The sequence below is a fragment of the Pseudoflavonifractor intestinihominis genome (assembly GCF_040096055.1).
In the GTDB taxonomy this organism is placed as follows: domain Bacteria; phylum Bacillota; class Clostridia; order Oscillospirales; family Oscillospiraceae; genus Pseudoflavonifractor; species Pseudoflavonifractor intestinihominis.
In genome coordinates this window covers 1-55,194 of the sequence record NZ_JBBMFK010000027.1, presented here as the reverse complement: position 1 = coordinate 55,194, position 55,194 = coordinate 1, and the positions used below count along the sequence as shown (strand labels likewise).

The window sequence follows — 55,194 nt, the reverse complement described above, 5'->3', positions numbered from 1 at the left end:
CGCAAATCAATCTCCTGGCTCATCGACCACCAGCACCTTCTCTCCGTCTATCTCCTCGTAGTGCCAGCCGCTCAGGCCCTGGGCAGGCGCCCTGGGGGCCTGTCCCTTCGGCTTGGGGGGCTCGTCCAGCCACCGCTGGTTGCGCAGGTACCGGCAGGCGTAGGGCGCCGGCCAGTCCTCCGCCTTGGTCTGCCAGAGCAGCGCCCTGGCGATGGCGTCAATGAGCTCGTCGTTGGGCCTGAGCCTGTCCCACTCCCGCACAGCGGACACCCGGTCCTCATGGCGGGGATAGTAGGCCCAGAACTTCTCAAACCGTTCCGGCTTCCACTGGGGGACACTCTTGGGTGAGCGTTTCTTTTTTCCGCCCTGTCCCCCTTTGGGGGATATAGGGGGTATATATAACTGGTTAGTAACTGTTTCCTTATTACATTTCCCCGTTTGGTGAAATGGATCACACGGATCGGTGAAATGCATTTCACCGTTTGGTGAAATGGGGTCCGCACTCTCCCCGTAGGCCTCCAGCACGTCGTTGGACAGCGCATACCACAGCGTCCGGTCGGCCTTGTCCTCGGAGAAGTTGCCCACCAGTACAGCCCCCGCGTCCCGCAGGTTGTTGACAATGCGCTCCAGCTGCCGCTGGGTCCAGAACGGGAACAGCTCCGCCAGGGCCTTCCGGGTGTTGTAGGTCCAGTAGCGGCCCTCATGGAAGTGCCGCCCGTTGGCCTTGTTCTTGGCCACCCAGAAGGCCATGGCGTGCAGGAACACAGCCCCATCCACCCCGTACCGCTGCGCCAGGGCCGCATTGAAGTGATATTCCTGCACTCCATCACCCCCTTCTTCCGCTCAAACAGCTCACTGCTCCATCAGGCGCATGGCGGCCTTGAGCTTGTCCATGCGGGCGGCCACCAGCCGGTCCACCGCCTCCTGCATCAGCTGCTCCATCAGGGACAGGTCCACCGTCTTATAGCCCCGGTGCTTGTACTCCACCAGGCCCCCGGGGCTGACGTTGTAGGTGTATGTACCGGTCTCCTCGTTGAGGGCGGCCCAGCCAAAGGGCGTACGGCCCTGCTGGAGGGCCCGCATCATGGTGGGAGAGCTTGTCCCCAGGTAGGACGCCGCCAGATGGATGGGCACGTTGTCGTACTTCATGATCTCCTCGTCCGACGGACGGGGCGCGTTAGATCTTCTCGGCATTGCTGCTTGCCTCCTTCATCGCTTCGTTGTAGGCCTCTATTGCCAACTGCATCCGCCTGATCTTCTGCCCAGCGGTGAGATCCTGAAATCCCATAATAGCCTCCAGGTTGCCCACCAGGGCCCATGGGTTATGTTTCCAGCGTCGGGCCGATGCTGCGTAGTACTCCCTCCAGCGTCGCTCCTCACTCTTGGTCATCTCAGCCCCTCCTCTCCGGCCAGGCCAGGGCCACGGCCAGCCCGGCAGCCAGCGCCGCCAGGATCACGGCCCCGGCCCGGACGCTGACAAATCCGCACTCGATATTGCCCACGGCGCCCAGGGCCATGACAGTCAGCAGGACGCAAAAGGGTGCACGAATCCAGCGGAAATTTCTTGCATTTCCGCCCGTCTTATGGTATATTTTCATTGTGTAAATCTCCTTTTCCGTCCTCAGGTCTCGCACACCTGGGGGCGGATTTTTTCTTCCTTGTTTTGTCGATTATTGCTCTTTATTCTCTATCCATGGTAGAAGGGAGTAAATTTTTATGAATGACAACCACATAAGTCAATACAGGAATTTTACATTTATCCCTCAGCACCGGCTCTATGTTCCTTCTGGCGAGTCTGAGGCATCTATAAACATTTTTTCTTTTGTGTTGGATTGTGTTTCTTTTTCGTTTTCCAAATTTGTCCCGACCATAAAAGAAAAACCACTGACTATTTTTATTCGCCATGGGGAACATGACCCGCAGTGTTTCAGAGAGGGTCACGCAATTTTTCTCAAGTGTCAGACTTCTTCATGGTCCCAAGCCGCATTCCAATTTGCACATGAACTTTGTCACTACTCCATACCGGGCAACGTACCAGAAAATTTACGCTGGCTGGAAGAAAGTATTTGTCATACAGCTTCATCCTTTTTCCTGCACTACTTGACACACCTCTGGATGAAAAATGGCATCCAGTACCGCACAAAAGACGGGCAGCTCTATGCGAACTGTTTTGCCGAGTATGCGGAAAGGGACTTGCAGTCAGCCGAACCGGTTAACCTAAAAGCGCAAGAAACAATTGCAGATCTGGAGCGCAACTGTTACCAGCGCAATAAAAACAGGTATGTCGCAGGTTTGCTTCTCCCAATTTTTATGGGGAATCCGCGACTTTGGGCTTCTGTTCCTGCGCTTTGTGAGATCCATCCGAATCAGTCATTGCAAGCATCTCTAGACGAATGGCTTCAAACAGAACCTCAGGAGATGCGCCCGGGTTTGCTTCAACTGCGCACCTTATTCGTCTAGACACTTCTACGTTGTACAGCCCATCACCTCCTTGCGGCCCATTGGCTTCGGCATCTGCCATTTAAACACCTTCTTTCCTCATCCATCGTACGTGTGTTATCCCTATCACATACTCGACCGGCAATCGGCCTGCTGGGCGCACCGCAGGGCCAGGGCGGCGGCAACAATCTCCTGGAGGTCCTCCATAATGTCGTCAAACTCGGGCCGCTCGTTGCCGTCGATGACGTTGTCCTCGGCGATCCTCATGAGCCGCCGGTCCGCATGGCTGTCAGCAAACTGGTAAATCCGGTTGGTGAGCCGGGCGCTGGCCTCCAGCACCCCCGCCTGGGGCACCTCGGGCACCACACGGCCATACATGGCGTTCTTTTCACGCACATGGCGCACAATCAAGTGCAGGGTGTTGTACAGATCAGACATCGCCTCCACCACTTCGTCAGGCGGCACCCGCTGGCCGGTCTCGTAGGCCCGCAGGCTCTCCACACTGATGCCCAGCCGCTCCGCTGCCGCTTCCTGAGTAAGCCCGGCAGCCTTGCGACAGGTCTTATAAATATTTCGGGTCTCTTCCGGCATGGTAATCACCTCCTTTTCAGACTAAAATACTTGCAGATAGTTCAGCAGGCCTCCGGGACTGGCATCATCTCCACGTCCCCGTCCTGCCGGCAGATAACCAGGGCCGTGTCGCCCCAGCGGTCCGTGATGCGGACGGCGTTCTTGGTGACCCGCTCCACACTCTCCAGCTGGTCTGGCTCGAACTGCCTCTCCAGCCACCGGATGATCCGCCGCAGCTCCGGGGTGTCCCCCTGCATCATGTTCTTCCCCCCTCTCAGCTGGCCGTCTCAGTCGGTTGTGTACTTCCCTTCCCCGCCGTGGTAGAATATGGGCGGTGGAAGGGAGGTGAAAAGAATGACAAAACAAGAGCTCGATGAACGGCTTACCAAGGCGCTTGAATCCTACAAGACGGACACCTTGGCAATGTCTGATCCATACGGGAAACGGCCCGTAACAGACGGTGAACTCTATGAATTTGCGCGGCAGACCTTTTATGCTCTGCATGAGTTTAAAACAGCAATTCTGGAGTATCTCCCCTGATTTTAAGCTGAGGTCGTTATAGCGGCCTCAGCTTTTGCTTTCTTCGGCCTGTCGGAGTTCGAGAATAATCCGGCCCGCTTCTGCGGCCACGTCGCTTGCCTTCTCTTGCAGCTTCAGCAGCCTGGATATCAGTTCATCGTTGTTTACATCAACCTCAAATACGAGTGTGTGCTTTCCAAATCCTGTATTCATTTCTTCACCCCCTCTCAGCTGGCCGCCTCGGGCGGCTGTTGTACTTCCCTTCCCCGCCGTGGTAGAATATGGGCGGTGGAAGGGAGGTGAACTTATGTCCGAGCTAAAACTGTCCAAAGATGCAGACGCTCTCGTCTGCGCATTGTATAAATCCTACTGTGAAAAAAGAAAACTGGGAAAATCGCGAGCAGACGCAAAACATATCGGAAGTGCTGAAGAAATTCGTAACGAGGTTGTTCCGGGGTGGCAATTGCCCGATGTTGAGGATACCTGTTGGGAATTAAAGCGCGCGGGGTTGCTCGCCAGTCTGGATGCAGACAATACCGTATATGATTCCTCCCTGACCGATGAAGCGATCATTTACATGGAAGGCCGATTTAAAAGCGGATTTACGGAATTTCTTGGTTATCTTGAACAGATTAAGTCAATTCTTCTGTGGTAACTTCCCAGTCATCCGCCAACAGGTCCTCTGCCTGCGGATGCCACCGCGGGCAGGGGGCTTTGCCTTTTCCATAGCAAATGCAATCATCCGGGCCATTTGTCGGCTTGATATGTACACGACCTCTCCAGAAAGGCCGGACAATCAGACCGCCGACTTCCAGAGCCTTTTGTGTTGCCTTTTGGATATTCACCCCGCTCACCTCCTCTCAGCTGGCCGCCTCGGGCGGCGTGCGGCCAAAGAGGGCATCAATAGAGCAATTCAAAGCATCCGCAAGCGCGACAATTTTATCTCCCCTGGGATACACGTCTCTGGTCTCCCATTTTGCAACCGTGCTTCGGTCGACTCCAAGCATCTGCGCAAGCCCCTCCTGAGATATCCCGCACGCCTCTCGGAAATCCTTTATTGTCTGCATCTTTTCACCTCCAAAAGCCGCAACGTGAAGTTTCTTCACACCACGCATTATATGTGCATTTTCTTCACTTGTCAATAGCAAATGTGAAATTTCTTCACATTTATTGAAATGTGACTTTTTTTCACATATACTTAATTTGATTCGGGGTGAGCGAAATGCAGCTAAAGCAGTTACGGACATCCCAAAAAATGTTGCAAAAAGATGTTGCAGCATTGCTGGGAATTGATCGGACAACCTATGCAAAATACGAAAGCGGGGCCAGCGAGCCGAACTATGAAACGCTGCTAAAGCTCGCTGAAATCTTTGGTGTATCAACGGACTATATCCTTGGCCGGGATGAAAAAAAGCCCGCTGCCGAGGATGGCAGCGGGCTTGTCGTATATGAAAAGCTGGCGAAGATGCTTCTAGATCAGGGAATCGACGTGGGGACTCTCTCCGATGCCCAGCTCCAACGTCTGGCGAAGATCATCGCGGCGGCTTTGGAGCAATAGCTGAATCTCCGGCAAGTCTTTCTCTGCCAGCCGGCGGCCCAGCGCCGCCTCCATCGCCTGCTCCAGTCTTGCAATTTCCTTTCTTATCGGCATTTCTCCCCCTCCTTGTACTTGACATTGTAGAACGTCCGTTCTACAATGTCAATGCAACTAAGAAAAAAGAGAAAAAATTTTGTGTCCGACTTGGACACCGAAGAGGTGAGCTGTCTGTGATCAAGGAACTCGAAGATTATCGGAGATTCACAGGCCCGGCCGAGCTGCACAAGGCAATCAACACCCTGGTGGGCCTGCTGAACGGGATAGCCATTGACCGCAACATCAACGAAGCTGAGTTTATGGAAGTCCAGAACTGGGTGGATCTTTACAGGCCCATTATGAACCGCCACCCGTTCAGTGAGATCATCCCGGTCATTGATCAGGCTCTATCCGACGGTGTGCTGTCCCGCGATGAAATTGACGACATTCTGTGGCTGTGCCGTAACTTGCTGGAGGACGATTCGTTCTCCTTCTATTACGACGTTGTCACCTCCTCCATCCAACAGCTGGAGGGCATCATCCACGGCCTGGTTGCCGACAATGCCATAACCGACTTTGAGATCCAGCAGCTTCAGGACTGGATGGACGCACACACCTTTCTGGCCGGGACATATCCCTTTGATGAGGTGTACAGCCTGCTCTCGTCTGTGCTTGCAGACCAGGTTGTCACAGAAGATGAACGCAACACCCTCAAATCGTTCTTCTATACATTTATTGACACCAAGGAGTCTTACAACGTCAATGAGCCGGACGTAAAGGCTCTGCAAGAGCAGTATACCATCGGCGGAATCTGTGCGGTCTCCCCCGCCGTTACGATTGCCGGGAAAACCTTCTGCTTTACCGGTACCTCTGCCAGAGCCAAACGGAAGGAAATCGCCGCAATCATTGAAGAGGCCGGAGGGATCTATCAGGATACCATCACCAAGGCCGTTGACTATCTCATTGTCGGGGCAGAGGGGAATCCCTGCTGGGCCTTCTCCTGCTACGGCCGGAAGGTGGAAAAGGCCATCCAGCTGCGCAAGGCTGGTCACCCCATTGTCCTCGTAAACGAGCATGATTTCTGGGCGGCGCTGTCATAACGCCTCCGCCTCTACATATGGGAGTTGATACTGTGTCTGAACAGATTTCATTCTTTGATACCCGTTCTGAGAAGGAAAAGAAAGCGGAAAAGGAGCTGCTTTTCCTCAATCGAATCTTCCCCCAGCTCAAACAGGCAATCAAAGATCATGACGAGAGTGCCGATCTTTTGAGCCTAAATATCACCCAGGGGTACAGCGCCGTTTTCCTCTCGTCCTTTACGCTCTTCCGGCTCCACTTCCGCGGAAAGCAGCACTACATATCCATTCCCATTGTATTCTCTGACCTGATTCCCTCGTCCCTTCCGAAGAAGACCGCCAAGTCTGAGCTGAAGTATGTCCGTATTCCGGTGGATGAAAAGAACCCGCTGGAAGGCGACGAAAGCCTGCTGATTGATATCGCCCGTGAGTGTGTTACCCGCTACCCTAAGGAGTGGGACTGCTGCTCCCGGTACATGGAGTGCAGCGATGCAAAGAAGTGCGTCCACCCGGACAAGGCCTTTGCATTGGGCTGTGGCTACCGTAAGGTACTCCAGTCCGGTCGTATCTTCTACGGCTCAAACCGCAATGTGGACTGACGTGTCCGACCTGGACACATCAATTTGTTGGAGGGAAGAACGATGAAAAACACCACTCGCAGCTTTATCTCCGGAATCCTTGTCACCCTGTCCGTCCTGGGCGTCATCGGCGCGGCCGCTGCCGCGTCCCAGCAGACCGCCACACTGGACTATGCAGACATCAAAATCACGATGGATGGCCAGGTTGTGACCCCCACCGACGCTAACGGCGCCGCCGTAGAGCCCTTCGCCATCAGCGGCACCACCTACCTGCCTGTCCGGGCCGTGGCCAAGGCTCTGGGCTTGGATGTCACCTGGGACAGCGCCACCTCCACTGTGGTCCTCACCACGCCCGAGGCTGAAAAGTCTGTGTACATCACCCGCACCGGGGAAAAATATCACTATGACAGCAATTGCAACGGCGGCACCTACTGGGCCGTCCCCTTTGAGACGGCCACCGGCATGGGCCTGGAGCCTTGCAGCAAGTGTGTCCACTGATGTGTCCGATTTGGACACGCTTCAAATCCGCCAACGTCGGCGGATTTCAATACGAATACAAAAACCGCCCTCAGCCATCCGGCCGGGGGCGGTTGTCAATCCATATCTTCCGGAAGTCTCAGCAGCATCGGAATACAATTTACATTCCATTGTTCTCTGGGGATTTTGCCCTGCTCATCCATGCGTCCAAATTCTGCTTTTTCGTAAAAAGGGACAGCCTGTTTGTCAGCACACAGAATTATATACTCAATTCCAAGAAAAGTTTCTCTCAGGTCGCTGGCAGTCTTCAACGCAAAGTTGACCAAATTTGTACCAATGCCCTGGCGCTCTGCTGTCTTATCAACTGCAAGTTCAAATATCTCAAGAGCTGGGTGCCCATATGTAACACCTTCAGACTCCACGATGTACGATGCTGCGCGCAATGTTATATATCCCAGAATCTTTTCACTGTCATCTGTACTTTGAAGAAATACATATGTAACACCGAGTCCACAGTTTCTGTCACTGATTGCGTTATATCTGATATATTCTTCGTAGTGCTCATGATTCCCACAAGAATTAGGGTTGACCTCAAATTGGAAGGCCAACCCTTTACGCGCCATATCAAGATCATATAGTACGATCTCGCCGTTTTCTATCATTTCTTCTTGGGCAAATACTTGGCGGCATCCTCACATCTGACCTTGAGCTGTGCTAAGCTAATTGTAGGTTCCGGCTTCTTCTTATTCTTGTCAATAATGACTCGGTAACCGTAATTTCTGGCTACTGCCGACATAGTATCATCTCCTTTTATACTGGGTTCTCTGCACAATAAAGTTTCAGAAAACAATACATTTAACCTACGGTTTTATTATACCAGAAGTGGACAAAAAAAATATTCTCATAATTCACAAAATGTCAACTGTAAAACTGTTTAGATTATCTGTGTTCTTTTTATACTATGTGACAAAGGAGAAATGTTGACATGTACACAATCAGAGAAAATACTGGTGTAGTTTGGTCCTGATACCATCATTTCTACTTATTGCGTTCTCTGGGCTTTGGATTATTAAAAAATATTGAGGTGATTTCTTGAAAAGAGCCAACGGAAGCGGCAGTATTGTCAAGCTGTCCGGCCCGCGCCGGCGGCCCTATGCTGTGCGCGTCTCCTACCGGGATAAATACGGGAAAATCAAGCAGGTGGCGCTCAGCTACCACAGCAAAGCCGCAGAGGCCCAGGCCGCCCTGGACGCCTACAACCAGAGCCGCGCCGCAGGGCTGATAGCTGCGCCTGAACAGCTCGCCATGACTGTATCGCAGGTCTATGAGTACTGGTCGGGCAGAGAGTATAAGCGGCTCAATCCTGCATCCGTGACCAGCCATAAAGCTGCGTGGAATAAACGTGTGTCGCGGTTTGCGGGCAAGAAAATGAGGGACATGACACTGGATCAGTGGCAGTCTATACTGGACGAGGATGAGGAGAACGGCCTCTCCCAGTCCCTCATCAATAACGACGCCATGCTCATCAAGGCTCTCTATCGGTACAGCATGGAGCGGGATATCGTAGCCAAGGACTACTCCAAGTATCTCGACATCCCGTCTGTTGACGCCAAGAGAGCGAAAGGCGCATTTTCAGACATGCAGATGGCCAAGCTGGAGCAGTTGGCCCAGGACGGCTTTCCGTGGGCGGATACGGCTCTGATGCTCTGCTATACAGGATTCCGGATCTCTGAGTTTCTGGAGCTGACGGTCTTTTCCTACCATGCTGATGGTGACTATCTCCAGGGCGGGAAAAAGACCAGGGCCGGTAAAGACAGGATTGTCCCGGTACATCCCAAGATTAAGCCTTACCTGTTGTCCTGGATTAAGCGTGGAGGCGACACCATCATATCCGTGGACGGAGCGCCCATGACCGCGCAGCAATACCGCACGGTGGCCTTCCCGGCGATTGCGGAAGCGCTGGGTACACCGGAGGCCACACCCCACTGGTGTCGCCATACCTTTGCCACCCGGCTCCATGCCGCCGGTGTGGATGAACTGACCATAAAGTGGCTCATAGGGCACTCAACGGAGTCAAATATCACCCAGCACTACACCCATGCGACGATTGAACTTCTGCAACGGGCTATGCGGAAATTGGCATAAGCAAAATACACAAAAATAGGATGTTAGAATCCGGTTAATAACAAGCTCATAACAGAAATTCCCGCAACCCATTGCGCCGCAAGGGTTTTCTAAATTCGATAAGTTATAGAATCATTAAGAAAAAGGGAATTTCTCATTTCGAAATTCCAGATTTTATCACATTATAGACAGAACAGCGCGGCTTTTTTCACATTTTGCGAAAAAAGCCGCGCTGTTTTGCCAATCTGATATTTTATGAAGCTCCCGCCAGGTCCCTCCACTGGATCTGATACTCGCCTTCTCCGGCGGCGCACACAGCCGCCCGCCAGCCCTCGCCGGCAAAGTCCTGCAGCAGCAGTCCCTCCGCCCGCTCTCCGGGCAGGGGCGGGCAGATCCTGGCCGGTCCGGCGATGCTGCCGCCCACCCGCTTGACCCAGCTCTCCTTCCGGGTCCACAGCTGGCAGAACTTGTCCCAGCCGCCGCCCTGCTCCAGGAACCACCGGTACTCCCGGATGTCCAGCGAATGGCGGGGCAGGCCGTCCCGGTGGGGCCGCACCCGCTCGATATCCACGCCCACAGGCCGGTCGGAAAACGCGCACAGGGCCAGATTGCCGCTGTGGCTCAGGTTGAAGTGGACGTCCGGCAGGTCGGGGAAATAGGGCTTCCCCATGGGCCCGCGGACCACGGGCGGCATCTCCTCCAGACCCCAGATCTCCCGCAGGCCCAGGGCCAGCAGCCGGCGGGACGCAGCCCGTCCCTCCTGGTCTCTGCTCCCCAATATCAACAGCATCGCCATTTCCCCCTTCCGTCTCAAGTGTTATGTCTATTTTAATCCTTTTTACCTTGTATTTTCAATCCGGTTTTTGTACAATATCTGCAAAATCCCGGGGGCACGCCCCTGCGCACGCTTTTCCCGGGCAATGAGGAGTGACGTTCCATGGAAAAATTGCAGTATATCTGCCCCAAGTGCGGCTGCCGCACCTATGAGCACGACCAGTTCCAGGCTACCGGCGGCAACTTCGCCAAGCTGTTCGACATTCAGAACAAGAAGTTCTACACCATCACCTGCACCCAGTGCGGCTACACCGAGCTCTACAAGGCCCAGACCGACACCGGCTGGGACATCCTGGACTTCCTTATCGGGGGCTGAGGCAAAAAACGGCGGCGGGAGCTGTCCCGCCGCCGTTGGCTTTCTGTATCGGTCTGTACCGGTTCCTCAGTCGTCCAGCACCTGCACGCCGGCGCCCAGCACGCCGCTGCCGATGTAGACACTGAGGGTGGCGTCTATGGCGCCCTCCCAGAAATGTTCGTAGTTGGGGAATTCCTGCTCCATCCTGGCGCGGAGCTGGGCCATCTCCTCCGGCGCGCCGCCGTTGGCCACGCCCAGATTGTACCGCTTGTGGTCCCCCAGCGCCTTGCGCACCAGCTCCAGCAGCTTGTCCTGCACGGCCTTGCGCCCCCGGACCTTGGCCACGCTCTGGAGCTGTCCGTCGGGGGCAAAGGTAATGAGGGGCTTGATGTTGAGCACAGTCCCCGCCATGGCGGTCACCTTGCCGATGCGCCCGCCCTTGGCCAGGTACTCCAGGGTGTCCACCGAGAAGAAGGGGAAGGTGTTGGCGATCAGCTTGGGCACCCGCTCCTTCACCAGCTTCTCCCAGGTCATGCCGCTCTCAATGTCCTCCCAGGCCTGGAGCACGATGATGCCGATGCCCAGCGCGCCGCTGACCGAGTCGAACACCGCCACATCCAGGTCGTGGCGGCTCTCCCCCAGCAGCCGGATCATGTTGTAGGTGCCCGACAGGCCGGAGGACAGGTGGATGGCCAGCACCCGCTCGTAGCCCTCCGCCTTGATGCGGCTGAGGATGCGGTCGGCGGTGAAGAAGTCGGGCAGAGAGGTCTTGGGCAGCTCCCCCGCCGCCAGGCGGCGGTAGATGTCGGGCGCGAAGATGTCCACGCCGTCGGAGTACTCCCCATCCCGGCAGGTGATCTTCAGGGGCACGGTGAAGATGGGCTTTCCCGCCCGCAGCTCCGGCGACAGATCGGAGCAGGAGTCGGTCAGAATGGCGATCTTATAGGGGTTTGACAATTTCATCACCCTACTCTATAATTAGCATGTAGCATAACGATGTTATGTGACTATTATATCCAATTCTTCCACCTCTGTCAAGCGAGAAGGAGGCCCATTATGGACTATCGCGAGCGGCGGAAGGCCCAGGCCAGGCAGACGGAACAGGCCATCCTCCAGGCCGCCATGGAGCTGTCCCACGAGGACAGCTTTGACCGGATCTCCATCCGGGACATCTGCCGCCGGGCCGGCATCACAACCGGTGCGTTTTACCACCACTTCAAGTCAAAGGAAGATATGCTGGTACGGGGCTTTGCCTCTCTGGACGTGTACATGGAGCGGGCCCTGATGGGCCACGAGAAGGACGACCCAGTGGAACGGCTGTGGCTGCTGCTGTCCAGCTACGCCGGTTTTATGGAGGAGGAGGGCCACGAGCTGGTGGCCCGGTACTATGTCCACCGCCTGTCCAACCCCTCCTTTGAGTCCATGGACCCCTCCCGCTTCACCCACCGGGCCATGCTGGAGTGCCTGCGGCAGACCCGGGACCTGGGGCTGCTGATGCCGGGCAAGTCGCCGGAGTGGGTGGCGGACTTCCTGTTCCGCCACTTCCGGGGCGTGGCCATCGACTGGATCCTCCACCAGGGCTCCTACCCATTATTGCCCAAGCTGGAGCAGGACTATCAGTTCTTCGCCCAGATCTTCCAGCGTACAGCCTGATGAGACAGGGGCGCGCCTTACGGCGCGCCCCTGTTGCGCTTTGTCTGACCATCTGCTGTCTTCACCACTTGTTCTCCACCCGCTCGGCAAAGCCCATAAAGTTCCGCAGCTCCACCGCCTTGCCGTCATCCAGCACCGCCCGGCCGGTGAAGCGGCCGAACACCTGGTGCTGGTCGGACTTGATGACCCCCGCGCTGGCACAGGCCGCCCGGTCCAGGACGGGCTGAAAGTCCATCTCAAAGCGGCCGTCGTCGCTGGTGAAGGTCCAATTGGCCATGTAGTCGTACCGGCCGCCCTTTTTCGGGATATGGAAGGCCACCTTGGAGAGCTTGTGGGCCTTCCCGTTGCAGAAGAGCATGTTCTCCGTGGCCGCCGAGGTGTCGCCGAAGCCGTAGCCGATGTTGAACCCGAAGGGCACGCCGTCCGCCAGACCGGAGGCGGAGCCCCAGTACCAGGTGTTGTGGTAGGTCCACACCCCCCGGCCCCAGTCCAGGGTGCCGAAGGAATCCCCCGGGTGGAAGGTGTAGGTCTTCTCCCCCAGGGTGACCGTGCCCGAGGCCCGCATGCAGTTGATCTTCTGGTTGTAGTAGAAGTGCCCCGGCTTGCCGAAGGGGGTGCAGATGACCATGGACTCCTCCGGCTCATCCGTGAGCACCACCCGGGCGTCCAGGGCCTGGCCGTCCCGGAACTTGTCCATGTGGGCCACCAGCAGCCGCTTCTCCCCGCCGGCCCGGAAGAAGAGGCCGTACCCCTTCCCCGACACCGCCGTGTCCCCCCGCTCCGAGGTGGCGGGCAGGCCGGTGCTGCCCATGGGCAGGAGCCGCATGGGGCTCCTGGTCACCTGCCAGCCCTGGTCAAAATCCAGGAGGGAGATGGAGTCCAGGCCCATGTAGGAGTTGTCCGCAATGGTGAGGGCCAGGGCAAAATGGTCGTTCATCACCAGGTAGTAGTCCCACTCCTTCAGCCGGGTGATCCCGCCCCTGACCTTGCTGCGGTCGTACACCGGCAGGAGCCGCTTGGCGTATCCCGCCTCCGTCAGGTTGCCCCTGCCGTCCAGCAGGGGGATGGGCCTTGTGATCTCATGCTGTTCCACGGCGCTCCCTCCTTTTGTCCCACATATCCGGGTTGTCTGTGTCTATTATATCCTACCTGTCTCCCCGGAGCAAGCGGGCATAGGGACAACCAGCGGGCGCATATCCTGTCTGGACGGGAGGTGGGAGCATGATATCCAAACTGCTGGCCAGACAGTGGGTGCGGGACGCCATTCTGGGGCTGGCCCTGCTGTGCGCCACCCTGGGGCTCATGTTCTATCCCCAGGAGGCCATGTCGGCGGCCAGGGACGGGCTGAAGCTGTGCTACAATGTGATCATCCCCTCCCTGTTCCCCTTCTTCGTCCTGTCCTCCCTGGTGGTGGAGCTGGGGCTGGCGGGCTACCTGGGCCGGGCGCTGGAAAAGGTCATGCGCCCCCTGTTCAACGTCAGCGGCGCCTGCGCCTCCGCCTTTGCCCTGGGCTTTATCGGCGGCTACCCCGTGGGCGCCAAGACCGCTATCAGCCTCTATGAAAAGGGCATGTGCACCCGCACCGAGGCGGAGCGGCTGCTCTCCTTCTGCAACAACTCCGGCCCCGCCTTCATCCTGGGCGTGGTGGGGGCGGGGGTGTTCGGCAGCAGCCGGGTGGGCCTGCTGCTCTACCTGGCCCACGCCGCCGCGTCGGTGTGTGTGGGCATCCTCTTCCGCTTCTACAAGGCGGGCGGCGCCAAACGGGACAGCGCGCGCCCTGCGCCCCGGTTCCAGGCCCAGCGCTTTACCGCCGCCTTCACCGGGTCCATCAAGAACTCCTTTCTCTCCACCCTCAACATCTGCGCCTTTGTGGTGTTCTTCACCGTGGTCATCAAGTTGCTCTTTCTGTCCGGGATTCTCTCCGGCCTGGCCTGGGCCCTGGGGACCCTGCTGTCCCCCCTGGGCTTCTCCCAGGAGTGGGCGGAGCGGCTGCTCACCGGCTTTCTGGAGATCTCCTCCGGCGTGTGGACCCTGTCCGGCTCCGGGGCCCTGGCGGGACGGCTGTCCATGGCCGCCTTCATGCTGGGCTGGGCCGGGGTGTCCGTCCACTGCCAGGTGCTGTCCTTTATCGGCGGCAGCGGCCTGAGCGTGCGGACCTATCTGGTGGGAAAACTGCTCCACGGCGGACTGTCCGCCCTGTTTGTGGCGGCGCTGTCCCGCCTCTTCTCCTTCGAGGCCCCCGCCGCCGCATACCTGGCCGACCAGGTGGCCTCCATCGCCGCGCTGGACTTCCGCACCGCGCTGGTCATCTCCACCGTGTCCGCCTGGGTGGTGTGGCTTCTCTTCTTCGCCGCCGCTGCCGCCGCCATCCGCCGCTGCCGTCGGGCCTGAATCCCTCTTTTTTCCCCTTCTTCCCTGTTTTTGTGGAAAATCCCGCCCCGATGCGGTATACTGTTATACAAGAAAAGAATCGCCTTCCGGAGGGAACTGCCATGCTGTTTCAAAAATCCATTGAGCCCCGCTGCGCCTACTGCACCCGCTCCGCGCCGCTGGACGACGATAGCCTGCTGTGCGCCAAAAAAGGGGTGGTGTCCCCCGGGGGCCACTGCCGTGCCTTTCAGTACGACCCCTTCAAGCGGGTGCCGCCCAGACCGGTGGCCCCCGACTTCAGCAAGCTCAAGGACGAGGACTTCACACTGTGATCTTACGGAAAAGGAGGCCGGAGCAGATGCTCCGGCCTCCTTTTTGTCTTTTTATCAGCGCTCCCACTTCTCCACCAGGGCGCGGATCTGATCGGCGAACTTGGCCAGGTCCTTGTTGGTGCCGCCCTTGTTGTGTCGGATGGCCTCCATGAGCTTCTCGCCCGCCTCCTCCAGGCGGCGGTAGGCGGGAGAGCCGGCGTCCTGAGGCGCGGCCTTCCTGGGCTGGGGGATGCCCGCCGCCAGCACCTTGCCGGCGAGCAGGTCGTAGACCTCCTCATACTCGGGGGCGTGGGCGGAGAAGCCCTGCTCCCGCAGGGTGTTGGCGTAGATCTCGGTGACCGCCGCGTCGCCGTGGACCACAAAGACCTCCTTGGGCCTGGGGTTGTAGTAGTTGATCCAGGCCAGCAGGCCGTTGCGGTCGGCGTGGGAGGACAGGCCGTGGCACTGGGTGATATCCGCGTTGACGGCGATGGTCTCGCCGAAGAGCTTGACCTCCTTGACACCCTCCAGCAGGCGGCGGCCCAGGCTGCCCTCGGCCTGGAAGCCCACAAAGACCACCGTGCACTCCCTGCGCCACAGGTTGTGCTTCAGATGGTGGCGGATACGGCCGGCGTCGCACATGCCCGAGGCGGAGATGATGACCTTGGGGGTCTTGTCCGCGTTCAGGGCCTTGGACTCCTCGCTGCTCTCCACCAGGGTCAGGCCGGGGAAGGTAAACAGGGCCTCGCCGTCCCGCACCACCTCCAGGGCCTCCTCGTCCAGATAGCCGTGGAGGTCGCCGGAGAAGATACGGGTGGCCTCACGGGCCAGGGGGGAGTCCACGCAGACCTGGAAGTTGGGGGCGTTGGGGGTCAGGTTCTCCTCCTTGATCTCCCGGATAAAGTAGAGCAGCTCCTGGGTGCGGCCCACCGCAAAGGAGGGGATCACCACGTTGCCGCCCCGGCCCAGGGTGCGGTCGATGATGGCCGCCAGCTCCTCCTTGTACTCCCCCCTGCCCTGGTGGAGCCGGTCGCCGTAGGTGCTCTCGGTGAGGACGTAGTCCGCCTCCTGGATGTACTGGGGGTCCCGGATGATGGGCTGGTCGTGGTTGCCGATGTCGCCGGAGAAGACGATCTTCCGGGTCTGTCCCTCCTCGGTCAGCCAGATCTCCGCGCTGGCCGAGCCCAGCAGGTGCCCGGCGTCGGTGAACCGGAGGCGGGCAATGCCGGGGAGGATCTCCAGCTCCTGGCCGTACTCGCAGGAGACCAGCTGCTTCAACGTCAGCTCCGCGTCTTCCACGGTGTACAGCGGCTCCACCGGCGGCCGGCCGGCGCGCTTGCCCTTCTGGTTCTCCCACTGGGCGTCGCTCTCCTGAATGTGGGCCGAGTCCTGCAGCATGATGGACAGCAGCTGGGCGGTGAGCCGGGTGCAGTAGATGGGGCCGTCAAAGCCCTGCTTTACCAGCAGGGGCAGACGGCCGGAGTGGTCGATGTGGGCGTGGGTCACCACAACGGCGTCGATATACCCGGGCGTAAAGTCCAGCCTGCTGTTGTCCTGCTCATCCCGCCCCTGCTGGAGTCCGCAGTCCACCAGGATCCGCTTCCCGCCGCACTCCACACAGTGACAGCTGCCGGTGACCGCTTTGGCTGCGCCGAAAAAGGTCAGTTTCATACCAGGCACCTCCTTTTTTGCTTCTGAGTTCATTGTACCTTCCCCACTTGGGAAATGCAATCAGGAGGTGATGCTCAGCGTGTAGAATTTCCCCGTTTTCCCCCTCACCGGAGGCTGTCCACCGCCAGGCGCTGGACATAGGCGGAGAGCGTCCGGTAGGACGGGCAGAAAATCCGCCGCCCCGCCGCAAGAGACAGGGCCTCGTTCCAGTCCTCCAGGCTGTAGGTGTCCAGCGGCTGGGCGGTCAGCAGGGTGAGCAGCCACACCGGGTCGGGGCGATCCACGCCCTGCCCCTCCCGGAGACGGCGCAGAATGGGGTTTTCCATGGGTATCCCGCCTTTCTTCTCCCCATTCTATGCGCCTCCGGCCCGGAAGAACCCCTGGAACACGAAAAGAGCGGGGGATCCGCTCCCCCGCTCTTCGGATTGGTGTTCTTTTACACCACCTGAGCCTTGATCAGGTTGGTGGTGCCGCTCTTGTCCCACGGAACCCGTTCCGCGGGAACCCTGTCTTTGATCTGCTGGGGCGGAGTGAATCCGCCCCGCATCAAGGCTTTGCCTCAGGCAAAGCCTTGGAATCGGCAAGAGCGGGGGAAAGTCTCCCCCGCTCTTCGGATTGGTGTTCTTTTACACCACCTGAGCCTTGATCAGGTTGGTGGTGCCGCTCTTGCCGATGGGCACGCCGGCGGTGATGACCACGGTATCGCCGCTCTTCACAGCGCCCTCCTTGCGGGCCACTTCCACGCTCATGGAGAACAGGCGGTCAGTGGAATCCACAAAGCCGGTCAGGTAGGAGTGGACGCCCCAGGAAATGGCCAGCTGGCGGCGGACCTTCTCGCTCTGGCACACAGCCACGATGGGGCAGGCGGGACGGAACCGGGAGATGACCTTGGCGGTGTAGCCGGACTCGGTGGGCGCCAGGATGGCGGCGGCATTCAGGTCCATGGCGGTCATGCAGCAGGTGTGGGTGATGGCGTCGTTGATGGTGGACATGCCGGGCTGGATGCTGTGCTCACGGAAGCGGCCCCAGTAGTTGATGGCGGACTCGGCGGCCTTCACGGTGGACACCATGGCCTCGACGGCCTCGATGGGGTACTTGCCGGAGGCGGTCTCGCCGGAGAGCATCACGCAGGAGGTGCCGTCGAACACGGCGTTGGCCACGTCGGACACCTCGGCACGGGTGGGACGGGGGTTGCGGATCATGGAATCCAGCATCTGGGTGGCGGTGATGACGGGCTTGCCGGCCATGGTGGTGGCCTTGATCATCTTCTTCTGGAGGATGGGCACCTCCTGAGCGGGAATCTCCACGCCCAGGTCGCCGCGGGCAACCATGATGCCGTCGGCGGCGGCGATGATCTCGTCCAGATTGTCCACGCCCTCGCGGTTCTCGATCTTGGCGATGATGCGGATGTTCTTGCCGCCCTCGTGCTTGCACAGCTCGGCGCGGATGTCCTCCACGTCGCTGGCCTTGCGGACGAAGGAGGCGGCGATGAAGTCAAAGTCGTTCTCAGCGGCGAACTTCAGGTCATCCTTGTCCTTCTCGGTGAGGGAGGGCAGCAGGATGTGCACATCGGGGATGTTGATGGACTTATTGTTGGACAGGGGGCCACCGTTCTCCACCACGCAGACGATCTCCTGGCCCTTGATCTCCTGCACCAGCAGGTCGATCAGGCCGTCGTCCACCAGGATGTGGTTGCCGGGGGCGACCTCCTTGTGCAGGTTCGTGTAGGTAACGGACACACGGCTGGCGTCGCCCTCGCACTCGGCGGTGGTCAGGGTGAAGATGTCATCCTTCTTCAGCTCGATGCGGCCGTCCTTGAAGGTCTTGATGCGGATCTCGGGGCCCTTGGTGTCCAGGATGGCGGCCACGGGGATGCCCAGCTCGTCGCGCACCCGCTTGAGCTTGGTCAGCTGAGCCAGGTGGCTCTCGTGAGTGCCGTGGGAGAAGTTGAAGCGAGCGGCGTTCATGCCGGCAAGGATCAGCTTACGGATCATTTCCTCGTTATCCACGGCGGGACCCAGCGTGCAGATAATCTTTGTCTTTCTCATATCGGACATGGCTGACATACCTCCATATCGGTGGTTGTATTTGAGGTTTTAATATCTTTGCGGGATAATCATACTACAAAGGCGCTCATTTGAAAAGGGGTAATCGATACAATCCAAAAAGATTTAACATTTTCCTTAATCGTCATTTTATCCATACTGCTTCCAGCAATTTCCCGTTTACCTGTTTCATATCCCAGGTTAAGCGGTTCCTTATCCCGTTTTCGCTTCGCCTGAATATTGTGTCAATGCTCTGCTGTGCAAAAGAGCGCCATGCACGACCGGCATGGCGCTCTCACTTTTTTATTCTGCCTTCTCCCCGTCCTGCGGGTCGGGCTCCAGCTTGGACACGGTGGCCCACTCCACCCGGCGGTCGGTCAACTCCTCCACCCGGATGTGGAGGCCGCACACGTCCACCTCGGGGTGGCTGCCGTCCTCCGGGATGACCGCCAGCTGGGCGAACACCAGGCCGCCCAGGGTGTCGTACTCCTCGTCCTCGGGCAGTTCCACGTCCAGTGCCTCGGCCACCTCCTCCAGGTCGGCGGAGCCGGCAATACGCCACAGGTTGTCCCCCAGAGGGATGATCTCCTGCTCGTCCTGAGGGTCGAACTCGTCGTAGATATTGCCCACGATCTCCTCCAGCAGGTCCTCCATGGTGATGATGCCGCTGGTGCCGCCGTACTCGTCCACCACAATGGCCATGTGGATCTTCTTGGCCTGCATGTCCCGAAACAGGGCGTCGGTGCGCACCGACTCGGGCACAAAGTAGGCGGGCGTCAGCAGGTCCCGCAGGGACTTGGGCTGGGCCTCACGGGCGTTGAGCAGGTAGGTGCGGGTGTTCAGGATGCCGATCACGTCGTCGGCGTCCTCCTCGTAGACCGGGAACCGGGTCAGACCGGTCTCCCGGATGGTGCGGATGATCTCCTCGTCCGTGTCCTGGGCCCAGAGCATCACCACGTCGGTGCGGTGGATCATGACCTCCTCGGCGGTCATGTTGTTGAACTCGAAGATGTTGTCGATCATCTCCTTCTCGCCCGACTCAATGGCCCCCTTCTCCTCGCCGATGTCCATCATCATGCGGATCTCCTCCTCGGAGACCTGGTCCTTCTCGGCGTTGGGGTCGATATGTAGCAGGCGCAGCACCCCGTTGGTGGACACGGTGAGCAGCCAGATGAGGGGACGCATCACCGCCGACAGGAAGGACACCACGCCGCAGGTGAACCGGGCCACCTCCTCCGTCTTCTGCATGGCCACCCGCTTGGGCACCAGCTCGCCCAGCACCAGGGTGAAGAAGGAGAGGATGATGGTGATCAGGATGACCGCCAGGGTGTTCACGGCCGCCGCCGCCGGGGCGTCCAGCTGCCACTTCAGCACCGCCCAGTCCCGGATGCGGCCGGCGAAGTTGTCCGCCGCGAAGGCCGAGCCCAGGAATCCGGCCAGGGTGATGCCGATCTGGATGGTGGACAGGAAGCGGGTGGGGGCCTCCACGATCTTCAGCAGCTTGGCCGCCTTCTTGTCCCCCTCCTCCGCCTCCCGGCGCAGGACGTTTTCATTGAGTGAAATGACCGCGATCTCTGTGGCGGCAAAATACGCGTTGACCAAAATCAGGATCAGCTGCAGCAGCAATTGGGGCCATATAGGGTCCGATAACACGGAAATTCCTCCTAACAATTTTCAGACAGTTCGACGTCTCCGCCTTTGTCGCAGAATTATATCACAACCGTAGTGGAAATTCACTACTTTTTGCAAAAATCTTACACTTTTAATTTTCTGCACTCTTCTTCGTCAAAATGGGTGCGCATTGGCCTGCCCCATGTTATAATGATGTCTGCTGAATCGGCTGCCGCCCGGCCTGTCCGGAGCGCATCAGCCTCCCGGAGTCATAAATCCCGCCGTTTTGGCCTGTTTTTATGGATTTCGGTCATTTTCTTTTCAAGTGAGGGATGCCCTGTGAGTATGCTCCGGGATCGCCTGCCCAGCTGGGCCAGGCAGCCTGCGATTTTTGTAAAGTGGCTGGTGTTCTCCTGCGTCATCGGCCTGATCTGCGGCGGCGTGGGCACGCTGTTCCACTTCGCCATCGACGCCGCCGCCGAGCTGAGGGGGGAATACCCCTGGATTCTCTGGCTGCTGCCTGCGGGCGGTGCGCTCATCGTCCTGCTCTACCACTGGTGCGGCATGGAGAAGGACCGGGGCACCAACTTCGTGCTGGTGGCCGTGCGGGAAAATGAGCCCCTCCGCCTGCGCACCGCGCCCCTCATCTTCGCCGCCACTGTCATCACCCACCTGGTGGGCGGCTCCTCCGGCCGTGAGGGCGCGGCCCTCCAGCTGGGCGGCTCTATCTCCTCCAAAATCGGCCGGTGGATGGGTCTGGACGACAAGGACAGCCGGGTCATCACCATGTGCGGCATGTCCGCCGCCTTCTCCGCCCTCTTCGGCACCCCCCTGGCCGCCGGTGTGTTCTCCATGGAGGTGGTGAGCGTGGGCGTCATGTACTACGCCGCCATTGTCCCCTGCACCGTCTCCTCCCTGGTGGGCATGGGGGTGGCCTCCTTCTTCGGCGTGCCCCCCACAGTTTACACCCTCACCGGCGTGCCCGCCCTCAACGTGGTCACCGCCCTCCAGTGCGTGGGCATGGGCATCCTCTTCGCCCTGCTGTCCATCCTGTTCTGCCGGGTCATGCACGTGGCCCCCAAGCTGTACAACAAGCTCATCCCCCAGCCCGTTCTCCGGGCGGCGGTGGGCGGCGCCCTGGTCATCGCCCTGACCTACCTGGTGTGGCTGTGGAACCCCGGCACCTACGACTACAACGGCGCCGGCGCCGGGCTCATCGCCCAGGCCATCGGCGGCCAGGCCAGGCCCGAGGCCTTCCTTCTGAAAATTCTGTTCACCGCCGTCACCCTGGGGGCCGGCTTCAAAGGCGGCGAGATCGTGCCCGTGTTCTTCACCGGCGCCACCTTCGGCTGCGTGGCCGCCCCCCTGCTGGGCCTGCCCGCCTCCTTCGGCGCGGCGCTGGGCATGACGGCCGTGTTCTGCGGCGTCACCAACTGCCCCATGACCTCCCTGTTCCTGGCCTATGAGCTCTTCGGCGGCCAGGGCCTGCCCCTCTTCGCCGTGGCCTGCGCCGTATCCTATATGCTCTCCGGCTATTATGGCCTGTATAGCGAACAAAAAATCGTGTATTCTAAGTTCAGACCGGAATTTATTGATAAAAAGGCGGAATGAACCATGGAACAGACCCTCTTTTACAACGGGACCATCCTCACCATGGAGGACGGCCCGGCGCCTCAGGCGGTGCTGACGGGGGGCGGCGTCATCCGGGCCGTGGGGACGCTGGCAGAGCTGGAGGCCCTGGCCTCTGATGCGCGGCGGCGGGACCTGAAAGGCCGCACCCTGATGCCCGCCTTTCTGGACCCCCACAGCCACCTGACCGCTCTGGCCTCCACCCTGGATCTGTGCCCCCTGGGCAGCGCCTCCTCCTTCGGGGACATGGCACGGCTGCTGCTGGCCTTTCAGAAGGAGCGGCACATGGCCCCGGACCAGTGGCTCATCGGCTTCGGGTACGACCACAACGTGCTCTCGGAGCGGGCCCAGCCCGACCGGCACACCCTGGACGACGCCTTCCCTGAGACGCCGGTGCTCGTCTCCAACGCCTCGGGACACATGGGAGCGGTCAACTCCGCCGCCCTGAAGCTGCTGAACATCACCGCCCACACCCCGGACCCGGAGGGTGGAAAGATCGGCCGGGAGGCCGATGGCCGCACCCCCAGCGGCTACCTGGAGGAAAACGCCTTCATCCGCCTGGCCTCCGCCATGCCCGGCCCCTCGCCGGAGCAGGCCGCCCGCAACGTGGAGCGGGCGGAGGAGATCTACCTCTCCCACGGCATCACCCTCATCCAGGACGGCCTCACCGACACCGGCCGGTATACCCTGCTGTCCGCCGCCCATTTAAAGACCGAGGCGGTGGGGTACGCCGACCTGAAAAACACCCCGGAGCTGATTGACCGACCCCACATCGGCGGGTACAAGATCTTTCTGGACGGCTCCCCCCAGGGCAGGACCGCCTGGATGCTGGAGCCTTACGCCTCCAACGGCCCTGACCAGCCCGGCTACTGTGGCTACCCCATCTACACCGACGAGGAGGTCACCGGCTTTGTCCGCACCGCCCTCACTCAGGGCAAGCAGCTGCTGGCCCACTGCAACGGGGACGCGGCGGCGGCGCAGTATATCCGCTGCTGCCGGGCCGCCCAGGAGGAGACCGGCCGCTCTGTGGCGGACATCCGGCCGGTGATGATCCACGCCCAACTGGTCCGCCGGGAGCAGCTGGCGGAGATGAAGGAGTTGGGCATCATCCCCTCCTTCTTCGCCGCCCACCTGTGGTACTGGGGGGACGTCCACGCCGAGAACTTCGGTCCCGACCGGGCCGCCTCCATCAGCCCCCTGGGCTGGGCGGAGGAGTTGGGCATCCCCTTCACCCTCCACCAGGATACGCCGGTCATCCAGCCCGACATGCTGGAGACGGTATGGTGCGCTGTCAACCGCCTGACCCGGGAGGGAAAAACGCTGGGTCCGGCTCTGAAGGTCTCCCCCATGGCCGCTCTCCGGGCGGTCACCATCCACGCCGCTTACCAGTATTTCCGCGAGGACTCCCTGGGCTCCATCACGCCCGGCAAGCAGGCCGACCTCATCGTTCTCTCCGCCGCCCCCACTGCGGTGGACCCCATGGACATCCGGTCCATCCGGGTGCTGGAGACCATCCACGGGGGCAAAACGGTCTGGCAGGCGTGACGCCGCCCCCACAAAATCTCCGACTCACAAAATCCCCCGGATTTCTTACTGATATTGAAAGAAATCCGGGGGATTTTCCCATTTTATGTGTTTTTCAGCTATCCATCACCGGATAAGGCAGCTCCGGATGTCGTCCAGCAAATCCACGATTGCGGTGCGGTTGATGGAGAAATAGACCCGGTTGTTGTCCTTTTTCTCCGCGTTGATGAGGCCGTAGCTGCGCAGGGCGCTCATGTGCTTGGAGATGGTGGCTGTGGTCAGGCCCAGCTCGTTGGCCAGCTCAATACCGTACGCCTTTTTGTCCGCGATATACTGCAAGATCTCAAATTTGCTCTCGTCCCCCAGGGCCCGCAGCTTGGGACAGATCTGATCCAAACTGGCGGGTGCCCTAGCAGCCCGGAAAAAAGGCTGGATCAGAATCCCCACATGGGCATAGACATGGCCTTCGTCATCCGTGTCGATGCCCACGATATTTCCGCCGAAGATCCAGGGGATCACATAGGCGGTGTCCGCCTGACCATAGGACTGGTCCACGTTCAGGAACTGCCCGGCAAATTCCTCTGTGGTGTGGCTGGCGAAATAGCCGTTCCAACGGGCCTCAAACTGTGCCAGCGCCGGCTCAAACAGCCGCAGTTCCCGCTCCAACGCAGCTGCAAAGGGCCGAAGAAGCTCTTCCAGCTGCCCCAGGTACCGATCAAAGTCCAGCAGCACCAGGTTCAGGTTCCACTTGAATTCCGGCGGATATGGCAGCTCCTGGAGCTGCTGCACCAGAGGCTTGCTCAGGTAGCTCTCCAGGTCCTCGATCCCCATGCCGCCGCTGCACAGCTCCTGGGGGATGTAGGACTGGCCCCGCTGCCGGAACGCCTTTGCGACGTACCGGAACTGAGCGTCAAAATCATGGATGCCGATATTCAGAAACGTCAGCACCATGCTCTGGGCCAGATTGATGGATTCCCCCGCCGGCTCAGAGGCGTAGGAGCGAAAATAGAACTGCAGCAGCGCCTGATCCGGCGCCGTCTCGGCCATCTGCTGGTCCACACAGCGCTCCACCACCTCACGGAAGACGGCCAGCTGGCGGCGGAAGGCGTCTCCCTCCGACTCGGAAAACTCGGCGCCGTATTTCTCCCATATCTTTCCCGCCATCGTCTCCATGGAGACGCCGCCCACATACTGGGTCAGCATCTGGATGACCTCGCCCGTGATATTCGGCGTACGCTGAATCACAACATTCATAGTATTCATTCCCCACTAAATCTGGTGGTTTTGATACAATTATACTTCTTCTCTTCAAAAAATCAACCGATAAAAGCATCCCTGCAGAGCGGAGCCGGGATAATCGAACCGCTTCCGCTCTACAGGGATGTGCAGGTCAGTCAGCCATGGCGCGGTACAGGAAGGTCACCGTTTGAGCTCTGGTACACAGCAGCTCAGGGCTGAAGGTGGTAGCGCTGCTGCCCTTGGTGATCTGGTTTTCCACGGCCCACGCAACGGGAAGGGCGTAGTAGGCACCGGCGCTGACATCCTGGAACGGATTCTCCGCGCCGGAAACGCCGGAACCCATCGCACGATACAGGAACGTGACGAATTCGCCCCGGGTCACAGGGTTGTCCGGGCTGAAGGTGGTGGCCGTGGTGCCGGTAGTGATCCCATTCTCCACTGCCCAGAGGAGTGCGGTGTAATAATACTGGCCGGCTTCCACGTCCTGGAAAGGATTGACCTGAGAGGTGGGTTCCGGGCTGCCCATGGCGCGCCACAGAAGGGTCACCGTCTCAGCTCTGGTGCAGTTGGCGTCGGGGCTGAAGGTGGTGGCAGAGGTGCCCTGGGTCACGTCGTGCTCCACCGCCCACTTCACCGCGTCGGCATAGTAGGCGCCGGAATCCACATCCGCGAAATTCGTCTCCTCCTGCTCCGGCCGGCTGCCCGTACCCGTGGGCACGGAGATCACCATCTCCGGCACGTCTGTGACGCACACGTTGCTGGCGTTGCCGGCCCAGTCCACCACGCGCACATAGATGGTCTTGCCCGGCCACAGGTACGCACCGTCCGTATAGGGCTGGAAGTTCTCCCCGTCATAGCTGTACTCCATGTGGTCCACATCCGTGGCGTCCGTAGCGGCGCTGATGCTGTAGGGCGTGCAGAAGAGGTCTGTCAGGACCGGCGCCTCCTTATCGCAGACAACATGGAGGTACAGCTCCGTGCAGATGTTCTGCACGTTATAGACCTCCACCCAGATGATGTTCTCGCCCTCCTGGAGCGTCACGGTGTGGTCAAAGGTGCGCTCCGCCTGGCTGCCCTCTACCGGGGTCTGGACATTGTCCGAGGCGAAGATGATCTGGTCGTTGACGTATACGGTAAAGCTGTCCGTCACATCGCTGAAAATGCCGTGAATGGGGAATTCCGTCTCATTGGTATAGATCTTCCCGTCCGCCTGACTGGGCTTTACCTCCAGGGTCAGGTTGGGCGCGTTGTACTGGTACTGGAATTTGACGTAGCTGTCGTACACGACCACCCCGTTGTCCACTGCGTAGAGGTGGAAGGTGTTGAGTCCCTCTTTCAGAACCACCGGGATCTGGAATTTTCCGGTGCCCGGCTCCAGCTCCACCTTCGTCTCGCCCCACATAAGGTCCACCGGGTGGCTGGCATAGCCGGTCAGAACAATGGTGTCGTCCTCCAGCTCCCGGTTGACAATGTTATAGGCGCCGAAGTTGGTCTCCTTAAGGCTGAAGTTCAGGTGGGCGTTCTCCTGATAGTCCTGGGTGTAGAGGGACACGCTCACCATGGTCAGGTTGCCCGACTTGTCGTAGATGGAGAAGGTGATGCTCAGCCCCATCGCGTTGAGCAGGGGGAATTCGATAGTGGCCTCCTGGTTCTCGTCCACGTCAAACATGTCGCTCTGGGTGATGGTGGTCGACTCATCCACGTTGTACTGATAGCTCCACTGGCAGCGGCCGGCAGAGGTATCCAGGACCTTTACCGTCAGGGGGATGACCGCGTTCTGGTCCTGATTGGTCACAAAGCGGTAGGGGTTGACCTGTTCCAGGAGCAGGTCCTCCGGGATGGAGAATTCCACTGCGGGCAGCACAGTGTCCAGGAACAGGTTCGTCTCCCGGCGGAGCACTTCCTCCCCCTCCGGGTTGCGCACCACGATGGTGACCATGTTGTCGCCCTCGGTCAGGGGGACGTATACGGTGAAGTTGTTGCCCAGGATCTCCGCCTTGCGGCCGCCACTTCGACCTCATAGCCGTCTTCGGCAGTGCCGTAGATCTCGAAGAGGCCGCTCTGGACCGCAGAGGACTGGGGATAGTTGACGGGCGCGTCGATGTCCAGATTGGTGAAAGTGACCCCGCTGGGCTCCTGTACCTCGCCCACGGCAAAGACAAAGTCCTCCATGGCGGCGTTGCCCGCAGTGTCCGTGACCATGATATAGCACTGGTTCAGGGCGTTCTGCTGGATGCCGGTCAGCTTGACGGTAAAGGAACCGTCGCTCTCGTCATAGTCAAAGCTCGCGTCGGTCCAGGCGCCGGCAGAGCCATTGACGCCGTAGGCCACCAGATGGTGGATGCCGTTCTCATCGCTGGCCTTGTAGTGGAGGTAGTAGGCGCCGTCCTTTTCCTCCACCTCACAGAAATCAAATGTGGGGCTGGTCAGGTCCACCTCCACCGGCAGCTCCACGGTCTGCACCTCGTCGCCCACGCCGGTGGTCGTCGTAATCCGGACCGTGTACTGGCCGGCCTCCACAGGCTCCAGCTCGCCGGTGGCCATATTGTACACTGTGCCGTCCCAGACCAGCAGGGAGTTGGAGGCGGACACAAACTGGGCCATATTGGCGTCGCTCATGTCCTTGTAGGCCAGCCGCCGGATCTCGTTCATGGTGCCGGCATTGCGGATCACATTGCCGTCCGCGTCCAGGATCTCCATGGTCACAGTGGCCGCGTTCCGCAGGAAGGTCAGATACGGCGCGATGGAGTCCCGCAGTCCGTCCCCGTTGGGGGAGAAGGAGACGTACTCCGGCTCAATGTACCGTACCGCGCTGCTGGCCCCCATGGAGCGGGTGGCGGGGTCGATCTGCTCGCCCAGAGCGTAGTCCGGGGTTCCGCCGCTCAAACCCACCAGGCAGGTGGAATAGCCGGCATAGCCCCGGTAATAGTAGGAGCCGCCGTAGTACTGCTGCCGGTACTCGGGCAGGAAGGTGGTACGCATGAAGCTGTCCTCGCTGTAGTAGGGGGCGTCAACGATGGGCTCCTTGTTCCAGTCCCCGTAGAAGCCCAGGACAGGCATGCCCAGGTCAGCCTTGCCGTCCTGGCTGGTGAACTTCAGGTAGCCCTCTGCAAAATGCTCTGTCTCCGCAGACTCCGGGATCGTCAGCGTGACCCGGACCGTGGCCGTGCCGCCGGCGGGGACAGTGACGGTATCCTGATCAAAGCTGAAGGCAGCCCCGTCCATGGTCTGCACATAGTAGAGGTTGGTCTCAGGCTCTGTGTAGTCCTGATAGACCTGCGTGGCGTCCAGGGTATAGCTGGCCGCCTCCTGGCCGTAGTTGGTGAAGGTGAGGTCGAAGCTGGTCTGGCCGCCCACCTGGCCCAGCGCGGCCTTGGCCTCTCCGTCACAGGTGACAGTGACCAGATTGCCGACGGCGGCCTCGATGTTGAGCAGGCCGGCGCCCTGCTGCCGCACAGAATAGGGCACATTGTGGGCCACATCCCACACCGGCTCCGCGGTGTTCATCATGTTCTGCTTCAAAAAGTCCGTCAGTTCCTGACCGGACAGCTCCATGCCCCGCGCCCGGATGGCCTGCACCAGAAGGGCCTCCGCGCCGCTGGCATAGGGAGCGGCCATGGACGTACCGCTCATGGTCTGATATCCGTCCACTCCGCCCGCCAGGGAATAGATATTGCCGCCGGGCGCCGCGATCTCCGGCTTCAGGTCCAGGCTCCCGGTGGGGCCCCAGGAGGAGAAGGGAGAGGTCTCCACATCCTCGGTGACGATGGCAGGAATGTTCTCCTCCATGCCGGTGAACCGGACGGTCTGTCCGCTCTCCGCCAGGGTCTTCAGATAGGCGCCGTCCGCGCCACTGACAATGATGGCGGGGATCTGGCTGTAGTCCTGGGCGCCCACGCCGTAGGGGGCCACGTCGGAATCGCTGTTGTCGTAGATGATAACGCCGCCAAAGCCGGCGTACAGGGCCGCGTAGTATATTTTCCAGGTGAACTCAATATCACCCCGCTGGACCAGGGCGATCTGCCCCTTCATCTCAGCCAGCTCCTCGTCGGTGAACTTATTCACCCACTCCCAGTTGTCGTCATAGGAGCCGTATTCGGTGTAATCACCCGTGCCCATGTCGTAGAGGCGCACCTCTCCCAGGCTGCTCAGGTCATACGCAGGGAAAAAGTCGGTGCACAGCATATCTCTGCTCTCGCCCTCCGTCTCCATGGTGGCCTGAGAGAGCAGGGTACCCACGTTCTGGACCGACGCCACCGACAGGGCGCTCTCCGCCGAAGAGGGGGAGGCGATGATCGCCGTGTCCACGAGACCCAGGTCGTTGACCGGGCCGTTGGGCACGCCGTTGTCGTAGGTCTCCGGCGAGATGGTGGCCATGGTGGAGTTGCCCGCGGACACGCAGCACACCACGCCCTGGGCCGAAGCCCGCCGGATGGCGCTGTTGATGAAGTTCCAGTCGCTGGAGGAGCCGCCGTCGCTGCCCAGGCTCAAGTTCACAATGTCCGCGCCCAGCTTGACCGCGTCCTCAATGGCCCGGACAATGTCGTCGGTATAGCCGCCGTCCACCTTGTCGAAGACCTGCATGCTGAGAATCTGCGCGTTGGGCGCCACGCCGTTGATACCGCTGTCCGAGGCGTTGGCCGCCGCGATGCCCGCCACGTGGTAGCCGTGGGTGTTCACATCGTTCAGGATCGTATTGTCGCCATAGACATAGCTGTAGGCAAAGGGGATCTTGTCATTGACATAAGTACCATAGCCCAGAAGGTCGATCTTCTCCTCCATCTCCTCCCGGGTGTACTTCCCGCAGCCGGGGTCGATGGTCATGTCCTGGTGCTCATAGTTGACGCCCGAGTCAATGATGGCGATGAGGGTGCCGCTGCCGTCGTACCCATAGTCCTCCCAGACCTTTGTCGCGCCCGCCATATCAATGGCGGTATACATCTCCGGCTCCAGCTTGGAGATCTCGTAGGCATCGGCCACGCCCTTCAGGGTGCGGATGTCTTCTATGGCCTTGCGGGCGATCTCCACGGTGATCGAGTTGGAGAGATAGGCCGTCTGCTGAACCACAGTCACCGGGTACAGTGCGCGGATCTGGGCAATGACAGCGCTCTGAGCCGCCAGCAGCTGGGTCTCCCGGCTCTTCACGGCCTCGTCATAGTCGCCCTCCGTCCCTTCTGCCGCAGGAGCCTCCTCCAGCTCCACAACCACCCGGACAATCTCGTCGGGGGAGAGCTGTTCCTCCGGCTGGACGTCGCCGTCCTCCTTATAGGAGGTCAGCGCCCCCCGCAGGAGGGTATCCATCTCGCTCTCCGAGAGCTGACCGCCCGTCTTCTGCTCCCGGGGCCCTGCGGCCTGCGCCAGCGGCGCGCCCAGCATGAAAACGGCCAGCAGCAGGGCAACCCATTTTTGCACAAGGTCATGCCATGTTCTTCTCACGTTCATTCTCCTCTAAAATTAGTTATTTGGCTAATATATATTTCTTTAAACGGAAATATATCACACCTTGAAAGAAAATGCAAGTATTCTCAAAAAATTAAGAAAAAAAGTCGTAATTTCCCAGATATTTCAATTCTATTCAATATTTATACAGCGCAGATGCGGGGCCGCCAGGCTGCTTGCTATGTCCGCAGTCAGTCCCGTTCTATGCCCCGCAACCCGTTCATTTGGAAAAAGGCGGCCGTGTTGCCGCCCTTCCTTGACACAATTTTTCCGAAATGTTATCATGACGGAGGCGGGACCGCCGTTATACCGGCCGTCCGCCTCTTTCCTTCTCAGGACGCAAATGATTGCAGGGGCCCTGATTCTTTCTGTCCTTCAACATCGAAAATAAAGCAAACCGGGCGTACCTTCCGGAGAAGGAAGGTGCGCCCGATGGTTATAATGACTGTTGGAAAACCTTGCCCATGTTTCCTCCCGGTGCAAGTCGGCCTTCCCCTGAACATTTTCGGCATCATGAGCCCCCGTTTTTTCATCTACACGGGCGGAGTGAATCCGCCCGGCATCAGGGTTTTCCCTTCCGGGAAAACGCCTGGACGCCGCACAGCGGCGGCTCGCTCCCGCTCGCGCTGGACGGCCCCATCGGTCCGCGCATCTCTGAAAGGTGGTTTTCCCTTGAACATTTTCGATATCATGGGCCCTGTCATGGTGGGGCCCAGCCCCATAGTCCGCTGACGCGGCCTCCGGGGACCCCGTTTTTTCATCTGCACGGGCGGAGTGAATCCGCCCGGCATCAGGGTTTTCCCTTCCGGGAAAACGCCTGGGCGCCGCATAGCGGCGGCTCGCTCCCGCTCGCGCTGGACGGCTCCATCGGTCCGCGCATCTCTGAAAGGTGGTTTTCCCTTGAACATTTTCGATATCATGGGCCCCGTCATGGTGGGGCCCAGCCCCATAGTCCGCTGACGCGGCCTCCGGGGACCCCGTTTTTTCATCTACACGGGCGGAGTGAATCCGCCCGGCATCAGGGTTTTCCCTTCCGGGAAAACGCCTGGACGCCGCACAGCGGCGGCTCGCTCCCGCTCGCGCTGGACGGCCCCATTGGTCCGCGCATCTCTGAAAGGTGGTTTTCCCTTGAACATTTTTGATATCATGGGCCCCGTCATGGTGGGGCCGTCCAGCTCCCACACGGCGGGTGCGGTGCGCATCGGCCTCATCACCCGCAAACTGCTGGGCCGTCCCCCGGTCCGGGCCGAGCTGCTGCTCCACGGCTCCTTTGCCGCCACCGGCAAGGGCCACGGCACCGACAAGGCCCTGGTGGCCGGCCTGCTGGGCATGGCCCCCGACGACCCGGACATCCCCCGTGCCTTCCCCCTTGCGGAGCGGGCCGGCATGCTGGTACGCATTGGAAGCATCGTCCTCCGGGGCGCCCACCCCAACTCGGTGCTGCTGCGGGTGGAGGATGAGCGGGGCAACACCCTGGAGGTCAACGCCTCCTCTCTGGGCGGCGGCCGGGTGCGGGTCAACGCCATTGACGGGCTGGACGCCTCCTTTACCGGCGAGTACCCCACCCTCATCATCCGCAACGAGGACCGGCCCGGCGCGGTGGCCGAGGTGTCCGCCATCCTCTCTCAGCGGCAGGTCAACATCGCCACCATGCAGCTCTACCGCAACATGCGGGGCGGCCTGGCGGTGATGGTGCTGGAGAGCGACCAGGCCATCTGGCAGGAGGCCATCGAGGAGCTGCGGGCCTGCCCGGGCATTGTGCGGGTGACCTATCTCAACATGGAGGAGGACAACTGACATGGCGTTTACATCTGTGGAGGGCCTTCTGCGGGCGGCGGAGAACCTACCGCTGTGGCAGGCGGTCCGGGACGACGACATCCGGGACCGGGGCGCTGACGCCGCCGAATCCTGGAGCCAGATGGCCCACCTCTGGGCGGCCATGACCGAGAGCGTGGCGCAGTACAGCCCCCGGCTCCGCTCATCCAGCGATCTGGTGGGCGGCGAGGGCGGCCTGGTGGCGGAGCAGGGCGGCAGGCTGTGCGGCCCCTTTTTCTCCGCCGTCATCGCCACCGCCCTGAAGACCGGCGAGTGCAACGCCTGCATGCGGCGCATCGTGGCCGCCCCCACGGCGGGGGCCAGCGGCGTGCTGCCCGCCGTACTTCTCCCCCTCCAGCAGCGGGACGGCCTCTCCGACGAGGTCATGACCCAGGCCCTCTATGTGGCCGCCGGTTTCGGCCAGGTCATCGCCTCCCGGGCCTCCATCGCCGGGGCGGAGGGAGGCTGTCAGGCCGAGGTGGGCTCCGCCTCCGGCATGGCCGCCGCCGCCCTGGTCCACCTGATGGGGGGCACGCCGGAGCAGATGGCCCACGCCTGCGCCATGGCGTTGAGCAACATCCTGGGCCTGGTGTGCGACCCGGTGGCCGGGCTGGTGGAGGTGCCCTGCGTCAAGCGCAACGTGATGGGGGCCATGAACGCCCTGTCCTGCGCCGAGATGGCCCTGTGCGGCGTGAAAAACGCCATTCCCTGCGACGAGGTCATCGACGCCATGCGGTCCGTGGGCGACGCCATGCCCGCCGCTCTCCGGGAGACCGGCATGGGCGGCCTGGCCGCCACCCCCACCGGGCGGCGCATTGCGGAGCAGATTTTGGGCAAATAACAGCACGACAAAAGCCCCTGCGCTGTGCGCAGGGGCTCTCAACAACTTCTGACATAGACAAGGAAATGGGGAACGCTTATGTACTACCACGCTTCACCGGTACGGGGCATCAAAGTTCTGGAGCCCCGAATTTCCAACCACGGCGTACCGCTGATCTATTTCTCAAAAAAGCGGGAAAATGTGCTGGTATACCTGAGCAACGCGGTTGAAAAGTACTGTAAAGAGACGGGATTTGCCTACCGCGGGCCCTGGAAGAAGTGGGGGCCCTACGGCTTCAACCCGGACGGCACACAGCGCATCGAGGAGTACTACCCCAATGCGCTGGCAGACACCTACCGGGGTGTCTCCGGGTACATCTACTCTGCGGAAACCATCACAGACTCCGGCTTTTCCCTCTAGATTCCGGATGCCGCCGCCTCCAGCCAGCCGGTAACTGTGACCCGCTGCGAATTCATCCCCGACGCCTACGAGGCCATTCTGGCGGCGGAGCGGGAGGGACTCATCACCATCCTCCGCTATGAGGACAGCTCACCGGCTCAGCTGGATTGGAATGCCAGAACCATAAGATCGGAATATGAGGCCGCCGCAGACCACCCGGACTACCGCCATTTTATAGAGGGCAAGTTCCATATTTACGGGTAAAGTCTTGGAAATTCACCCTTCATACCGGATATAGAACGCATAATAGGCCGTGCCGCCGTATCCGCTGACCGTGTCCCAACGGGCGCCCACCTCGTAGACATATCCCCCCGGCTTCAGGGTGATTTTCCCATCTTCCACCGTCACCGGTTCGCCTGCTGTTGTGGGCTCTCCCCAGTATTCGTCGCTCCAGCAGCGGGCGCTGAAAATCTCGTCGGGCATCTGGGCAAACTCCAGCTCCGCCGTGCCCTCCGAAGTCTCCAGAAGAGTGAGCAACTCCCGGCAGTCCAGCGGATGGGCGCTGTCGGCAAGGGCGTGCTCCACTGTCCCGTCGGCCAGCGTTTTTTCCCACTGGTAGCTCCCCAACAGCGCCTCCATGGCGGTATTGTCGCTCACCACCGTCAGGGCAGGCGGTTTTTCCAGCACCACAACGGCCTCCCCGCTGCCCAGCAGCTGGTTTGCGTAGCGGTTGAGCGCCTCACAGGGCTCGTACTTGGTCCGGTAGCCTACCCCGTCTATCACCAGAAATGGGTTGTATGCCATGATATCGGTGGTGCTGCCGTCGGCCAGATGGAGGGTAAAGATGACGCCCTGACCGGCGTACTCCGTGTAGGAGTCATCCCGGCCGTAGATGACCACCTGGTTGAGATAGGACACCAGTTTCTCCAGGTCTGGAATCTCAAGTTCCGTATCCGGCGGGGTGAGCCGCACCGACGCGGACACAACGTCCGCTACCTCCAGGTCCCTGTAGGGCCGCCGCCCGGCCATGACAGAGGCGGCAAAAACGCCGCATCCCACCGCCGCCAGACAGAGCAGGGCAATCAGCCAGCGTCCCCATTTTTTCATGTGGGCTCCCCCCTTTTATTCTTCTGTCTATATAGACGAAAAGCGGGCCGAAATGTTTCAAGGGTTCAGCATCCTCCGGATGCTGAACCCTTGTTTTTGTCTCTGCTTTTATTGTTATGCCCGGCTGTCCGGCAGGCTGGCGGCGGCGGCGCTCTGGCCGATCTGCCGCACCCGCTCGTCGGGCGCCTGGACGGAGAAGGTGCAGTCGGGGTACTCGTCGGCCAGGACCTGGCGGGCGGTGGACAGGATGATGTCCCCGCCGGCGCCGCCGGCCACGCCGCCCATCACCAGGGCGCAGTTCATGTCGTAGAACCGGGTGTACAGGGCCAGAGCGTGGCCCAGGTAGACGCCCAGGTCCCGGTAGACCACCTCCACCGACTTATCGCCCCCGTCCATCCGGCGGCGGAGGGAGGAGAACTTGTCGGCGGCGCCGCCCTCGGGCATCTCCAGCCCGGCCAGGGCGGCCAGCTTCACCGCGCCCTCCTGGCTCAGGTACTTGACGCCGCAGCCCACGTCGCCGCTCCAGTCGTCCCGGGCGGCGTCGGGCTGCACGTCGATGGGGGTGAAGGCCAGCTCGTTGAACCAGCCGGTCACGTTGCCCGCCTTGTCCACGTAGCCGCCCGCCTCGCTGCTGCCCATGGAGATGCCCAGAATGCCGTTCTCGTTCAGGCCCATGGCCCCGGCCAGGGCGGTCACGTCGCCGTCGTTGGCCACGGCAAAGGGGATGTTCTCCCCCAGGCTGGCGGCGGTACGGGGGTAGATGTCCTTGATGGACTTGTCGAAGTCCTCCTTGCTCACGGAGAGGAACAGGCTGGCCACCATGCACCGCTCCCCCACCAGCACGCCGGCGGTGGACACGCCCACGCCGTCCACCCGGGGCAGGTGCCCGGCCGCGGCGCGGAGGGCGGCGGTGATGTGGTCATAGTGGTACTGGGGGGCGCTCTGCTCGCTGGGCCGCCAGGGCATGGTCTCGGAGAACACGCTCTTACCGTCCACCAGGGCGCTCACCTTCAGGTTGCTGGCCCCCGCGTCCAGGCCGATCCGGCAGCCCTCCAGGTGCCGCCCCACCGGGCGGGAGGAGCCCTTCTCCGCCGGGCGGTCGGCGTAACTGCGGCTCTCCACGGTGAAGGGCCGCTCGTAGACCCCCTCCATGAAGTCCCGGTCAAAGTCCCGGCTGCCGCCGTGGGCATAGGCGTCCCTCAGGTACTCCGCCGCCGCCGCGCTGCCGCAGGCGATCAGCTTCCAGCCGCCCCGGGACCAGAGGAGGAATTTGGCCAGCCGGTCCACGTACAGCCGGTCCGCCTGGTCCAGCGCCCCCTCGGTGCGCAGGGCGGTGTTGTACACCGACACCAGGCCGTTCTCCCGCTCCACCGCCAGGGCAAAGGGGTGGGTGGCTCCGCTCTCATAGACCCGGAAGAACCGGGCCAGGGGCACAAAGGTCTTGTCCAGCTCCGGCAGGTGGGTCACCGGCAGTTCCAGTCCTAAAAATTCCATGGAAGCATCCTCCTCTTGTTTGTTGCCTCCAGTTTATCACACCAAACTCCCCGGCGCATTATCCAAACCTGCTCACTTTTTGCACAAAAAGACCGGAGCCTGTGCAAAGCCAGGCTCCGGTCCTTTTCCGCTGCATTTCCGTCACATGTGGGGCAGCACCCGGACGGTGTACGCCTCCTTGGGCAGCACCTGACCGATGATGGCGCCGGGGATGCCCCGGTCCTTCAGCCGCCGGGCCAGCTCCGCGCCCCGCTCCTCCGGGATGGAGATGAGCAGGCCGCCTGCGGTCTGGGGGTCAAAGAGCAGGTCGGACACCTCCAGCGCCACGGCCTCCTCCACCTTCACCTTGCCCTCCAGATAGCTGCGGTTGCGGTAGGCGCCGCCGGGGATGATGCCCTCCCGGGCCAGCTCCAGCGCGCCGGAGGCCAGGGGGACCTGGTCGGCCCACAGCCGCACCGTCACGCCGCTGCCCTCCGCCAGCTCGTTGACATGGCCCAGCAGGCCGAAGCCTGTGATGTCCGTGCAGGCGCTGGGCTTCAGGGGCAGCATGACCTCCTGGGCCCCCTTGTTCAGGGTGCTCATCAGGTCGATCATCTCCCTGAGCTGCCCGTCGGTCAGCAGCTCCGCCTTGGCGGCGGTGGAGAGCACGCCGGTCCCCACGGGCTTGGTCAGCACCAGCAGGTCCCCGGGCTTTGCGCTGCTGTTGGTCAGAATCTCCTCCGGCCGGGCAAAGCCGGTGACGCACAGGCCGTACTTGGGCTCTGTGTCCTCAATGCTGTGCCCTCCGGCGATGACCGCCCCGGCCTCCACCACCTTGTCGGCGCCGCCGGCCAGAATCTCCCGGACGATCTCCAGGTTCAGGCAGGTGGGGAAGCAGAGCAGATTGATGGCCAGGCGGGGCGTGCCCCCCATGGCGTACACGTCGGAAAGGGCGTTGGCCGCCGCGATGCGGCCAAAGCTGCGTGGATCGTCCACTACGGGCGGGAAAAAGTCCGCCGTCTGGATCATGGCGGTATCGTCGTTGATCCGGTAGACGGCAGCGTCGTCGCTGGCGTCAAAACCCACCATCAGCCGCTCATCCGAGCCCTTCGGCAGGTCCGCCAGCAGTTGGCCAAGGACACCCGGTCCTATCTTGGCCCCTCAGCCGCCCGCGGCTGTCATCTTGGTCAGTCTGACCGGTTCTTCGCTCATACCGCGCCTCCTCTCCCCTGTTCCCGGGCCGTCCCGGGAGATATCCCGTTTATTATATCACATCTCACGCCGGGGATAAACTGCAATTTTTCCGTCTCCCTCACCCGCCGCGCCGGTACGGCATAGGCTGGAACTGAGAAGAAATCATCGTTCTTTTCCTATTTTGAATACTGGAGGGTTATCCATATGGCTGCGGAACCGCGTGTACAGTTTTACCTGGGGGCAAACGCCCCCTCCGGCTTCTACTCTCTCTACGACCAGCTCATCGACCCCGACCAGGCCCAGGACGTGATGATCCTCAAGGGCGGCCCGGGCTGCGGCAAGTCCTCCCTCATGCGGAAAGTGGGGGCCGCCATGGAGGAGCAGGGCCTGGCGGTGGAGTACATCCAGTGCTCCGGCGACCCGGACTCCCTGGACGCCGTCATCATCCCCAGCCTGGCCACCGCCATTGTGGATGGTACCGCGCCCCACGGCTGAGCAACGGGAGGACACACAGCGCAGCGGGAGCGCCCGCATGGGCGCTCCCGCTGGGGAAGTCCTCAGTCGGAAGGAATCTTCTCCCCCGCCTTGAAGTTGTAGATGGGACGGATGACGGCCTGAATCTCCGCCGTGGGGCCGATGTTGTCCACAATGGAAGACATATCCTTGTAGGCCATCGGGCACTCGTCCAGGGTATCCGGCCCAACCGAGGTGGTGTAAATTCCCTCCATGGCCCGGCGGAACTCCTCCACCGTAAAGGCCTGCCCGGCAGCCCGGCGGCTCATCAGGCGGCCCGCGCCATGGGGCGCGGAGTCGTTCCAGTCCTCGTTCCCCCTGCCCACGCAGAGCAGGCTGCCGTCCCGCATGTTGATGGGGATGAGCAGGCGCTCCCCCTTCTTGGCCGATACCGCCCCCTTGCGGAGGATCATGGCGTCGGTGTCAATGTAGTTGTGGATGGTGCTGAAGGAGTCGGCCACCGTCAGGCCCAGGCCCCGGACAATCTCGTCCAGGATGGTCCGGCGGTTGAGGAGGGCAAAGCGCTGGGTCAGCTCCATGTCGTGGATGTAGTCGCCAAAGAGGTCCCCCTCCACGTAGGCCATGTCGGGAGAGATGCTCCCGCGGGCGTCCTTCTTGGCCTCCGCCAGGGCGGCCTGGATCTCCCGGAAGCGCCCCTGGGCCTTTAACCCCTCCACCAGCGCCTGGAGCTGCGCCCTGCTGTTGCCGCACAGGACGCGGTAGCCCTCCTCCTGATACCAGCCGGCCACCTGGGTCCCCAGGTGGCGGCTGCCCGAGTGGACCACCAGATAGAGCCTGCCGCTGTCATCCCGCTCCACCTCGATGAAGTGGTTGCCGCCCCCCAGGGTGCCGATGGAGCGGCTGGCCCGGGCGGTGCTGATATGGTCAAAGCAGCGCAGCTCCTCCAGCCCGATGCGGCTCTGGTTGGGATGGGCCGTCTCCCGGATGTCCATGCCGGAAGGGATGTTGGTCCGGATGAACCGGTCCAGGGCGTCCAGATCCAGGCTGGATTCCTCCAGAATCACCGTCTCCATGCCGCAGCCGATGTCAACGCCCACCATGTTGGGTACCACCTTCCCGTGGAGGGTCATGGTGGTGCCGATGGTGCAGCCCTTGCCCGCGTGGGTGTCCGGCATTATCCGGATGCGGCTGTCCGCCAGGAAGGGCTGGCTGCACATGGCCGTGATCTGCTCCCGGGCCAGGTCGTCCACAGTATCGATAAACACCTTGGCGGTGTTATAGGTTCCTGTAATTTCAATCATGTCTGTATCCTTTCTGTGAAAACGGGGCGGCAGATCCCAGCCGGGATGCGCCGCCCCGCGGTACGCTCTTATGCCGTCAGCTCCCGGTAGCGGGGCGCGCTGAGGGTCTCCCACATGTATGCGTAGGGGGAGAGCTCTCCGCTGGTCACCATCTGGAAGAGCCTGGGCGTGCAGCCCGAGACCAGCGCCGCCCCCTGCTCGTTCACGGTGACGGGCTGGTGGAGGTTGCGGCTGGCCACGTTCCAGAACACCACCTGGGGCAAGGCGTAGCCCTTGGCGGCAAAGGACCTGCGGGCCCGCTCAAAGACGGTGACGTCCGCGTTCTCGGTTCCCTGGTCGAACTCCATGTCGGAGATGATATACAGGGTGTCGGGCATATCCGCCTGGTTCATGTGGTACTCCACGGCGGTATGCAGGAGCAGGTCGAAGACCGCCTGGAGATTGGTGTTGGCACACTCGCTGAAGCTCTCGCAGTACTTCACCTGCTCATAGAGGTCCTTGCCCTTGATCTCCACCAGCCTGGGGCTGCGGGAGAAGGTGATGAAGTGGTTGCGGAAGGCCCCGGTGTTCCGCTGGGCGAAGTAGATGGCCAGGGACAGGGCCACAGCGGCAGGGACAGGATTGGCAAGGTCCCAGTACATGGAGCCCGAGCCGTCGGCCACCACAAGGGCGTTGCCACCGCCGGTGTAGTCGGCCAGGGCGTTCCAGGTGGTGTCCAGGGCGCGGCGCTCCTCTGCGGACATGCCGCTCCCCAGGCTGTCCTCCAGAATGGGCGCAATCACATCGTAGGGGTAGAGGACGCCCGTGTGCAGGGTCTCTTTCCCCTCCCGGACCTGCTCCAGGAAGGCCAGGTAGCGCTCCCTGTCGTTGCGGAGAAAGGCTCGGCGGTACTTGAGCATGGCTCTGGAGGGCTGCTTGGCATAGTCAAAGGTGTAGTCCCGCTCCCGCAGGTTGTTCTCCAGAATGGCGATTCTGGCGCGCAGGGCGGAGAGTGTCTTGCGGTAGGCCGCCTCGGTCATGCCCAGGCCTTTCACCAGGATTTTGGCGGAGACCAGGGTGTCGGGGCTGCTGGCGTTCACCGAGGGGAGCCACTTGGCCATGAGAGAGACATTCCCCTCTCCGGACTCCAGGGCCGCCGTGTCCCGGGCCAGCTGGGCTTTGATGTACGCGATGGCCGCGTCCCTGCAGGGTGTGTCGAACAGGGAGAGCAGGTCGTCCCAGCGGCCGTACTCGGGGATGTTCTCCAGGTTCCTGACCACCGTCTCGGGGCACAGGCCGGCCAGGGCCTTCAGGATGATGCGGAACACATACCGCTCTCCAAGGCCGCCCCGGACGTCCCGGGCAAAGAAGGCGATCTTCACCGCCGTGTCCCGATCCTCCACCCAGGCCCGGAGAAAGCGGTCCTGAATCTCTTCCCAGGACGCCCCGCGCAGGGCGCCCACGGTGGAAAACAGGTCCAGGCAGTGGCTCATGGTGGTGGAGTAGGCGGCCCCGCCATTTTCCGTGCGGGTGCGGATGGCTTCTCTTTTCAATGCCTCGAGCATGGCGGTACCTCCTAGCGGTTGGGATGGATTACAAGGCACGTCGTGGAGTTGAACCACATAGACCAGTTGGATTGCTGTCTGTGCCTTTTTGCTTACAAGGCGCTATTTGTTCCGGCAGATGTCCAATCGTCGTCAATGGGTTGCTGTCAGCGCCTTTCATGTGCATATCATAATCCGCCGCACCTGTTTTTTCCTCTCAAAAAAGTTGCGAGCTCGCCCTTTTTGTCGTACACTGTCAAAAAGAGGAGGCGGCGGTATGGCCTATCGTGAGCTGGTAAAGCGGTTTGAATCGGTGCGGGAGTACATGCGGGACTTTCTGGTCTTCGGCTACAGGACCCGGCGGGAGTTTGACGGCAAGAGCGCCCGCACCTACGACAACGAGCGCCGCCGCATCGAGAGCTGGCTGGGGGACGACCTGCGCTGGGAGTACGGCGCCAGGGGCAAGGCGGTGTTCCTGTCCATGGACGCGGCGGAGCTGGTGCGCAACCCGCTGTACCGGGCCTGGCAGTCCAGGAGCTTTACCGACAACGACATCACCCTCCACTTCTGCCTGCTGGACCTGCTCGCCGACGGCGTCCCCCGCCACGCCGAGGAGATCACCGACGCCCTGGCGGCGCGGTACGGCGTCCTCTTCGAGCTGCCCACGGTCCGGCGCAAGCTGAAGGAGTATGGGGAGCTGGGCATCCTGGACCGGCGGAGGCAGGGCCGCGCCCTGTGCTACACCCTCTCCCCCTGTACCCTGGACGCCCTCTTTCCCGACCAGGCCCGGCTGCCCGAGCTGCTGTGCTTTTTCGGGGAGGCCGCGCCCCTCTCGGTGATCGGCAGTTTTCTCTCCAGCCGCCGGGGGGAGGAGGACCGGGGCCTGCGGTTCAAGCACCACTTTATCGTCCACACCCTGGAGGACCAGATGCTGCTCACCGCCCTGGAGGCCATCCGCACCCGGGCCCGGCTGGAGGTGACCAACGTCAGCGGCCGCAGCGGCGTGGAACGGGTGCTCACGGTGGTGCCGGTCAAGATCATGGTCAGCGTCCAGACTGGCCGGCGCTATCTGGCGGCCTGGCTGCCTGAGCGGCGGCGCTTCACCTCCCTGCGGCTGGACTACATCAAGGCTCTCTCCCTCCGCCCCGGGCTGGAGGAGGACGAGGCATGCCGCGCCCTGGCGGAGGAGCGGCTGGCCCACAGCTGGGGCTCGGCCCTCCACAGCAGCGCCCGGCTGGAGCGGTTCTCCATGACCGTGGCCGCCGACGAGGCCAGGGAACCCTACATCATCCAGCGCCTGCGCCGGGAGAGCCGGGGCGGCACGGTGGAGCAGGTGGAGCCCGGCCTGTGGCGCTGCACCCGGTACGTATACGATACCAGCGAGCTGATGAACTGGGTCAAGACCTTCATCGGGCGCATTGTCTCCCTGGAGGGGGACAACCAGAGGGTCATCGACCGGTTTTATGATGATATCCGCCGCATGGCGGAGATGTACGGAGGTGAGGGCTGATGGAGCTGTTTTCCGAGGTCTACGGCTGCTACTATGCGGTGGTGGCGGAGATCCTCCGCAGCGCCCCCGTGACCCGGGCCCAGGCGGAGGCCCTGGCAGCGGGCCGGGGCTACGGCGAGAGCGTCCTCCAGCTCATCCCCAAGCTGCTGGACAGCCGCGACTGGCCCCTGCTGGAGGAGCGGGACGGCCTGTTCCACAGCCGTCTGGACCGGCTCCCCGACCTGCCGGTGACCCATCTGGAGCGCTCCTGGCTGAAGGCCCTGCTGGCCGACCCCCGGCTCCGGCTGTTCCTCTCCGACGGGCAGCTCGCCCACCTGGAGGAGGCCCTGTCCGGCGTGGAGCCCCTGTACCGGCAGGAGGATATCGTATACTTTGACCGCTTTCTGGACGGGGACGACTACGCCGACCCGGGCTACCGGCAGCGGTTCCAGGCCATTCTGTCCGCCCTGGAGCGTGAAGCCGTGCTCCACCTCACCTATCAGGCCCCCAAAACCGGCCTCCACACAGGCGACCACCGGCCCCTGCGGCTGGAGTACTCCCCCCGGGACGACAAGTTCCGGGTCTACACGGTCAAGGTGCAGGACAGCGCCTTTCCGTGCTGCTACATCCTCAATCTGGGCCGGATCGTGGATATCTCCCCCTCCGATGCACAGTACAGCGGCGCCTTTGACGTGTCGGAGTGGCGGCGCCGCCACCGCTGCGCCCAGCCCCTGCTCCTGCGGGTCTCCGGCGAGCGCAACGGCGTGGAGCGGTTCATGCTGGAGTTCTCCTCCTACGAAAAACAGAGCGAGTACGACGGAGAGACCGGCGTCTGTACGGTCCGTCTGTGGTACCAGCGGGAGGATGAGACCGAGGTGCTCATCCGGCTGCTGGGCTTCGGCCCGGTGGTGCAGGTGCTGGGCCCGGAGTCCTTCGTGGCTCTGATGCGGGAGCGGGTGGCCAGGCAGGCCGCCCTGCTGCAGCGCGGCAAAAACTGAATCTTTCTCCTGTCGGGAGCCCCGGGCGCACACAGCGCCCGGGGCTCCCGCTCATACTCCCCGCGCGCTGCTCATAGAGTCTTATGGAATCTATGCGCGGGAGGTATGGCAATGCGAAAGACCGTGCTGATACTCACGGAGAAATTTCAGTCCAAAACACCGCCAGACAAGGAGGCTGTCCGGCGGGCGGTGGCCGCCTGGCTGGCCGGAGCCGGGAAGGCATGAGCGGGGCGGTGCGCTGCGCCATCTACACCCGGCTGAGCAAGGAGGACGAGGACCGGCAGGGGGATGTCTCGGAGAGCATCCGCAACCAGGAGGCCCTGCTCACCGCCTACGCCGCCGACCGGGGCTGGGAGATCTTCCGGGTCTACCGGGACGAGGACTACTCGGGGGCCGACCGGCTGCGGCCCGACTTCAACCGGATGCTCCGGGACGCCGAGGCCCGCCGGTTCCAGGTCCTGCTGTGCAAGAGCCAGTCCCGGTTCACCCGGGACATGGAACTGGTGGAGAAGTACATCCACGGCCTGTTTCCCCTCTGGGGCATCCGGTTCGTGGCGGTGGCCGACAACGCCGACACCCAGGTGCGGGGCAACAAGAAGGCCAGGCAGATCAACGGCCTGGTGAACGAGTGGTATCTGGAGGACCTGTCGGAGAACATCCGCACGGTCTTTGACATGAAGCGGCGGCAGGGGCAGTACATCGGCGGCGCGCCCATCTACGGCTACCGGAAGGACCCGGCCGACCGGCACCGTCTCATGGTGGACCCCGAGGCCGCCGGGGTGGTGCGGCAGATCTTCCGCTGGTCCCTGGAGGGAAAGGGCAAACAGGAGATCGCCCGGCTGCTCAACGCCAGGGGCATCCCCAACCCCAACCGGTACAAGCTGGAGCGGGGCTGGCCCGGCGTCCCGCCGGGCGCCGATGGCCAGGGACTGTGGAACAAGACCACGGTGTGGCGCATCCTCCGCAACGAGATGTACACCGGCGTCATGGTCCAGGGCAGGCGGAAAAAGGTGAGCTACAAGTCCAAGGCCCTCATCGACCTGCCCCGGGCCCAGTGGTTCCGGGTGGAAAATACCCACGAGGCCATTGTGGACCGTTCCCTCTTCCAGGCCGTCCAGCAGGGGCTGTCCCTCCGGGCCAGGGGCGGCGGCAGCGGCACCCCCCACCCTCTGGCCGGGCTGGTGAAGTGCATGGACTGCGGCGCCGTCATGAGCCGGACCACCAACGTGCGGCAGGGCAAGGCGGGGCCGTCCTACCTCCGGTGCGGGCGGTACGCCGACAGCGGCGGCTGCACCCGCCACGCCGTCCGCCTGGACCGCCTGGTGGAGCTGGTGGCGGAGCAGGTCCGCCGGTATGTGGACCTCTGCTGTCCGCCGGAGGCCCTGCCCCTCCTCCCGGCGGCCCCGCCGGAGACAGAGGCGCTGGAGCGGGAACGGCACGTCCTGTCCGCCAGGCTGGCCAAGACCAGTCAGGCCCTGAAGGCCCTCTACCTGGACAGGGTGGAGGGCCTTGTGGGACCGGAGCAATTTTGGGCGCTGAACCAGTCCTTTCTGGACGAGCAGGCCGGGCTGGAGGAACGGCTGGCCCGGCTGGAGGCTCCGCCCTGTCCCGAAAGCAGGGCGGATGCCTCAGACCGGGCCGGAGAACTGCTGAAGCTGGAGCCGCTGCCCCGGGGACTGGCGGCGCTGCTGATCGAGAAGGTGGAGGTGGGAGAGCGGAACCGGGAGACCGGCGAGCAGCAGGTCCGGATCACCTGGAAGTTCTGACGGAATCGTCGGGTTGTTGCCCGCGCCCATGTGGTGGAACCAAAGCTGCCCGGTGCGGTGGAGCGCTACGTCAATCTGGGGGCCTGCTACGACCGGGCAGGGCTCCAGGCGGTGCGGGCCGAGCTGACGACCTGCATGAAGGGCTACAAGGGCTGCTACCAGCGGGCCTACCGGTGCCTGACGGCGGCGGCCCAGATCGGCGAGGACATGCGGGCGGCCCTCATCACCCCCGCTGTAGAGGCCAGACTGGCCAAGAGGACCCGCGGCATCCTGGCCCGTGAGGTGAAGAAGAGCGGAAAGGAGCCGGGGAAAGCGGTGCAGCGGTTCCTGGGGGCCATCACCTGGAAGGGGCCGCTGTGCAACTTTGAAACGGTAGACGCCCTGTGCCGCCGGGTCTATGAGCTCTCCGACAGCTATGGCCTGGCCCACATCATGCTCACCCATCTGGCCGCCGGGGCCATGGCGGCGGGGTACGACGTGATCCTCTGCCCCTCCCCCATGTGGCCCGACCGGATCGAGCACCTGCTCATTCCCTCCCTGTCCCTGGCCTTTGTCACCAGCACCCCCGCCCTGCCCTACGGCAAGCGGCCCTACCGCCGCCTGCGGCTGGATGCCATGGCGGATCAGGAGGTCATGCGGCACCTGCGGGCCAGACTGCGGTTCTCCCGAAAGGTCTCGGCCGCCCTGGTGGAGGAGGCGGTGGACTCCCTGGCCCAGGCCAAGGCCATGCACGACGAGCTGGAGTCCCTCTACAACCCCAATGTGGACTTCGACCAGGTCTACCGCACCGCCGGGGAGATCATCGACCAGCTGAAGGCCCGGCTGCCCGTCACCTGACAAAGCGGGTCCGGACGCGCCTGATGACGCGTTCGGACCCGCTTCTCTCTTTTTACTCCTTGCCGGCCAGCTCCTCCGCCAGGTGCAGGTAGTATTCCGCCCGGTACGCTGCGTGATCCCGGGCGTCCCGCTCCAGGTCCTGATTGTAGTAGTCCATGCCCTCGGTCTGGTAGTGCTCCGTCTCCTCGATGTACTCCGGTACCTGCCGGAAGGCCAGCAGGCCGCGGTACTCCGTCTCCAGGGCCGTGTAGCACTCCACCAGGCACTGCTGGTAGTGGTGGTATACCTCGTGGAGCACCGCGTCCACGCACTCCGCCGCCGACGCCTGGTTCAGCAGCTGGAGATCCATCGTGATGGTGCCCTTCTCCCAGTCGTACTGTCCCACCGTATAGCCCCCCAGGTAGGCGCCGTGAAGAGGCGGCACGTCCGGCGTGCCCAGATTGGCGCTCTCCGCCTGCACCACCACCCCCAGCACATCCAGCCGCTCCTGCTCGTCCAGCTCTGCCCAGAGCTCCTCGTTGAGGCAGACCAGCCTGTTCTCGTCCACCTCCACGCCGGTTTCGGTCCTCTCCACGCTGTCCGCCGTCAGGACCGGGATGCCGAACAGGCCGTTGCTCACCACGGTGACCAGCGCCCCGAAGCAGCACACCAGCGCTGCCAGACGTCCACGGGAGACGAAAAACCGGAGCCGACTGCGGACAAGCTCCCACCAGGACCAGTGCCGCGGCGCCGGGGTCAGGATGCTGGACAGGGCCAGCCCCGCCAGAAGGAGGCACAGCACAATCAGTACCGCCAGCCACTTCCAGCCCCAGTAGGGCCGCACGCAGCAGAAGGAGTAGATGGCAAAGGGCAGGGCGGCGTTGGCCAGGGCGGTGGAGTAGCGGCGCTGCCGGGCGGAGGTGGCCAGATAGCACACCACCTCCGCCGCGGCCACCAGGATCACCAGCAGCCGGACGGACGCGCCCAGCTCCAGCTGCTCCCCGGTAATGGGGCTGACGAACCGGCAGGGGCCCATCCGCCAGAAGGCGAAGAGAAAGACGCCGCTCATGAGCGCCGTGTCCCACAGGAAGGCCAGGTAGCCCTCCTCGTTCCGGTCCCGCATGGTCACTCCTCCTTTTCCCTGTTTTTCAGCGCGGCGGGCAGGCTGGACGCCGCCGCCTCCAGCAGCATGGACAGGTTGGCCGCCTCCACCACCCGGATGTCCCGGCCGCTCCTGTACTGGTACAGCTTGGCGCCCGTCCCCGCGGCGGCGTACACCGTGGTGACGCCGCTGGCCTCCAGGGCGTCCAGGTAGGCGTCGGCGCTGATGTCGTCAAAGTAGGTATTGCCGTACAGATCGCAGCTGCCCAGAAAGGCGCAGTCCGGCCCGAAGTCCCGCCCTGTCAGGGCGGAGAGAATGGCCGCCGCCGCGGCCACGCCCAGGGAATTGCCGCAGGCGTCGTCCACGTTCTGGGACACAAAGAGCACCACGTCCATCACCCTGGACCGCACATCCCGCTGCAGCACCCGGCGCACAAACTCATAGGCCACCTGGCAGCTCTCCTTCAGCTCCTCTCTGTGGACGCCGATGAGCCTCAGGCTGCCGCTGCCCGGTCGGACAGCGGCCTGGATGGGAAAGCACTTCACGCCGTGCTCCCCGCGAAAGACCGCGTTCACCATGCCGGGGTAGAACACCAGGGTCCGCTCCACGCACCGCTCCGGGCCCAGGACGCTGCGGAGCATGGCCAGGTCGCAGCAGATGTCCTCCTCCCCCGACTCCCGCCGGTAGAGATACCGGGAGAGCAGCTTTTCGGCGTACTGCTCCAGGTCGCGGGCACCCGGCTCGGTGGCGTAGCGGGTACACAGGGCCTCCAGGGCCTGGGGCGTCATGGTGAACTCCCCCTGCGCTATCCCCATCCGCCCGGTCAGCTTGGGCAGGGTGTAGCGGGAGAAGATCTCCTTCTTCTCCGCGCCGCTGTACCCGGGGATGGAAATTCGGAGGAACCGGTCCCGGATGGGGCGGCTGATGTCGCCCAGCTCATTGCAGGTGCCCACAAAGAAGATGCCCCGGGTGGGGATGGCCACGTCCATGAAGGTGTCGGTGAAGCCGGTGCCGTCCAGCAGGGTGAGCAGGGCGTCGGCCGGGTTACCCTTGCCGTTGCCGCCGCCCGCCTTGTCCAGCTCGTTGATGACCATGATCACGTTGGCGCTCCTGGCCGCGTAGAGCTGCTGCATGATCCGGCCGGGGCGGCCGTTGCTGTAGATACGGGAGGAGCCGGTCAGGTCCTCGACGTCCCGGATGGTGGACATGTCCAGCACCACCATGGGCAGGCGGAAGATGCGGGCCCACGCCTTGGCGATGGAGGTCTTGCCCACGCCGGCGGGGCCGTCCAGCAGCAGGCCCCAGGAGGGCATGGTGCCCGTCCGCTTCATCTGGGCCAGCACCTCCAGCATGCGCTGCTTCACCGGCTCCAGGCCGTAGAAGGTGCTGTCCATGATCTGCCGGGCCTCCTCCAGGCTGGGCAGGTCCAGGGTGCGGACGTTCCAGTTGATGTTCAGGGCGTAGGTCAGGGCGCGAACGGCGTGCTGCCGCTCCCGCTCGGTCCCGCTCCAGACCTTCTCGCACTGGTCCAGGGTCCGCTCCGCCCAGGTGCGGATCTCCGGCGGGTAGCCCTCGCCGCACACCCGCAGCAGCAGCTTCAGCTCCTCTTCCGTCTGGAACTCCTCCTGGCCGTCCTGTACGGTCAGATCCTGCTCCGCCGTCTCAATGCCCAGATGCCGGAGCATGGCGTTCAGCCTGGCCAGGCTCAGGTTGGTCTTCTTCTCGCCGATGAAGAGGGTCGGCATGGAGCTGCCCGGGCCTCCAGGGTCCAGGCCCCAGACCTGGAACATGTCGGGGTCCATCCTGTCACGCCTTCCGGTGAGCAGCATGGTCTCCTTCTTCTCCGCCAGCCAGAGCAGCAGGGCCCGCAGCCGGGGCTCCTTCAGCTCCACATGCATGGCCTCCCCGCCATACCGGTTGCTGTGGAATACAAAGCCCAGCTCCCCGTCCTCCTCCACAAATCTCCCCACCAGATTCTGGATGCGCCTGTTTACCAGAGCCTCGGGCAGGCACACGGCGATCAGACTGCGCTTTTCTCCCTTGTCTGTCTTTTTCACGGTAGTTCCTCCTCCCGTCCGTCTGTTCCGTTCAAGGGGAAAAACGCTGCAAAAAGCCGATTATCACGGCAGAAAAAAGTTTTTTTCTGGGGCCCGACGCCTTGCCCTCTGTATTCCTCTTCTGTATAATATAGGATATTCCCTCTCCTGTCCAACGGTAGAACGGGATCCATCTGGCAAAAAAGGAGTGATGACGGATGGAATTTGGATCTCAGAACTTTTTCAACCGGCTCAAGGCCGGCGTGACTGCCGGCGACCCGGACGTCTATGTGGACCTGAACGACATGGTGGACCGCTCTGTCAGATACCTGGTCAGCGCTCAGGTGAACGCCTCCGATGTGGAAGACGTGCTCCAGGAGATCAAAATCACAGTCTGGCGGCAGATGAGCTTTTTTCTCCAGTCCTCGGCCGACAACACCCCCTCCCAGCGGAACGCCTGGCTGATCAAGGTGACCAAGAGCCGGATCAACGACTTCCGCCGCAAGAATTACGTGAACCGCCCCCAGCAGCTTGAGGACGGCGACACCTCCGGCGGCGGCACGCCCCCCGAGCCCCACCCCGACCTGTCCTCCCTCTTGACCGCGGAGCAGCAGATCAACTACGAGCGCTGCTGCCGGGCCATCTCCCACATCTGCAATCTGGACATGGCCCCCGACCGGCTGCTGGCCTGCCTCTACAACGGCGTTCTCATCCCCGCCGCCTCCACCGGCGGCGCCCGGAAAAAAGGGGACCCGTCGGCCATCCTCCGCCGCTTCTCCGGCCAGCCTCTGTCCGCGCTCCGGGCCGCTCTGTGGCGCGAGCTGCGCCAGCTGCTCATCCTTCCGCCGCCGGAAGGCCTCCTGGCACCCCTGGACCGGAAGCTGGCAGGCGGCGCGGCGGACACGCCTTTCCAGCTGACCGCAAGGGAGATCACCCTTGTCACCAGCAGGAGCAGGACCTCGGTCAAAAAGAGCCGCAACGAAATTCTGGGAGGTACCCTCGATGAGTGAACATATCACACTGGAAGAGCTCTTCGCCTTTGTCTACGACGACAGCATGGGCCCCGAGGCCATGGCCCGGGCCGCCCGGGTCAACGCCCATCTGATGGCCTGTCCCGCCTGCCAGGACGCCTGCCGGGCCCTGATGGACCTGCGGGAATCGGCGGACGGGCTGGCCTTCCGCGGCGCCGCCACGGACCGGCCCGGCGTGGCGGACCGCCTGCTGGAGGGCGCCGCCTGGTTCCGCCTGCGGGTCCAGGACGCGGCCCGGAAGCTGCTGCTGGACGCCGCCCGGTTCGGCGAGTGCGACTTCGGCCACCCCATCCCCGTGGGGGCCCGCTCGGCGGGAGGCGGCTGCGCCGCCATGGACCGGCTGGTGGACAATGAGAACAGCTGCAACCAGTTTGCCGTACGGGACGGCGCACTCACCGTCCGGCTGGACGCGGAGGAGGTGTCCTCCCTCCGTCCCACGGCGGTGCTCCTGCGGGAGGACGGCTCCCCCGCCGCCATCCGGGAGATGGTCCTGGACGGCCAGGCGTGGACCGCGGAATTCCACGGCGTGGAGGACGGCTCCTATGAACTTGCCGTCCTCTGACCCCCTCTCCCCCGACCGCCTGGCCGCCCTGCGGGATGACGCGCTGGCCCGGGGCCAGGACCATGCCGCCCTTCTGTTCCAGCTCCACCTGCTGGCGCTGGAGCCCGCGCCGGAGGAGCGGGACCGCCTGCTCTTCCTGCTTCCGGAGCCCCTCCGGCAGCTGGCGGAAGCCCCCGCCTGCGCCGGCATGCTGCTGCGCCTCTTCTCCGGCAGCCCGGAACCCTGGGACCCGTCCTCCTTCTCCTTCGGCACCGCCGCCCTGATGGAGACCGCCCTCCTCCTGCGGGAGGAGGCGGAGCACTTCTCCCCCCAGGCGGCCGAGGCCTTGGCACACCGCATCAATCAGACCATCTGGGACCTCTACAGCGAGAACTCCTATGTGTACGAGATGCTCCTGCTCTACGAGATCGTCTACTACTACCAGGGCCAGCCGGGAGCGCCGGTCATCCCGCTCTACCGGGACGCCCTGGAGCCCTGTCTTGACACGCTGGCTCAGATCGACGGAGCCAGCGTGTCTGATCTTCTGCTCATCGTGGCCGCCCTCCTCCGGGAGGACAAGGCCCGGCTGCCCGAGGCGCAGACCCTGCTGGAGCGGTGCGTTGTCCTCCGGCAGGCCTGTTTTGAGGAGCGCAGCCCCTTTCTGATGGCGGCCCGCGGGAGTCTGATGGACCTGTGCTACGCCATGGGGGACGCCGACGGCGCCCTGGAGGAGAGCCGCATCCTGCTGCGCCAGCCGGAGAACGACCTCACCCGGCCTATCCTCTGCCACGCCCGCCTTCTGGCTGCCGATATCCTGCTGGACCGGCTGGATACCGCCGGTGTGGCGGACCATCTGCGCCGGACCGGGGCACTGCTGCGGCAGCTGCCCGCGGAGGCGGACCCGGACCGGCGTCTGCGCTTCCGGCTGCACACCGCCTGGGCCCGCTACTATTTTTCCAGCGCGGAGGAGCCCTCCGGCCTGAGCCGGATGGAGCTCCACGCCAAGCAGGCCTATCTGCTGGCCCGGCAGGAGAAATACGGCGGCGAGGACGTCCTGGTGGCCATCAACAACCTGCTCTACCCTCTGGCCTACTCCTCCCAGGACAGGGAGGCCGTCCGGTTGGTCCGTGAGGCGGCCGGGCTGATAGACGCGGAGGGGCTGCACCATACCCGGGCAGCCGCCATCGTGGGCGTCACCGCCCGCCTGTTCGGCCTGGAGTCCCTGCTCCCCCGGGAGATGGCCCGCTCCCTCAGCAGCTTCTCCCTCTCGGAGAACGACACCGTGCTCCGCTTCTGGTCCCTCTTTGACGGGGCCTATTCCCAGCTTCAGGACGCCCAGCCCTCCGGGGCCCGGCTGGACCAGCTCGCCGCCGCGCTGGACCGCTGTCAGGCGCTGCTCAACCGGCTCCGCCCCGGCGTGACCTCCGCCTCCATCGCCCTCAAGCGGGCCAGGGCCCTCCTCTCCCTCCGCCAGGGGAGGGGCGACGCCGCCCGGCAGTGGACCCTCTCCGCCCTGGAGGACGCCCGGAACCACCCGGGGCTCCACCCCCAGGGCATGCTCTTCGGCACCGCCCTGCCCCTGCTGCCCTTTCTGCCCGACCTGCTGGACAGTGCCTCTCTCCAGGCCCTGCTGGACGAGCTGGCTGGCGGCATGGCCGACCGAATCCGCCGCATCCTGGACTGCCGGGATGAGGAGTATATCCTCAACTCCCTGTGGTCCAACACGGTAATTGTCAACTTCACCCTGGCCCTGGCCGATCAAGGTGTCATCGCCTGGGGCGCGGACCGGCTCTACGAGCTCATCATCAACGGGAAGTCCATCTACTCCCGGTTGCTGCGCATCAGCCGCAGGCGGCGGGAGTCCCACCCGGAGGACGCCCCCATCTACCGCAGGATCGACAGCCTCCGCTCGGACATTATGGACGGAAAAGTGGAAAAACTGCTCCGGGGCGTCTCCCGGGACCTGTCCGGCCCGGAGGAGGAAAAACGGCTGCTGGAGCTCTCCCTGAAGGGGGACCTGCCCGGGGCCTTCCAGTGGATCACCTGCGGGGAGATCGGCCACCGCCTGCCGCCCGGCGCCGTGCTGCTGGACTACTACGCCTACCCGGCCAACCGCTCCGGCCAGCTCCTGCCGGAGGATATGCGGTACGCGGTCTTTGTGCTCTTCCGCCGGGAGGATGGGACCCTCCGCCTGCGCCGCCTGCCCTCCGTGGATTTTCTCCAGGTGCGGCGCAGCCTCCTGTCCCTGACCGGCGGCCCGTCCGCTGAGCGTGAGGGCTGCTGCCGGGCCCTGTACCGGCTGCTGTTTCAGCCGGCGGAGCCCTTTATCGGCCCGGAGGTCCGCACCCTCTTCCTCTCCCCGGACGGAGATCTGCCCAAGCTGCCCTTCGGCCTTCTACAGCCGGAGCGGGATACCTTTCTCTGCGACTGGTACAGCCTGATCTACCTGGAGAGCGCCCGGGACCTGAAGGCGGATCAGGCCATCGACCCGGTGGGACGGGAGGCCCTGGTGATGGGCAACCCGGACTTCTCCCTCACCCCGGTGGACCCGGCCCAGGTCCCGCCCGGTCTGGCGGGCAATCTGGTGGACAAGGTGCCCTTCACCAAACTGGAGGCCCAGATGGTGGCGGAGAAGACCGGCACTGTCCCGCTGATGCGGCGAAAGGCGGACAAGCACGCCCTCCAGGACTGCCGGGCCTCCATCATCCATATCGCCACCCACGGGGCCTTTTTCAGCGGCGGTGAGGACGGCAGCGGGGCGTATGAATACGCCCCCAATCCCATGGGCCGGGCCTGCCTGTACTTTGCCGGCGCCAACGACTGGCTCCTGACCGGCCGGCAGGACCCGGTGCTGGGCAACGGCGTGCTCACCGCCGAGGAGCTGTGCCACTGCCGGATGTCCCCGCCCGATCTGGTGGTCCTGTCCGCCTGCTTCAGCGGCATGGGGGACATGCGCCAGGGCAACGGCATCGTGGGGCTCCAGACCGCCTTCAAGGTCCAGGGCGCCAGGGCCATGCTCCTGTCCATCTGGGAGGCCGACGACTTCGCCTCTCTGGTGCTGATGGACCGGTTTTATGACAATCTTGTCTCCATGCCCGCCGGCCAGGCCCTCCGGAACGCCCAGCGCTACCTGCGCACGGTCACCATCGGTGCGCTGGACGAAGCCGGATGGTTCGACCCCCGCCGTCTCCGCCGCATCGGCCTGGTGGCGGAGGACATGCGCAGAATGTCCCGGCTCAGCCCCGCGCACCGGCCCTTTGCCTCTCTCCGCTGCTGGGGCGGCTACATCCTCTACGAATAATGTTTTTTCCGGCCCTGCCGTGACAATCTCCTCCCTGCTCCGTTTTATTGGGTGTATGAGCCCAATACAGAGCAGGGAGGATTTTTTATGGAACACATTTCTTTTTTCTCCTCAGACGGACAGCCCCAATCCCCCGAGAGGCCCGGCGCTGTGGGGCTGGACGCCGGGGAGGTTTTCCCCGTCCACTCCGCCACGAAGGAGGACGAGGATATTGACGAGGATATTATGGACTGGCTGCTGGATGGAGCATACAGCTCCGATGAGGAGGCCGATGTGGATGCAGAGGATGACGAGGAGGAAGAGGACGACCTCAGCTGGAGAGACAACATTGACGCGGCCATTGATGCGTCGATAGAGGACAGGGAGGCCGCCATCCACTGGAAGAACAAGGTCAACGATGCCCTGGATGAGTGGGAGGTGGACGGGGAGGACAACATTGACGACATGGATCTCGAGGCGCTTCTCGAGATGCTGTCCCGCCATGAGGACCAGCGCAAGGCCCTTCTCCGGCGGGTGCAGTCCGAGCTCCGGGAGGAGCTCAACCGCCGCGGATACCGCTATATCGAGGGGGAGATGACCCATTACAGCGAGGGACACAGGAAAAGCGAGCCGGCCTTTTTCGTCCTATCCACCCACTTTGACCTGTCCATCACGCTGGAAGACCGGCCTCACTGCTGTGTGCGGTTCAAGGTGACGTTTCCCATTCTCTGCGGGCCGGAGATGGCGCCGGCCCTGTTGATGCGCCTCGCCGAGTTCAACAAGGCCATGCGCTACTTCAGCTGGAACTATGACTCCAGCGACCATGCCATCACCCTGCGGGAGACCATCCCCTTCTGGGATGAGGAGCTGTCCCGCAAGGTGCTGAGCACACTGATGGGCTGTGTGCTCTACCTGCCCCTGATGGCCTTTCCCGAGTTGGAGTGGCTGTCCACCGGTATCATCACCACTAAGGTAGACGCCCAGCAGCTGGAAAAGATGCGGGAATTTCTCCAGCGGCTGGAGAGCGGCGGCCCCTGCCTGTCCCCCCGCGCACTCCAGCGCCTGCGGGACGGGCTGGCGTCCACCAAGCCTTATGAAGGAAAAATCTGATTTTTGGTGCAAAAAGGCCGGACAGCTGTGCTGTCCGGCCCTTTTATGGGTTCTGGGAAAAATCAGGCCTTTCTGCCCACGTAGACCAGCTGAGTGCAGCGCTGGATGCCGGTGCGCTCATACCGCTCCTGGATGCTCTTGGCCTCGGCCAGCAGCTGCTCGTACTCCGGCTTGCCCGCGGCCTTCTTCTCCACGGCGGAGGCCAGCTTGGCGGTCTTGCCCGCCAGCTTCTTGTCCATCTCGGGCTCCTCCAGCAGGTCCACCGTCTTCACGTCGGTGAGCGGCAGAGAGCTGAGGATATCGACGATCTCCTGCCGGTTCCAGGTGGGACGCTGGAAGCCGCCGGAGAGCATGTCCAGCTTGGCCTCCAGGCTGTGCTGGAGGAAGTGGGTCTGCTGGGCCTCGTTCTGGTTGTCCGAGTACATCTCGTTGACCAGGAACCAGCCGCCGGGCTTGAGCACCCGCAGCATCTCCTGCAGCACCGCGTTGTAATCCTCAATGTGGTGCAGGGTGTTGGAGATGGCCACCAGCTCAAAGGTGTCGTCGGGGAAATCCATGTGGGCGCCGTCGCCCTGGACAAAGGTGATCCCCTTGCCGCCGTTCTTCTCCTTGGCCTCCTCCACAGTCTTGGGGTCGCACTCCAGGCCGATGACCTCGGAGCCCTCCGGCATGGCCTCCACCAGGGTAAAGGCAAACTCACCGAACCGGGTGCCCACATCCAGGGCCTTGCCCGGCTTCAGGCCGGGCAGATATTCTTTCAGATGCAGCATGACTGCGATATCCTTCTTTCTGGCTGTTCTTCATTCTCCGGGCGGCAGGCGGCGTGGAGAGAGCACGCCGCCTGCCCGCCGTTGTATTCTGTCTTACTTGGACAGGTAGGCGTTGATCTGCTCGGCGCCCTTCTTGCCCGCGCCCATGGCCAGGATGACCGTGGCCGCGCCG

Annotated in this window: 55 protein-coding genes and 1 pseudogene; 27 read left to right on the top strand and 29 right to left on the bottom strand. The window is 62.5% G+C overall.

The features are described 5' to 3' along the window. Positions 1 to 6: 6 nt before the first annotated feature. From WMO64_RS14055 to WMO64_RS14040, 4 genes are read right to left on the bottom strand one after another with little or no spacing between them, the layout of a single operon-like run. Positions 7 to 822: an LvrA C-terminal domain-related protein gene (locus tag WMO64_RS14055; protein ID WP_349232373.1), complete on the bottom strand. Its 816-nt coding sequence runs from the start codon at positions 820 to 822 to the stop codon at positions 7 to 9. 30 nt (positions 823 to 852) lie between these two features. Then, complete coding sequence (locus WMO64_RS14050; RefSeq protein ID WP_349232372.1) at positions 853 to 1,194, bottom strand: hypothetical protein; 342 nt, start codon at positions 1,192 to 1,194, stop codon at positions 853 to 855. Then, positions 1,178 to 1,390, bottom strand: coding sequence for a hypothetical protein (locus tag WMO64_RS14045; RefSeq protein ID WP_349232371.1), 213 nt, complete (start codon positions 1,388 to 1,390; stop codon positions 1,178 to 1,180). Before WMO64_RS14045 ends, WMO64_RS14050 begins: the two co-directional genes overlap by 17 nt. A 1-nt stretch (position 1,391) precedes the next feature. Beyond that, entirely contained in the window at positions 1,392 to 1,598 is a 207-nt protein-coding gene (locus WMO64_RS14040) for a hypothetical protein (protein WP_349232370.1), read from the bottom strand. A 118-nt stretch (positions 1,599 to 1,716) separates the two neighbouring features. Between WMO64_RS14040 and WMO64_RS14035 the strand changes: the two genes are divergently transcribed. Beyond that, positions 1,717 to 2,460, top strand: a complete 744-nt coding sequence (locus WMO64_RS14035; RefSeq protein WP_349232369.1) for a hypothetical protein — start codon at positions 1,717 to 1,719, stop codon at positions 2,458 to 2,460. A gap of 105 nt (positions 2,461 to 2,565) precedes the next feature. Here WMO64_RS14035 and WMO64_RS14030 read toward each other — a convergent pair whose 3' ends face one another. Together WMO64_RS14030 and WMO64_RS14025 are read right to left on the bottom strand one after the other, a co-directional pair. After that, positions 2,566 to 3,030, bottom strand: coding sequence for a helix-turn-helix domain-containing protein (locus WMO64_RS14030; protein WP_349232368.1), 465 nt, complete (start codon positions 3,028 to 3,030; stop codon positions 2,566 to 2,568). A gap of 41 nt (positions 3,031 to 3,071) precedes the next feature. Continuing rightward, complete coding sequence (locus WMO64_RS14025) at positions 3,072 to 3,269, bottom strand: hypothetical protein (RefSeq protein WP_349232367.1); 198 nt, start codon at positions 3,267 to 3,269, stop codon at positions 3,072 to 3,074. 94 nt (positions 3,270 to 3,363) lie between these two features. Between WMO64_RS14025 and WMO64_RS14020 the strand changes: the two genes are divergently transcribed. Then, on the top strand, positions 3,364 to 3,549 hold the full coding sequence (locus tag WMO64_RS14020) for a hypothetical protein (RefSeq protein WP_349232366.1): 186 nt from the start codon (positions 3,364 to 3,366) through the stop codon (positions 3,547 to 3,549). A 27-nt stretch (positions 3,550 to 3,576) separates the two neighbouring features. Here the strand turns inward: WMO64_RS14020 and WMO64_RS14015 are convergent, their stop codons facing one another. Continuing rightward, positions 3,577 to 3,741: a hypothetical protein gene (locus tag WMO64_RS14015; protein ID WP_349232365.1), complete on the bottom strand. Its 165-nt coding sequence runs from the start codon at positions 3,739 to 3,741 to the stop codon at positions 3,577 to 3,579. 94 nt (positions 3,742 to 3,835) lie between these two features. On the opposite strand from WMO64_RS14015, the gene WMO64_RS14010 reads away from it, so the two are divergent. Then, positions 3,836 to 4,183 (top strand): hypothetical protein, encoded by a 348-nt coding sequence (locus WMO64_RS14010; RefSeq protein WP_349232364.1) that lies wholly within the window; start codon positions 3,836 to 3,838, stop codon positions 4,181 to 4,183. Here WMO64_RS14010 and WMO64_RS17160 read toward each other — a convergent pair. Both WMO64_RS17160 and WMO64_RS14005 read right to left on the bottom strand, forming a co-directional pair. Further along, entirely contained in the window at positions 4,161 to 4,373 is a 213-nt protein-coding gene (locus WMO64_RS17160) for a Thoeris anti-defense Tad2 family protein (RefSeq protein WP_435412075.1), read from the bottom strand. The two genes, WMO64_RS14010 and WMO64_RS17160, sit on opposite strands and share 23 nt — an antisense overlap. Positions 4,374 to 4,388: 15 nt before the next feature. Further along, positions 4,389 to 4,595 (bottom strand): helix-turn-helix domain-containing protein, encoded by a 207-nt coding sequence (locus WMO64_RS14005; protein ID WP_349232363.1) that lies wholly within the window; start codon positions 4,593 to 4,595, stop codon positions 4,389 to 4,391. 155 nt (positions 4,596 to 4,750) lie between these two features. Here WMO64_RS14005 and WMO64_RS14000 point away from each other — a divergent pair, with 155 nt between their 5' ends. From WMO64_RS14000 to WMO64_RS13985, 4 genes are all read left to right on the top strand, one after another. Then, a complete protein-coding gene (locus WMO64_RS14000) occupies positions 4,751 to 5,086 on the top strand; it encodes a helix-turn-helix domain-containing protein (protein WP_349232362.1) in 336 nt (111 codons plus the stop codon). 209 nt (positions 5,087 to 5,295) lie between these two features. Beyond that, positions 5,296 to 6,201 carry a BRCT domain-containing protein gene (locus WMO64_RS13995; RefSeq protein ID WP_349232361.1) on the top strand — a complete coding sequence of 302 codons (906 nt, stop codon included), beginning with the start codon at positions 5,296 to 5,298 and terminating at the stop codon, positions 6,199 to 6,201. A gap of 32 nt (positions 6,202 to 6,233) precedes the next feature. Then, positions 6,234 to 6,776 carry a hypothetical protein gene (locus WMO64_RS13990; protein WP_349232360.1) on the top strand — a complete coding sequence of 181 codons (543 nt, stop codon included), beginning with the start codon at positions 6,234 to 6,236 and terminating at the stop codon, positions 6,774 to 6,776. Between the two features lie 42 nt (positions 6,777 to 6,818). Then, complete coding sequence (locus WMO64_RS13985) at positions 6,819 to 7,253, top strand: stalk domain-containing protein (RefSeq protein WP_349232359.1); 435 nt, start codon at positions 6,819 to 6,821, stop codon at positions 7,251 to 7,253. A gap of 95 nt (positions 7,254 to 7,348) precedes the next feature. Here the strand turns inward: WMO64_RS13985 and WMO64_RS13980 are convergent, their stop codons facing one another. Beyond that, a complete protein-coding gene (locus WMO64_RS13980; protein WP_349232358.1) occupies positions 7,349 to 7,894 on the bottom strand; it encodes a GNAT family N-acetyltransferase in 546 nt (181 codons plus the stop codon). A 430-nt stretch (positions 7,895 to 8,324) separates the two neighbouring features. Here WMO64_RS13980 and WMO64_RS13975 point away from each other — a divergent pair, with 430 nt between their 5' ends. After that, positions 8,325 to 9,377: a tyrosine-type recombinase/integrase gene (locus WMO64_RS13975; RefSeq protein ID WP_349232357.1), complete on the top strand. Its 1,053-nt coding sequence runs from the start codon at positions 8,325 to 8,327 to the stop codon at positions 9,375 to 9,377. Positions 9,378 to 9,609: 232 nt separating this feature from the next. Here WMO64_RS13975 and WMO64_RS13970 read toward each other — a convergent pair whose 3' ends face one another. Next, entirely contained in the window at positions 9,610 to 10,146 is a 537-nt protein-coding gene (locus WMO64_RS13970; protein WP_294522451.1) for a 4'-phosphopantetheinyl transferase family protein, read from the bottom strand. 147 nt (positions 10,147 to 10,293) lie between these two features. On the opposite strand from WMO64_RS13970, the gene WMO64_RS13965 reads away from it, so the two are divergent. Further along, the gene (locus WMO64_RS13965; protein ID WP_349232356.1) at positions 10,294 to 10,506 is read left to right on the top strand and encodes a zinc ribbon domain-containing protein; all 213 of its coding nucleotides are present in this window, start codon (positions 10,294 to 10,296) and stop codon (positions 10,504 to 10,506) included. Positions 10,507 to 10,572: 66 nt separating this feature from the next. Here WMO64_RS13965 and WMO64_RS13960 read toward each other — a convergent pair whose 3' ends face one another. Continuing rightward, positions 10,573 to 11,448: a DegV family protein gene (locus WMO64_RS13960; protein WP_294522457.1), complete on the bottom strand. Its 876-nt coding sequence runs from the start codon at positions 11,446 to 11,448 to the stop codon at positions 10,573 to 10,575. 93 nt (positions 11,449 to 11,541) lie between these two features. Between WMO64_RS13960 and WMO64_RS13955 the strand changes: the two genes are divergently transcribed. Next, the gene (locus tag WMO64_RS13955) at positions 11,542 to 12,138 is read left to right on the top strand and encodes a TetR/AcrR family transcriptional regulator (RefSeq protein WP_349232355.1); all 597 of its coding nucleotides are present in this window, start codon (positions 11,542 to 11,544) and stop codon (positions 12,136 to 12,138) included. Positions 12,139 to 12,199: 61 nt separating this feature from the next. Here WMO64_RS13955 and WMO64_RS13950 read toward each other — a convergent pair whose 3' ends face one another. Beyond that, entirely contained in the window at positions 12,200 to 13,231 is a 1,032-nt protein-coding gene (locus tag WMO64_RS13950) for a DUF2804 domain-containing protein (RefSeq protein ID WP_349232354.1), read from the bottom strand. 128 nt (positions 13,232 to 13,359) lie between these two features. Here WMO64_RS13950 and WMO64_RS13945 point away from each other — a divergent pair, with 128 nt between their 5' ends. Both WMO64_RS13945 and WMO64_RS13940 read left to right on the top strand, forming a co-directional pair. Beyond that, positions 13,360 to 14,529, top strand: a complete 1,170-nt coding sequence (locus tag WMO64_RS13945; protein ID WP_294522465.1) for a nucleoside recognition domain-containing protein — start codon at positions 13,360 to 13,362, stop codon at positions 14,527 to 14,529. Positions 14,530 to 14,630: 101 nt separating this feature from the next. Next, the gene (locus tag WMO64_RS13940) at positions 14,631 to 14,840 is read left to right on the top strand and encodes a hypothetical protein (protein WP_294522468.1); all 210 of its coding nucleotides are present in this window, start codon (positions 14,631 to 14,633) and stop codon (positions 14,838 to 14,840) included. A gap of 54 nt (positions 14,841 to 14,894) precedes the next feature. On the opposite strand, the gene WMO64_RS13935 is transcribed toward WMO64_RS13940, so the two are convergent. The 4 genes from WMO64_RS13935 to WMO64_RS13920 form a co-directional block, all read right to left on the bottom strand. Continuing rightward, positions 14,895 to 16,490, bottom strand: coding sequence for an MBL fold metallo-hydrolase RNA specificity domain-containing protein (locus WMO64_RS13935; protein ID WP_294522470.1), 1,596 nt, complete (start codon positions 16,488 to 16,490; stop codon positions 14,895 to 14,897). Between the two features lie 104 nt (positions 16,491 to 16,594). After that, positions 16,595 to 16,816, bottom strand: coding sequence for a hypothetical protein (locus WMO64_RS13930; protein ID WP_349232353.1), 222 nt, complete (start codon positions 16,814 to 16,816; stop codon positions 16,595 to 16,597). 300 nt (positions 16,817 to 17,116) lie between these two features. Continuing rightward, positions 17,117 to 18,547, bottom strand: a complete 1,431-nt coding sequence (gene pyk, locus WMO64_RS13925; protein ID WP_294520979.1) for a pyruvate kinase — start codon at positions 18,545 to 18,547, stop codon at positions 17,117 to 17,119. Positions 18,548 to 18,838: 291 nt separating this feature from the next. Beyond that, positions 18,839 to 20,188: a hemolysin family protein gene (locus tag WMO64_RS13920; protein WP_349232352.1), complete on the bottom strand. Its 1,350-nt coding sequence runs from the start codon at positions 20,186 to 20,188 to the stop codon at positions 18,839 to 18,841. Positions 20,189 to 20,485: 297 nt separating this feature from the next. Between WMO64_RS13920 and WMO64_RS13915 the strand changes: the two genes are divergently transcribed. Next, a complete protein-coding gene (locus tag WMO64_RS13915) occupies positions 20,486 to 21,757 on the top strand; it encodes a chloride channel protein (RefSeq protein WP_435412074.1) in 1,272 nt (423 codons plus the stop codon). 3 nt (positions 21,758 to 21,760) lie between these two features. Further along, a complete protein-coding gene (locus WMO64_RS13910; RefSeq protein ID WP_349232350.1) occupies positions 21,761 to 23,320 on the top strand; it encodes an amidohydrolase in 1,560 nt (519 codons plus the stop codon). A 105-nt stretch (positions 23,321 to 23,425) separates the two neighbouring features. On the opposite strand, the gene WMO64_RS13905 is transcribed toward WMO64_RS13910, so the two are convergent. From WMO64_RS13905 to WMO64_RS13895, 3 genes are all read right to left on the bottom strand, one after another. Next, positions 23,426 to 24,553: an ArsR/SmtB family transcription factor gene (locus WMO64_RS13905; protein ID WP_349232349.1), complete on the bottom strand. Its 1,128-nt coding sequence runs from the start codon at positions 24,551 to 24,553 to the stop codon at positions 23,426 to 23,428. A gap of 136 nt (positions 24,554 to 24,689) precedes the next feature. Next, positions 24,690 to 26,477 carry an S-layer homology domain-containing protein gene (locus tag WMO64_RS13900; RefSeq protein WP_349232348.1) on the bottom strand — a complete coding sequence of 596 codons (1,788 nt, stop codon included), beginning with the start codon at positions 26,475 to 26,477 and terminating at the stop codon, positions 24,690 to 24,692. A gap of 14 nt (positions 26,478 to 26,491) precedes the next feature. Further along, positions 26,492 to 29,974 (bottom strand): S8 family serine peptidase, encoded by a 3,483-nt coding sequence (locus tag WMO64_RS13895; protein WP_349232347.1) that lies wholly within the window; start codon positions 29,972 to 29,974, stop codon positions 26,492 to 26,494. Positions 29,975 to 31,105: 1,131 nt separating this feature from the next. Between WMO64_RS13895 and sdaAB the strand changes: the two genes are divergently transcribed. From sdaAB to WMO64_RS13875, 4 genes are all read left to right on the top strand, one after another. After that, positions 31,106 to 31,774 (top strand): L-serine ammonia-lyase, iron-sulfur-dependent subunit beta, encoded by a 669-nt coding sequence (gene sdaAB / locus WMO64_RS13890; protein ID WP_349232346.1) that lies wholly within the window; start codon positions 31,106 to 31,108, stop codon positions 31,772 to 31,774. Between the two features lies 1 nt (position 31,775). Beyond that, positions 31,776 to 32,633, top strand: a complete 858-nt coding sequence (gene sdaAA, locus WMO64_RS13885) for an L-serine ammonia-lyase, iron-sulfur-dependent, subunit alpha (protein ID WP_294520999.1) — start codon at positions 31,776 to 31,778, stop codon at positions 32,631 to 32,633. A gap of 78 nt (positions 32,634 to 32,711) precedes the next feature. Beyond that, positions 32,712 to 33,032: a hypothetical protein gene (locus WMO64_RS13880; RefSeq protein WP_349232345.1), complete on the top strand. Its 321-nt coding sequence runs from the start codon at positions 32,712 to 32,714 to the stop codon at positions 33,030 to 33,032. Between the two features lie 36 nt (positions 33,033 to 33,068). Continuing rightward, complete coding sequence (locus tag WMO64_RS13875) at positions 33,069 to 33,275, top strand: hypothetical protein (RefSeq protein ID WP_349232344.1); 207 nt, start codon at positions 33,069 to 33,071, stop codon at positions 33,273 to 33,275. A gap of 12 nt (positions 33,276 to 33,287) precedes the next feature. Here WMO64_RS13875 and WMO64_RS13870 read toward each other — a convergent pair whose 3' ends face one another. From WMO64_RS13870 to selD, 3 genes are all read right to left on the bottom strand, one after another. After that, positions 33,288 to 34,118: a hypothetical protein gene (locus tag WMO64_RS13870; protein ID WP_349232343.1), complete on the bottom strand. Its 831-nt coding sequence runs from the start codon at positions 34,116 to 34,118 to the stop codon at positions 33,288 to 33,290. A 114-nt stretch (positions 34,119 to 34,232) separates the two neighbouring features. Next, positions 34,233 to 35,612, bottom strand: a complete 1,380-nt coding sequence (locus WMO64_RS13865) for an ROK family protein (protein ID WP_349232342.1) — start codon at positions 35,610 to 35,612, stop codon at positions 34,233 to 34,235. A 141-nt stretch (positions 35,613 to 35,753) separates the two neighbouring features. Then, complete coding sequence (gene selD, locus WMO64_RS13860) at positions 35,754 to 36,803, bottom strand: selenide, water dikinase SelD (RefSeq protein WP_294521012.1); 1,050 nt, start codon at positions 36,801 to 36,803, stop codon at positions 35,754 to 35,756. A gap of 186 nt (positions 36,804 to 36,989) precedes the next feature. Between selD and WMO64_RS13855 the strand changes: the two genes are divergently transcribed. Continuing rightward, positions 36,990 to 37,280, top strand: coding sequence for a hypothetical protein (locus WMO64_RS13855; protein ID WP_294521015.1), 291 nt, complete (start codon positions 36,990 to 36,992; stop codon positions 37,278 to 37,280). A gap of 62 nt (positions 37,281 to 37,342) precedes the next feature. Here WMO64_RS13855 and WMO64_RS13850 read toward each other — a convergent pair whose 3' ends face one another. Both WMO64_RS13850 and WMO64_RS13845 read right to left on the bottom strand, forming a co-directional pair. Further along, positions 37,343 to 38,560 carry an RtcB family protein gene (locus tag WMO64_RS13850; RefSeq protein ID WP_349232341.1) on the bottom strand — a complete coding sequence of 406 codons (1,218 nt, stop codon included), beginning with the start codon at positions 38,558 to 38,560 and terminating at the stop codon, positions 37,343 to 37,345. 68 nt (positions 38,561 to 38,628) lie between these two features. After that, complete coding sequence (locus WMO64_RS13845) at positions 38,629 to 40,104, bottom strand: DUF2828 family protein (RefSeq protein WP_349232340.1); 1,476 nt, start codon at positions 40,102 to 40,104, stop codon at positions 38,629 to 38,631. Positions 40,105 to 40,360: 256 nt separating this feature from the next. Here WMO64_RS13845 and WMO64_RS13840 point away from each other — a divergent pair, with 256 nt between their 5' ends. The 4 genes from WMO64_RS13840 (at position 40,361) to WMO64_RS13825 (ending at position 45,173) form a co-directional block, all read left to right on the top strand. Then, on the top strand, positions 40,361 to 41,593 hold the full coding sequence (locus tag WMO64_RS13840; protein WP_349232339.1) for a WYL domain-containing protein: 1,233 nt from the start codon (positions 40,361 to 40,363) through the stop codon (positions 41,591 to 41,593). Next, complete coding sequence (locus WMO64_RS13835) at positions 41,593 to 42,570, top strand: WYL domain-containing protein (RefSeq protein WP_349232338.1); 978 nt, start codon at positions 41,593 to 41,595, stop codon at positions 42,568 to 42,570. The genes WMO64_RS13840 and WMO64_RS13835 overlap by 1 nt, the downstream gene beginning before the upstream one ends. A 221-nt stretch (positions 42,571 to 42,791) precedes the next feature. After that, a complete protein-coding gene (locus tag WMO64_RS13830) occupies positions 42,792 to 44,336 on the top strand; it encodes a recombinase family protein (protein ID WP_349232337.1) in 1,545 nt (514 codons plus the stop codon). 30 nt (positions 44,337 to 44,366) lie between these two features. Next, positions 44,367 to 45,173, top strand: a complete 807-nt coding sequence (locus WMO64_RS13825) for a hypothetical protein (protein ID WP_349232336.1) — start codon at positions 44,367 to 44,369, stop codon at positions 45,171 to 45,173. Between the two features lie 52 nt (positions 45,174 to 45,225). On the opposite strand, the gene WMO64_RS13820 is transcribed toward WMO64_RS13825, so the two are convergent. After that, positions 45,226 to 46,275: a hypothetical protein gene (locus WMO64_RS13820; protein ID WP_349232335.1), complete on the bottom strand. Its 1,050-nt coding sequence runs from the start codon at positions 46,273 to 46,275 to the stop codon at positions 45,226 to 45,228. Between the two features lie 2 nt (positions 46,276 to 46,277). Next, positions 46,278 to 48,311: an AAA family ATPase gene (locus WMO64_RS13815; RefSeq protein WP_349232334.1), complete on the bottom strand. Its 2,034-nt coding sequence runs from the start codon at positions 48,309 to 48,311 to the stop codon at positions 46,278 to 46,280. 197 nt (positions 48,312 to 48,508) lie between these two features. Here WMO64_RS13815 and WMO64_RS13810 point away from each other — a divergent pair, with 197 nt between their 5' ends. The 4 genes from WMO64_RS13810 (at position 48,509) to WMO64_RS13795 (ending at position 54,252) form a co-directional block, all read left to right on the top strand. Then, on the top strand, positions 48,509 to 49,300 hold the full coding sequence (locus WMO64_RS13810; RefSeq protein ID WP_294521039.1) for an RNA polymerase sigma factor: 792 nt from the start codon (positions 48,509 to 48,511) through the stop codon (positions 49,298 to 49,300). After that, the gene (locus WMO64_RS13805) at positions 49,293 to 49,883 is read left to right on the top strand and encodes an anti-sigma factor (RefSeq protein WP_349232333.1); all 591 of its coding nucleotides are present in this window, start codon (positions 49,293 to 49,295) and stop codon (positions 49,881 to 49,883) included. The genes WMO64_RS13810 and WMO64_RS13805 overlap by 8 nt, the downstream gene beginning before the upstream one ends. Then, the gene (locus WMO64_RS13800; RefSeq protein ID WP_349232332.1) at positions 49,864 to 53,163 is read left to right on the top strand and encodes a CHAT domain-containing tetratricopeptide repeat protein; all 3,300 of its coding nucleotides are present in this window, start codon (positions 49,864 to 49,866) and stop codon (positions 53,161 to 53,163) included. The genes WMO64_RS13805 and WMO64_RS13800 overlap by 20 nt, the downstream gene beginning before the upstream one ends. A gap of 87 nt (positions 53,164 to 53,250) precedes the next feature. Continuing rightward, complete coding sequence (locus tag WMO64_RS13795) at positions 53,251 to 54,252, top strand: hypothetical protein (protein WP_294521046.1); 1,002 nt, start codon at positions 53,251 to 53,253, stop codon at positions 54,250 to 54,252. A gap of 62 nt (positions 54,253 to 54,314) precedes the next feature. Here WMO64_RS13795 and WMO64_RS13790 read toward each other — a convergent pair whose 3' ends face one another. After that, positions 54,315 to 55,022 carry a class I SAM-dependent methyltransferase gene (locus tag WMO64_RS13790; protein WP_294521048.1) on the bottom strand — a complete coding sequence of 236 codons (708 nt, stop codon included), beginning with the start codon at positions 55,020 to 55,022 and terminating at the stop codon, positions 54,315 to 54,317. Between the two features lie 93 nt (positions 55,023 to 55,115). Next, positions 55,116 to 55,194 (bottom strand): annotated as a pseudogene (locus WMO64_RS13785) (FAD-dependent oxidoreductase); the annotation flags it as partial.

Excerpts from the sequence above, each read along its gene's own strand:
- WMO64_RS14025 (WP_349232367.1), bottom strand. The coding sequence starts at position 3,269 with ATGATGCAGGGGGACACCCCGGAGCTGCGGCGGATCATCCGGTGGCTG.
- WMO64_RS13870 (WP_349232343.1), bottom strand. The coding sequence starts at position 34,118 with ATGAAAAAATGGGGACGCTGGCTGATTGCCCTGCTCTGTCTGGCGGCG.
- WMO64_RS13945 (WP_294522465.1), top strand. The coding sequence starts at position 13,360 with ATGATATCCAAACTGCTGGCCAGACAGTGGGTGCGGGACGCCATTCTG.
- WMO64_RS13970 (WP_294522451.1), bottom strand. The coding sequence starts at position 10,146 with ATGCTGTTGATATTGGGGAGCAGAGACCAGGAGGGACGGGCTGCGTCC.
- WMO64_RS14030 (WP_349232368.1), bottom strand. The coding sequence starts at position 3,030 with ATGCCGGAAGAGACCCGAAATATTTATAAGACCTGTCGCAAGGCTGCC.
- WMO64_RS14050 (WP_349232372.1), bottom strand. The coding sequence starts at position 1,194 with ATGCCGAGAAGATCTAACGCGCCCCGTCCGTCGGACGAGGAGATCATG.
- WMO64_RS13940 (WP_294522468.1), top strand. The coding sequence starts at position 14,631 with ATGCTGTTTCAAAAATCCATTGAGCCCCGCTGCGCCTACTGCACCCGC.
- WMO64_RS13905 (WP_349232349.1), bottom strand. The coding sequence starts at position 24,553 with ATGAATGTTGTGATTCAGCGTACGCCGAATATCACGGGCGAGGTCATC.
- WMO64_RS13960 (WP_294522457.1), bottom strand. The coding sequence starts at position 11,448 with ATGAAATTGTCAAACCCCTATAAGATCGCCATTCTGACCGACTCCTGC.
- WMO64_RS14035 (WP_349232369.1), top strand. The coding sequence starts at position 1,717 with ATGAATGACAACCACATAAGTCAATACAGGAATTTTACATTTATCCCT.
- WMO64_RS13935 (WP_294522470.1), bottom strand. The coding sequence starts at position 16,490 with ATGAAACTGACCTTTTTCGGCGCAGCCAAAGCGGTCACCGGCAGCTGT.
- WMO64_RS14040 (WP_349232370.1), bottom strand. The coding sequence starts at position 1,598 with ATGAAAATATACCATAAGACGGGCGGAAATGCAAGAAATTTCCGCTGG.
- WMO64_RS13985 (WP_349232359.1), top strand. The coding sequence starts at position 6,819 with ATGAAAAACACCACTCGCAGCTTTATCTCCGGAATCCTTGTCACCCTG.
- WMO64_RS13790 (WP_294521048.1), bottom strand. The coding sequence starts at position 55,022 with ATGCTGCATCTGAAAGAATATCTGCCCGGCCTGAAGCCGGGCAAGGCC.
- WMO64_RS13955 (WP_349232355.1), top strand. The coding sequence starts at position 11,542 with ATGGACTATCGCGAGCGGCGGAAGGCCCAGGCCAGGCAGACGGAACAG.
- WMO64_RS13965 (WP_349232356.1), top strand. The coding sequence starts at position 10,294 with ATGGAAAAATTGCAGTATATCTGCCCCAAGTGCGGCTGCCGCACCTAT.
- WMO64_RS13850 (WP_349232341.1), bottom strand. The coding sequence starts at position 38,560 with ATGATTGAAATTACAGGAACCTATAACACCGCCAAGGTGTTTATCGAT.
- WMO64_RS13855 (WP_294521015.1), top strand. The coding sequence starts at position 36,990 with ATGGCTGCGGAACCGCGTGTACAGTTTTACCTGGGGGCAAACGCCCCC.
- WMO64_RS14015 (WP_349232365.1), bottom strand. The coding sequence starts at position 3,741 with ATGAATACAGGATTTGGAAAGCACACACTCGTATTTGAGGTTGATGTA.
- WMO64_RS13930 (WP_349232353.1), bottom strand. The coding sequence starts at position 16,816 with ATGGAAAACCCCATTCTGCGCCGTCTCCGGGAGGGGCAGGGCGTGGAT.
- WMO64_RS13820 (WP_349232335.1), bottom strand. The coding sequence starts at position 46,275 with ATGCGGGACCGGAACGAGGAGGGCTACCTGGCCTTCCTGTGGGACACG.
- WMO64_RS13900 (WP_349232348.1), bottom strand. The coding sequence starts at position 26,477 with ATGGTCACCATCGTGGTGCGCAACCCGGAGGGGGAGGAAGTGCTCCGC.
- WMO64_RS13805 (WP_349232333.1), top strand. The coding sequence starts at position 49,293 with ATGAGTGAACATATCACACTGGAAGAGCTCTTCGCCTTTGTCTACGAC.
- WMO64_RS13980 (WP_349232358.1), bottom strand. The coding sequence starts at position 7,894 with ATGATAGAAAACGGCGAGATCGTACTATATGATCTTGATATGGCGCGT.
- WMO64_RS14020 (WP_349232366.1), top strand. The coding sequence starts at position 3,364 with ATGACAAAACAAGAGCTCGATGAACGGCTTACCAAGGCGCTTGAATCC.
- WMO64_RS14045 (WP_349232371.1), bottom strand. The coding sequence starts at position 1,390 with ATGACCAAGAGTGAGGAGCGACGCTGGAGGGAGTACTACGCAGCATCG.
- WMO64_RS13835 (WP_349232338.1), top strand. The coding sequence starts at position 41,593 with ATGGAGCTGTTTTCCGAGGTCTACGGCTGCTACTATGCGGTGGTGGCG.
- WMO64_RS14010 (WP_349232364.1), top strand. The coding sequence starts at position 3,836 with ATGTCCGAGCTAAAACTGTCCAAAGATGCAGACGCTCTCGTCTGCGCA.
- WMO64_RS13810 (WP_294521039.1), top strand. The coding sequence starts at position 48,509 with ATGGAATTTGGATCTCAGAACTTTTTCAACCGGCTCAAGGCCGGCGTG.
- WMO64_RS13910 (WP_349232350.1), top strand. The coding sequence starts at position 21,761 with ATGGAACAGACCCTCTTTTACAACGGGACCATCCTCACCATGGAGGAC.
- WMO64_RS13880 (WP_349232345.1), top strand. The coding sequence starts at position 32,712 with ATGTACTACCACGCTTCACCGGTACGGGGCATCAAAGTTCTGGAGCCC.
- WMO64_RS13865 (WP_349232342.1), bottom strand. The coding sequence starts at position 35,612 with ATGGAATTTTTAGGACTGGAACTGCCGGTGACCCACCTGCCGGAGCTG.
- WMO64_RS14005 (WP_349232363.1), bottom strand. The coding sequence starts at position 4,595 with ATGCAGACAATAAAGGATTTCCGAGAGGCGTGCGGGATATCTCAGGAG.
- sdaAA (WP_294520999.1), top strand. The coding sequence starts at position 31,776 with ATGGCGTTTACATCTGTGGAGGGCCTTCTGCGGGCGGCGGAGAACCTA.
- WMO64_RS13830 (WP_349232337.1), top strand. The coding sequence starts at position 42,792 with ATGAGCGGGGCGGTGCGCTGCGCCATCTACACCCGGCTGAGCAAGGAG.
- WMO64_RS13840 (WP_349232339.1), top strand. The coding sequence starts at position 40,361 with ATGGCCTATCGTGAGCTGGTAAAGCGGTTTGAATCGGTGCGGGAGTAC.
- WMO64_RS13795 (WP_294521046.1), top strand. The coding sequence starts at position 53,251 with ATGGAACACATTTCTTTTTTCTCCTCAGACGGACAGCCCCAATCCCCC.
- WMO64_RS13800 (WP_349232332.1), top strand. The coding sequence starts at position 49,864 with ATGAACTTGCCGTCCTCTGACCCCCTCTCCCCCGACCGCCTGGCCGCC.
- WMO64_RS13845 (WP_349232340.1), bottom strand. The coding sequence starts at position 40,104 with ATGCTCGAGGCATTGAAAAGAGAAGCCATCCGCACCCGCACGGAAAAT.
- pyk (WP_294520979.1), bottom strand. The coding sequence starts at position 18,547 with ATGTCCGATATGAGAAAGACAAAGATTATCTGCACGCTGGGTCCCGCC.
- WMO64_RS14000 (WP_349232362.1), top strand. The coding sequence starts at position 4,751 with ATGCAGCTAAAGCAGTTACGGACATCCCAAAAAATGTTGCAAAAAGAT.